The 57,671-nt window shown below is 56.4% G+C and carries 53 protein-coding genes and 1 riboswitch (2 of these 54 only partly in view); of the genes, 36 read left to right on the top strand and 17 right to left on the bottom strand.

All coding sequences use genetic code 11. The annotated features are described in order from the left end of the window. A protein-coding gene (locus FHS18_RS14275) for a DUF418 domain-containing protein (RefSeq protein WP_183600729.1) crosses the window boundary here: on the bottom strand, window positions 1-622 show its 5' portion. Its footprint begins 539 nt before the window's first position; 622 of the gene's 1,161 nt are visible here — the first part of the coding sequence; the start codon lies at window positions 620-622; its stop codon lies off the left edge, out of view. Between the two features lie 206 nt (window positions 623-828). Here FHS18_RS14275 and FHS18_RS14270 point away from each other — a divergent pair, with 206 nt between their 5' ends. The 3 genes from FHS18_RS14270 (at window position 829) to FHS18_RS14260 (ending at window position 2,973) form a co-directional block, all read left to right on the top strand. After that, window positions 829-1,425: a uracil-DNA glycosylase gene (locus tag FHS18_RS14270; protein WP_183600728.1), complete on the top strand. Its 597-nt coding sequence runs from the start codon at window positions 829-831 to the stop codon at window positions 1,423-1,425. 216 nt (window positions 1,426-1,641) lie between these two features. After that, a complete protein-coding gene (locus tag FHS18_RS14265; RefSeq protein WP_183600727.1) occupies window positions 1,642-2,310 on the top strand; it encodes a YdeI/OmpD-associated family protein in 669 nt (222 codons plus the stop codon). A gap of 153 nt (window positions 2,311-2,463) precedes the next feature. Then, window positions 2,464-2,973, top strand: coding sequence for a C40 family peptidase (locus FHS18_RS14260; protein ID WP_246427639.1), 510 nt, complete (start codon window positions 2,464-2,466; stop codon window positions 2,971-2,973). Window positions 2,974-3,059: 86 nt separating this feature from the next. Here FHS18_RS14260 and FHS18_RS14255 read toward each other — a convergent pair whose 3' ends face one another. After that, window positions 3,060-4,262, bottom strand: coding sequence for an MFS transporter (locus tag FHS18_RS14255; RefSeq protein ID WP_246427638.1), 1,203 nt, complete (start codon window positions 4,260-4,262; stop codon window positions 3,060-3,062). A 320-nt stretch (window positions 4,263-4,582) separates the two neighbouring features. Between FHS18_RS14255 and FHS18_RS14250 the strand changes: the two genes are divergently transcribed. The 3 genes from FHS18_RS14250 to FHS18_RS14240 all read left to right on the top strand — a co-directional run bounded on the left by FHS18_RS14250 (window position 4,583) and on the right by FHS18_RS14240 (window position 10,599). Next, entirely contained in the window at window positions 4,583-5,794 is a 1,212-nt protein-coding gene (locus tag FHS18_RS14250; protein ID WP_246427637.1) for a chromate transporter, read from the top strand. A 340-nt stretch (window positions 5,795-6,134) separates the two neighbouring features. Continuing rightward, entirely contained in the window at window positions 6,135-8,927 is a 2,793-nt protein-coding gene (locus FHS18_RS14245) for a bifunctional diguanylate cyclase/phosphodiesterase (protein WP_183600725.1), read from the top strand. A gap of 28 nt (window positions 8,928-8,955) precedes the next feature. Next, a complete protein-coding gene (locus tag FHS18_RS14240; RefSeq protein ID WP_183600724.1) occupies window positions 8,956-10,599 on the top strand; it encodes a thiamine pyrophosphate-binding protein in 1,644 nt (547 codons plus the stop codon). 14 nt (window positions 10,600-10,613) lie between these two features. Here the strand turns inward: FHS18_RS14240 and FHS18_RS14235 are convergent, their stop codons facing one another. The 4 genes from FHS18_RS14235 to FHS18_RS14220 all read right to left on the bottom strand — a co-directional run bounded on the left by FHS18_RS14235 (window position 10,614) and on the right by FHS18_RS14220 (window position 12,929). Then, complete coding sequence (locus tag FHS18_RS14235) at window positions 10,614-11,198, bottom strand: hypothetical protein (protein ID WP_183600723.1); 585 nt, start codon at window positions 11,196-11,198, stop codon at window positions 10,614-10,616. A 125-nt stretch (window positions 11,199-11,323) separates the two neighbouring features. After that, the gene (locus FHS18_RS14230; protein ID WP_183600722.1) at window positions 11,324-11,878 is read right to left on the bottom strand and encodes an Hcp family type VI secretion system effector; all 555 of its coding nucleotides are present in this window, start codon (window positions 11,876-11,878) and stop codon (window positions 11,324-11,326) included. A gap of 32 nt (window positions 11,879-11,910) precedes the next feature. Next, window positions 11,911-12,060 (bottom strand): hypothetical protein, encoded by a 150-nt coding sequence (locus tag FHS18_RS14225; RefSeq protein WP_183600721.1) that lies wholly within the window; start codon window positions 12,058-12,060, stop codon window positions 11,911-11,913. A 26-nt stretch (window positions 12,061-12,086) separates the two neighbouring features. Then, a complete protein-coding gene (locus FHS18_RS14220; RefSeq protein WP_183600720.1) occupies window positions 12,087-12,929 on the bottom strand; it encodes an Hcp family type VI secretion system effector in 843 nt (280 codons plus the stop codon). Window positions 12,930-13,124: 195 nt separating this feature from the next. Here FHS18_RS14220 and FHS18_RS14215 point away from each other — a divergent pair, with 195 nt between their 5' ends. After that, window positions 13,125-13,583: a RidA family protein gene (locus FHS18_RS14215; RefSeq protein WP_183600719.1), complete on the top strand. Its 459-nt coding sequence runs from the start codon at window positions 13,125-13,127 to the stop codon at window positions 13,581-13,583. Window positions 13,584-13,716: 133 nt separating this feature from the next. Continuing rightward, window positions 13,717-14,070: a GIY-YIG nuclease family protein gene (locus FHS18_RS14210; RefSeq protein WP_183600718.1), complete on the top strand. Its 354-nt coding sequence runs from the start codon at window positions 13,717-13,719 to the stop codon at window positions 14,068-14,070. A 106-nt stretch (window positions 14,071-14,176) separates the two neighbouring features. Here FHS18_RS14210 and FHS18_RS14205 read toward each other — a convergent pair whose 3' ends face one another. After that, window positions 14,177-15,223, bottom strand: coding sequence for an LLM class flavin-dependent oxidoreductase (locus FHS18_RS14205; protein WP_183600830.1), 1,047 nt, complete (start codon window positions 15,221-15,223; stop codon window positions 14,177-14,179). 270 nt (window positions 15,224-15,493) lie between these two features. On the opposite strand from FHS18_RS14205, the gene FHS18_RS14200 reads away from it, so the two are divergent. From FHS18_RS14200 to rlmN, 4 genes are all read left to right on the top strand, one after another. Next, entirely contained in the window at window positions 15,494-17,404 is a 1,911-nt protein-coding gene (locus FHS18_RS14200; RefSeq protein ID WP_183600717.1) for a beta-N-acetylhexosaminidase, read from the top strand. Between the two features lie 141 nt (window positions 17,405-17,545). Further along, window positions 17,546-19,246 carry a molecular chaperone HscC gene (locus FHS18_RS14195; RefSeq protein WP_183600716.1) on the top strand — a complete coding sequence of 567 codons (1,701 nt, stop codon included), beginning with the start codon at window positions 17,546-17,548 and terminating at the stop codon, window positions 19,244-19,246. Window position 19,247: 1 nt separating this feature from the next. After that, window positions 19,248-21,800 (top strand): J domain-containing protein, encoded by a 2,553-nt coding sequence (locus FHS18_RS14190; RefSeq protein WP_183600715.1) that lies wholly within the window; start codon window positions 19,248-19,250, stop codon window positions 21,798-21,800. A gap of 196 nt (window positions 21,801-21,996) precedes the next feature. Next, window positions 21,997-23,082, top strand: coding sequence for a dual-specificity RNA methyltransferase RlmN (rlmN, locus tag FHS18_RS14185; RefSeq protein WP_183600714.1), 1,086 nt, complete (start codon window positions 21,997-21,999; stop codon window positions 23,080-23,082). 88 nt (window positions 23,083-23,170) lie between these two features. Here the strand turns inward: rlmN and FHS18_RS14180 are convergent, their stop codons facing one another. Then, window positions 23,171-23,683, bottom strand: coding sequence for a hypothetical protein (locus FHS18_RS14180; protein ID WP_409348585.1), 513 nt, complete (start codon window positions 23,681-23,683; stop codon window positions 23,171-23,173). A gap of 177 nt (window positions 23,684-23,860) precedes the next feature. Beyond that, complete coding sequence (locus FHS18_RS14175; protein ID WP_183600713.1) at window positions 23,861-24,475, bottom strand: acetate uptake transporter; 615 nt, start codon at window positions 24,473-24,475, stop codon at window positions 23,861-23,863. A gap of 371 nt (window positions 24,476-24,846) precedes the next feature. Here FHS18_RS14175 and greA point away from each other — a divergent pair, with 371 nt between their 5' ends. Further along, window positions 24,847-25,326 (top strand): transcription elongation factor GreA, encoded by a 480-nt coding sequence (gene greA / locus FHS18_RS14170; RefSeq protein ID WP_183600712.1) that lies wholly within the window; start codon window positions 24,847-24,849, stop codon window positions 25,324-25,326. A 109-nt stretch (window positions 25,327-25,435) separates the two neighbouring features. Here the strand turns inward: greA and thrC are convergent, their stop codons facing one another. After that, on the bottom strand, window positions 25,436-26,824 hold the full coding sequence (thrC, locus tag FHS18_RS14165) for a threonine synthase (protein WP_183600711.1): 1,389 nt from the start codon (window positions 26,822-26,824) through the stop codon (window positions 25,436-25,438). A gap of 277 nt (window positions 26,825-27,101) precedes the next feature. On the opposite strand from thrC, the gene FHS18_RS14160 reads away from it, so the two are divergent. From FHS18_RS14160 to FHS18_RS14120, 9 genes are all read left to right on the top strand, one after another. Further along, window positions 27,102-27,665 (top strand): pyridoxamine 5'-phosphate oxidase family protein, encoded by a 564-nt coding sequence (locus tag FHS18_RS14160; protein ID WP_183600710.1) that lies wholly within the window; start codon window positions 27,102-27,104, stop codon window positions 27,663-27,665. A gap of 134 nt (window positions 27,666-27,799) precedes the next feature. Continuing rightward, window positions 27,800-28,459 (top strand): glycosyltransferase, encoded by a 660-nt coding sequence (locus FHS18_RS14155; protein WP_246427635.1) that lies wholly within the window; start codon window positions 27,800-27,802, stop codon window positions 28,457-28,459. Window positions 28,460-28,555: 96 nt separating this feature from the next. Then, window positions 28,556-28,659, top strand: a riboswitch (purine riboswitch). A 202-nt stretch (window positions 28,660-28,861) separates the two neighbouring features. Then, window positions 28,862-29,452 (top strand): xanthine phosphoribosyltransferase, encoded by a 591-nt coding sequence (locus tag FHS18_RS14150; RefSeq protein WP_183600709.1) that lies wholly within the window; start codon window positions 28,862-28,864, stop codon window positions 29,450-29,452. Window positions 29,453-29,473: 21 nt separating this feature from the next. Then, the gene (locus tag FHS18_RS14145; RefSeq protein ID WP_183600708.1) at window positions 29,474-30,775 is read left to right on the top strand and encodes a nucleobase:cation symporter-2 family protein; all 1,302 of its coding nucleotides are present in this window, start codon (window positions 29,474-29,476) and stop codon (window positions 30,773-30,775) included. A 180-nt stretch (window positions 30,776-30,955) separates the two neighbouring features. Next, window positions 30,956-33,010: a catalase gene (locus tag FHS18_RS14140; protein WP_183600707.1), complete on the top strand. Its 2,055-nt coding sequence runs from the start codon at window positions 30,956-30,958 to the stop codon at window positions 33,008-33,010. 93 nt (window positions 33,011-33,103) lie between these two features. Further along, window positions 33,104-33,742, top strand: a complete 639-nt coding sequence (locus FHS18_RS14135; RefSeq protein WP_221401313.1) for a TVP38/TMEM64 family protein — start codon at window positions 33,104-33,106, stop codon at window positions 33,740-33,742. Between the two features lie 155 nt (window positions 33,743-33,897). Further along, on the top strand, window positions 33,898-34,206 hold the full coding sequence (locus FHS18_RS14130) for a chorismate mutase (protein WP_183600706.1): 309 nt from the start codon (window positions 33,898-33,900) through the stop codon (window positions 34,204-34,206). Window positions 34,207-34,256: 50 nt separating this feature from the next. After that, complete coding sequence (locus tag FHS18_RS14125; protein ID WP_183600705.1) at window positions 34,257-34,550, top strand: ArsR/SmtB family transcription factor; 294 nt, start codon at window positions 34,257-34,259, stop codon at window positions 34,548-34,550. A gap of 134 nt (window positions 34,551-34,684) precedes the next feature. After that, window positions 34,685-35,698, top strand: a complete 1,014-nt coding sequence (locus tag FHS18_RS14120; RefSeq protein WP_183600704.1) for an NADP-dependent oxidoreductase — start codon at window positions 34,685-34,687, stop codon at window positions 35,696-35,698. A 148-nt stretch (window positions 35,699-35,846) separates the two neighbouring features. Here the strand turns inward: FHS18_RS14120 and FHS18_RS14115 are convergent, their stop codons facing one another. Further along, window positions 35,847-37,049: an MFS transporter gene (locus FHS18_RS14115; RefSeq protein WP_183600703.1), complete on the bottom strand. Its 1,203-nt coding sequence runs from the start codon at window positions 37,047-37,049 to the stop codon at window positions 35,847-35,849. 220 nt (window positions 37,050-37,269) lie between these two features. Here FHS18_RS14115 and FHS18_RS14110 point away from each other — a divergent pair, with 220 nt between their 5' ends. The 6 genes from FHS18_RS14110 to FHS18_RS14085 all read left to right on the top strand — a co-directional run bounded on the left by FHS18_RS14110 (window position 37,270) and on the right by FHS18_RS14085 (window position 43,074). Beyond that, entirely contained in the window at window positions 37,270-37,914 is a 645-nt protein-coding gene (locus tag FHS18_RS14110) for a TetR/AcrR family transcriptional regulator (protein ID WP_183600702.1), read from the top strand. 19 nt (window positions 37,915-37,933) lie between these two features. Beyond that, entirely contained in the window at window positions 37,934-38,680 is a 747-nt protein-coding gene (gene map, locus FHS18_RS14105; RefSeq protein WP_183600701.1) for a type I methionyl aminopeptidase, read from the top strand. A 289-nt stretch (window positions 38,681-38,969) separates the two neighbouring features. Then, entirely contained in the window at window positions 38,970-39,905 is a 936-nt protein-coding gene (locus FHS18_RS14100; RefSeq protein ID WP_183600700.1) for an alpha/beta hydrolase, read from the top strand. Window positions 39,906-39,923: 18 nt separating this feature from the next. Continuing rightward, window positions 39,924-41,036: an MBL fold metallo-hydrolase gene (locus FHS18_RS14095; protein ID WP_183600699.1), complete on the top strand. Its 1,113-nt coding sequence runs from the start codon at window positions 39,924-39,926 to the stop codon at window positions 41,034-41,036. A gap of 174 nt (window positions 41,037-41,210) precedes the next feature. Then, window positions 41,211-42,212: a DUF1835 domain-containing protein gene (locus FHS18_RS14090; RefSeq protein ID WP_183600698.1), complete on the top strand. Its 1,002-nt coding sequence runs from the start codon at window positions 41,211-41,213 to the stop codon at window positions 42,210-42,212. Between the two features lie 157 nt (window positions 42,213-42,369). Next, window positions 42,370-43,074 carry a DsbA family oxidoreductase gene (locus FHS18_RS14085; RefSeq protein ID WP_183600697.1) on the top strand — a complete coding sequence of 235 codons (705 nt, stop codon included), beginning with the start codon at window positions 42,370-42,372 and terminating at the stop codon, window positions 43,072-43,074. Window positions 43,075-43,205: 131 nt separating this feature from the next. Here FHS18_RS14085 and FHS18_RS14080 read toward each other — a convergent pair whose 3' ends face one another. Both FHS18_RS14080 and FHS18_RS34925 read right to left on the bottom strand, forming a co-directional pair. After that, window positions 43,206-43,661, bottom strand: coding sequence for a hypothetical protein (locus tag FHS18_RS14080; RefSeq protein WP_183600696.1), 456 nt, complete (start codon window positions 43,659-43,661; stop codon window positions 43,206-43,208). Between the two features lie 223 nt (window positions 43,662-43,884). Continuing rightward, window positions 43,885-44,016 carry a hypothetical protein gene (locus FHS18_RS34925; RefSeq protein WP_281378741.1) on the bottom strand — a complete coding sequence of 44 codons (132 nt, stop codon included), beginning with the start codon at window positions 44,014-44,016 and terminating at the stop codon, window positions 43,885-43,887. Between the two features lie 1,101 nt (window positions 44,017-45,117). Here FHS18_RS34925 and FHS18_RS14075 point away from each other — a divergent pair. Together FHS18_RS14075 and FHS18_RS14070 are read left to right on the top strand one after the other, a co-directional pair. After that, complete coding sequence (locus FHS18_RS14075) at window positions 45,118-46,026, top strand: DMT family transporter (protein ID WP_343060538.1); 909 nt, start codon at window positions 45,118-45,120, stop codon at window positions 46,024-46,026. Between the two features lie 32 nt (window positions 46,027-46,058). Then, window positions 46,059-48,032, top strand: coding sequence for an elongation factor G (locus tag FHS18_RS14070; RefSeq protein ID WP_183600694.1), 1,974 nt, complete (start codon window positions 46,059-46,061; stop codon window positions 48,030-48,032). Window positions 48,033-48,134: 102 nt separating this feature from the next. Here the strand turns inward: FHS18_RS14070 and pepT are convergent, their stop codons facing one another. From pepT to FHS18_RS14055, 3 genes are all read right to left on the bottom strand, one after another. Further along, a complete protein-coding gene (gene pepT / locus FHS18_RS14065) occupies window positions 48,135-49,373 on the bottom strand; it encodes a peptidase T (RefSeq protein ID WP_183600826.1) in 1,239 nt (412 codons plus the stop codon). Between the two features lie 132 nt (window positions 49,374-49,505). Continuing rightward, entirely contained in the window at window positions 49,506-50,369 is an 864-nt protein-coding gene (locus FHS18_RS14060) for an AraC family transcriptional regulator (protein WP_183600693.1), read from the bottom strand. Window positions 50,370-50,681: 312 nt separating this feature from the next. Continuing rightward, window positions 50,682-51,917: a purple acid phosphatase family protein gene (locus tag FHS18_RS14055; RefSeq protein ID WP_183600692.1), complete on the bottom strand. Its 1,236-nt coding sequence runs from the start codon at window positions 51,915-51,917 to the stop codon at window positions 50,682-50,684. Between the two features lie 271 nt (window positions 51,918-52,188). On the opposite strand from FHS18_RS14055, the gene FHS18_RS14050 reads away from it, so the two are divergent. The 4 genes from FHS18_RS14050 to FHS18_RS14035 all read left to right on the top strand — a co-directional run bounded on the left by FHS18_RS14050 (window position 52,189) and on the right by FHS18_RS14035 (window position 55,826). Next, window positions 52,189-52,902, top strand: a complete 714-nt coding sequence (locus FHS18_RS14050; RefSeq protein WP_183600691.1) for a polyphosphate polymerase domain-containing protein — start codon at window positions 52,189-52,191, stop codon at window positions 52,900-52,902. A gap of 4 nt (window positions 52,903-52,906) precedes the next feature. Then, entirely contained in the window at window positions 52,907-53,611 is a 705-nt protein-coding gene (locus FHS18_RS14045) for a DUF4956 domain-containing protein (RefSeq protein WP_183600690.1), read from the top strand. 19 nt (window positions 53,612-53,630) lie between these two features. Then, the gene (locus tag FHS18_RS14040) at window positions 53,631-55,520 is read left to right on the top strand and encodes a CotH kinase family protein (RefSeq protein WP_183600689.1); all 1,890 of its coding nucleotides are present in this window, start codon (window positions 53,631-53,633) and stop codon (window positions 55,518-55,520) included. Window positions 55,521-55,676: 156 nt separating this feature from the next. After that, a complete protein-coding gene (locus FHS18_RS14035; protein WP_183600688.1) occupies window positions 55,677-55,826 on the top strand; it encodes a hypothetical protein in 150 nt (49 codons plus the stop codon). A 38-nt stretch (window positions 55,827-55,864) separates the two neighbouring features. Here the strand turns inward: FHS18_RS14035 and FHS18_RS14030 are convergent, their stop codons facing one another. Further along, window positions 55,865-56,431: a GNAT family N-acetyltransferase gene (locus FHS18_RS14030; protein WP_183600687.1), complete on the bottom strand. Its 567-nt coding sequence runs from the start codon at window positions 56,429-56,431 to the stop codon at window positions 55,865-55,867. A 383-nt stretch (window positions 56,432-56,814) separates the two neighbouring features. Between FHS18_RS14030 and FHS18_RS14025 the strand changes: the two genes are divergently transcribed. Together FHS18_RS14025 and FHS18_RS14020 are read left to right on the top strand one after the other, a co-directional pair. After that, entirely contained in the window at window positions 56,815-57,246 is a 432-nt protein-coding gene (locus FHS18_RS14025) for a DUF1641 domain-containing protein (protein ID WP_183600686.1), read from the top strand. A 15-nt stretch (window positions 57,247-57,261) separates the two neighbouring features. Next, window positions 57,262-57,671 carry the start of an NAD(P)/FAD-dependent oxidoreductase gene (locus FHS18_RS14020; protein ID WP_183600685.1) on the top strand. 772 nt of this gene lie beyond the right edge of the window, so only the first 410 of its 1,182 coding nucleotides appear in the window; it begins with the start codon at window positions 57,262-57,264; its stop codon lies off the right edge, out of view.

Raw genomic sequence — 57,671 nt, 5'->3', positions numbered from 1 at the left:
CGTGAATGAGGAGGGGAATCGTCGGGAACGTCACGAGCTGGCCCAGCATCGAATGCAGGTACGTATCCCCGGCGGCCACCTCTGGCGGGAAGCCGTAGCTGCCCATTTCCTGCATATTGAATCCCCAGAACACCGGGACGATCAAGATGTACAGCAGCGTAATAAGTAGGAAGGTACGCTTCCATGCCCGATGTTCGCGGGTAAGCAGGGGGCTGACGATTAGCCCGGCCACGCCGTAAGCCATCAGGATGTCCTGACCGCCGATGACGACCGCAAGGACGATACCGAATAGGATCAGAACCCATGAACGACGCCTAATGGACTTGAGGGCAAGCTTTGGGCTTGTTCCTTTGGCAATAAGGCGATCGAAGGCCAGCACAAGCCCATACCCGAACAGCACTGCGAACATGGCTCTGGCCCGAGCATCGATGAAGAAGAAGCCGAACCCGTTGACGATGTGGTCGAAGAGGGATACGCTCGCCGTACGCTGCATGATGCCAGGGTCCGACGCGTACAGATAGAGCGGTGCATGCGCCAGCACAATGAGAAGCAGCATGGCGCCTCGGGCCAAATCTAAGGAGGCTGCGCGTTTGACGATCGCTGATGGTAATGCAGATGACATTGGAATCCTCTCCTGTTCAGATATTCACTATCTTTACGAGGCAGCAGTTTCGAATCCTAAGTCCGTCACTTGTTTTATCCATTAAATGGTAGCGGAGATGACTGCGGATCGTCAATGGCCTCAGGCAAATCGGCTATCTCGCTGATACGATGCCTTCCGAACGGTCACACTAGCTGTATGCGAACCATGAGGAAAGGAAGCCGAGAATGACTTCTACCGTACAAGACCCATTCATCACGCTGCCCGAAGAGGAGGCACCTGCAGCTGTCCGCCATTGCGAAAACTGTGAGTTGGCCAAACAGCGTACCAGGGTTATATGGGGCGAAGGTAACCCCGAAGCACCGATCGTGTTGATCCTGGATAACCCGGGGGCACGAGAGGATCGGGAAGGGAATGCCTTTCTATGCGGGACACGAGAGACGCTGCAGCGCGGGTTGAAGGCGGCGGGCCTTACGACCGATTCCGTTTATGTCACGTACCTGCTCAAATGCCGTCCGATTCGTGCCTACGACAAGCCGGCCGCCCGGTCGGCTTGTTCGCCTCATCTAGAGCTGCAGCTTCGGGAGAAGAAGCCGGACGTGCTCTTCGGGTTCGGCAATGTCGTGGCGGAAGAGCTGCTGCCGGGAATGGAAAATCCCAGCGTGAAAGAATTGAGAGGAAGCTGGCATGAGGTGCAGGGCATCCCGATCGGGTTCACGTACCATCCCCTGGCGGTCAGAAGACGACCGAACCTGATGCGAATATTCGTCGAAGATTTAACTGCTCTGAAGGATCGTTGGGAAGCAGTAATGAAGCAGCGCTAATGCTAGCCCAGGCGTTGGAGCAATCAGCAAGGTGCGACTCCTTAATGAAGGGGTCTTTTTGCATTGCTTGTTCATTTTCAAAGCAGGTAACGTTTATAATGGACATTGTTCCACGTGCAACAAATTGAACGCATTGAGATCGAACTTACCCGGCTGATGCAAGGCGGGTATGGAGAAGGCCGGCTTCAAGCCATTAGCGAGGAGAGGATCACGCGAATGACTAAGACAATCGTAGAGAAACTGAACCTGCACAAATATAAGCATGCCGCGGTACTTCATATGCCCCAAGGCGACACACTGCTCCCGGGCTTAACCGATTACGATACGGAGCTTGCGCAAGACAGCTACGATCTGATCTTCGCTTTTACGCTCGATATGGAGTCGCTGCGGCAGCTCGTGAATACCGTCATCGCACAAGGCAAGCTGCAGAGCGGCGGCTATCTCTATGCCGCTTACCCGAAGAAGGGCAATAAAGTCTACCCGACTTACATCCATCGCGATTCGTTATTCGAGGGCTTAGGGGCCGACGAGGACGGCTACATCGGCACAAGCGGCATGAAGTTCGCCCGGATGGTGGGGATGGACGACGTATTCACGGTGGTCGGCTTCAAGATCGAGGCGAAGAAAGCGCAAGTCTCATCGAAACCGAGCCAGTCCGTAGACGACTATGTCGCGATGGTGCCGGAGATCGAGAAGGATCTGCAGGACAAGCCGGAGGTGCTGGCGATCTACCAAGCGCTTACACCGGGCTATCAGCGCGACTGGGCGCGTTATGTGTACAGCGCCGTGCAAGAACAGACGAGAGCGAAGCGGCGGGAAGAGATGAAGACGGTCTTGGCGGAAGGCTACAAGACCATGGATCTGTACCGCAGGAGATCGAACTAAGCCGCGCATAGCGATGTAGCGTCGGAATAGCGCAACTGGATGCCGAAGAAGGTTTTACCCTCATTAGAAAGCCTTAAGATTCAACTCCGGTGGTTGGTGCCCATGTTATACTCCTCGTACAGCATAAGACAAACACCAGGAGGTAATGATAACATGAAGAACAATTGGATGAAGAAGACGATCATTGCAACGACCTGTTGCGTTGCTCTTTTGTCTGGCAATGCGCTCGTAGGGACGAGCTTCGTTGGACAAGCCCAAGCAGCAACCGCGACAAGCGCAAGCGCGAAGGCACAGAGTATCGTGGCGTTGGCCAAATCTTTGCAAGGCAAAGTGAAGTATGTTTACGGGACGAACAATCCGAGCTCGCTTATTTTCGACTGCTCTTCCTTTACCAAATATGTATTCGGCAAGTACGGCGTAAGCTTGAAGTGGGGCACGTCTTCGCAGAAATTGCAGGGTACCTACGTATCCAAGAGCAATCTGCGCGTCGGCGACCTGATCTTCTTCAATAACGGCAAAACATCGACGGTCAGCCATGTCGGCATCTACATCGGCAACGGCCAGTTCATTCATAACACGATCGGCAGCAAGATCAATGGCGTCTACATCGCCAAGCTGAGCGACTATTCGTTCCGCTACTCGACGGCACGACGCGTATTGTAATCTGTTGCCCGGTAAAATAACCCTATATAACGAACAGCCCCGGCTTCCAGTAGAAGCCGGGGCTGTTCGTTATATGCGCTGCGGCGTTAAGCCGTCTTATTCCGTTCCGATACATAGACCGCCAACGTAATCGCCAGCGCCAAGCCGACGAGTACGGCGCCGACCCAAGGCAGCGACGTGAGCGACATGTGGGTGATGACCGCGCCGCCGACGAACGCGCCGGTCGCATTGCCGAGGTTGCCCGCGGAATGGCTGGCCGTCGAAGCGAGCGCCGGCGCAGCCTGCGCCAGGTTCATGATGCGGACCTGCATGCCCGGGAAGACGGCGAAGGCGGCGCCGCCCCACAGGATGATCGTCAATACGGCCAGCAACGGGTGGTGCACCGTGAAGGTGAACGCTGCGAGCAGCACGCAAATCGTCATGTAGATGCCGACGATTGCGGGCATCAGCTTCCAATCGGCCAGCTTGCCGCCGATAATGTTGCCGAAGGTAACGCCGACGCCGAAGAGGACGAGGATCCAGGAGACGCTCTGTTCGGCGAAGCCGGTCACTCCCACGAGCAGCGGCGTGATGTAGGTGAACACCGCGAACAGCCCGGCATTGCCTAGCGCCGCGATGAGCAGGAACAGCATCAGCTTGCCGCTGGCCAGTGCCGTCAGCTGCTGCCTAATGCTGACCGGCTCGGCTTGCTTCAACCGCGGAATGAAGATGAGGATGCCGATTAACGTAATCGCGCCCATGACGGCGATGACCCCGAAGGAGGCGCGCCAGCCCATATGCTGGCCGATGAACGTCCCCATCGGGACGCCGATAATGTTGGCGATGGTCAGGCCGGCCATCATAATCGAGACGGCGCTGGCTTTGCGATCCGGCGCGACGAGGCTGGACGCGATGACGGCGCCGACGCCGAAGAAGGTACCGTGCGTCAGCGCCGTGATGACGCGGGCGGCCATCAGCACGGCATAATTCGGCGCGATCACCGAGATGACGTTGCCGAGAATGAACAGGCCCATCAGCAGGACGAGCAGCTGCTTCTGGGGGACGCGGTGCGTGGCGATCGTCAGGATCGGCGCACCTACCGCGACGGCGAGGGCGTACATCGTAATGAGCTGGCCGGCAGCGGAGATGCTGACGTTCAAGTCCTCCGCCACATTCGGCAGGAGGCCCATAATAACGAATTCGGTCATGCCGATGGCGAATGCGCCAACGGTGAGCGAGAGCAGTGAGATCGGAAATGACTTGGTTTTGGGCTGCATTCCCGACTTCAGTTGAGGTCTGGATAACTCCATGATGTCGGATCACCTTTCATGAAATATAAGAATTTATACGGTTACACGCTTATAAATCACCCTTCTATTTCTCTGGAATGAAACGCGCCAACGCCATCAAAGACGGCGTTAGCCGTTTCACCTTGTGTGACTTGCGGAAAATAACCTGCTTTCTATTATTTTGTTTTCGGCGCGAATTAGCAATGAAAAACCGTCATATTTACGATTAATTGAAAATTTACAATCGACGTCTAGAACGGACGGGCTCGGCTTGCTATACTTCGGATAACTGATACGACGAAGGAAATCATTTTATTCCGATAAAGGAGCTTGCATACCAGATGGAAGCCAATTCGCAAGGAAGTCCAACCATGCGCGCAGGGGGTCGAACCCGGACGCTGCTGGAACTGTTCGCAGTATCGGCCAAGCTGGGGCTGACCTCGTTCGGCGGACCGATCGCCCATCTCGGCTATTTTCACGACGAATATATCGTCCGCCGCAAGTGGATGGACGAAAGGAACTATGCCGATCTCGTCGCGCTCTGCCAATTCCTGCCTGGACCGGCCAGCAGCCAGGTTGGCATCGGCGTCGGCATTGTGCGGGCAGGCTGGCTGGGCGGCCTAATCGCCTGGGCCGGGTTCACTCTGCCTTCTGTCGTGATCATGACCATATTCGCCTTGCTGCTGCAAGGCGCGGACATCGCAAGCGCAGGGTGGATTCACGGGCTTAAGATTGTAGCGGTAGCCGTAGTGGCGCACGCGCTGCTCGGCATGGGGCAGAAGTTGGCGCAAGGCCGGACGCTGGCGACGGTGGCGGTATTGGCGGCAACGGCGGTGCTGTTGTGGCCGACGGCTTACGGCCAGGTGCTCGTCATTGCGGCGGCTGGCTTAGCCGGACTATGGCTGTACCGCAAAGAGCAGCCGGTCGCTGCCGAGCCGGTGCCGATCGCGATCAGCCGCAAGCTCGCAGTGGGCTGCTTGACGCTCTTCGCGATCCTCTTGGCAGGCTTGCCGCTGCTAAGAGAGATATGGGACGCCAAGTGGCTTGCGATGCTGGACAGCTTCTATCGGGCGGGGGCCCTCGTCTTTGGCGGCGGACATGTGGTGTTGCCGCTGCTCGAGCGGGAATTCGTCCCGGCGTGGCTGGGCGGCGACGAATTCATGGCCGGTTACGGCGCCGCGCAGGCGATCCCGGGGCCGATGTTCACCTTCGCGAGTTATTTGGGCGCCAGAGCCGATGGCGTGTTCGGAGCCGCCATCGCGACGGCTGGAATCTTCTTGCCCGGATTTCTGCTGGTAGCAGGCGCGCTTCCGTTCTGGTACAGCCTGCGGCGCAGCCCGCGCATTCAAGGGATCCTCACGGGCGTGAATGCGGCGGTGGTCGGTATTTTGCTGGCGGCCTTGTACGATCCTTTATGGACGACGGCGATCGCGGCGCCTGCGGATTGCGCGCTCGCTTTGATCTTGTTCGCGATGCTGGCCTACTGGAAGCTGCCCTCCTGGGCAGTCGTGCTCACGGGGGCGGCAGGGGGCGTGCTGCTCGGCTGGATATGACCCTATGACCTCTGGTGCGCCAGAGGTCATTTTCGTATTGAAGGAAGGATTCGCAAGGTATCTGTAAGTATAGTAAAAATTATCCTTTTTCCCATTTCGGAAGAAGCGAAAAAACGAGGGGACAAAATGCTGAAGTCGGCTCTGCGGCTGCATTTGATTGGCAGTTTTTCCCGATATTCTCAAGGGTTCAATTAAAAAATTAAACTAATAAAAGGAAATCGATATTTATTGTAGAATTTTGTAGAATAGTTATGTAATGTTTTTGGTAGAGTGATGCAGCAAAAGCCTGTCAGCAGGTTTTATATAGAGCAATATATTTTGTGGGAGCGGGGTCTGAGGCATGTTTAAGGAGCAAAAGAGGTATTCTCGTCTTGCGCATCTGACCAAATTAATCAACACCAAGCTGGAACTGCGCGATGTACTCGAGCACGTCACGGCGGCGATATCCGAAGAGATCGTCCAATGCGACTCCGTGGGCATCTATTTGCCGCAGGCGGATGGGTCGTTCCGGGGATACGTGGGCAAGCCGCAGGTCATCAATGGGTGGACACTGAACATGCATGTGGTGGACACCGAGATGGACCTGCTGGCCAAAGAAGTGATCGAGACGAAGAAGACCATCTATATTCCGGATACCTCCAAAGACAGCCGTCCCGATCCGCGGGCAGTGGAAGGCTTCCAGATCAAGTCGCTGCTCGTTCTTCCGATTTCCTTCGAGCAGGAGTTGTTTGGCCTTGTCTTCTTGTTCGACTATGGCATTCCGATGAATTTGACGGAGTCCGAGATTCAGTCTGTAGAAGCTTACGTCAATATGGCCGCAGTCGCCATACAGAATGCCCGCAATCTGACGCATAAGGAGAACCTCATCGCCGAGAAGCAGCTGCTTCTCGATGTGACACGTGATCTGGCGATGTGCTCGACGCTCCAGGAGAGTCTGGATGCGTGCTTCTCCTATCTGGGGCGTGTGCTGGGCAACGCGAACATCGGGGTGCACCTGCTCGACCCGATCACGGAGCGGAAGATTCGACCGGCCAAGCTGAGCAAGGACAGCGATTGGACCGAGGAAGATTGGATCACGACGCACAGTAAGAGCCCGATCGATGAAAGCAATGACGGCGTCTTCCAGGACGCGATCCGTACGAAGCGATCCGTACTCATCCCGGATGTGTTCAATGATGACCGTCCGAATCATGAGCTGTGCCGCAACTTCGGCATCAAGGGCATCTTCATGCTTCCGCTCGTATCGATGGGCGAGGTACTGGGCGTCATCTCGGTGGTCGATCTGGGCGAAGGCAATCTGGTCTTCTCGGATACGGACATCCAACTAGCCCAATCGATCGTCGATGCGACAGCTTCGACCTTATCGAATTTGCTCTATATGGAGAAGCAAGAGATTCTCATCGAGGAGCGCACCTCCGAGATTACGGTCAAGAACAAGGAGCTCGAGCGGGTTATCGCCGAGCTGCAGCAGCTGAGCCGGGAGAAGGAACTCATCCTGAACTCCGCCGGAGAAGGCATCTTCGGACTGGACTTGTGCCGCAACATAACCTTCTGCAATCCTGCGGGGGTGCACATGCTCGGCTACGAAACAAGCGACGAGCTGATCGGACAGCCGTACACGATTATTTTTAACAGCAGCCGCCGGCTCTTGGAGCAGCAAGGCTTGCCGCAGCTTGACGGCAATTGGGATCACCGTGACATGGACCCGCGATTCTACCGCAAGGATCAGTCCAGCTTCCCCGTCGAATACGTCATCTCCGCCATCCGCGAAGGCGATGAGATTGTCGGCGAGGTGGTCACGTTCAAAGATATCACGCAAAGGAAGCAGATGGAAGAAGAGATCAAATACCATGCCTACTTTGATAGTGTCACCGATCTGCCTAATCGCGTCCTGCTGAAGGATCGGCTGAATCAGGGCATTATCCACGCCCAGCAAAAAGGCGAGAAGCTCGCGCTCCTCTATCTTGATCTGGACCGCTTCAAGTTCATTAACGACTCGCTCGGACACAGCGTCGGGGACGAACTGCTGCGCGACGTGGCCAAGCGGCTGAGCGACTGCGTGCCGAAGACTGCCACCGTGTCGAGGCAGGGCGGCGACGAATTTACGATCTACTTGCCGGATATCGAAGGCGAGCAAGAAGTGCTGGAAGTCGTTCATACCGTTATCGATGCGTTCGCTGCACCGTTCCAGCTGCTGGACCATGAGATCTATATTAAGACGAGCATCGGCATCAGCCTGTTCCCTGCGAACGGGGATACGTCCGAGACGCTGATCAAGAACGCTGACACGGCGATGTACAAGTCCAAGGAGATCTCGGGCAATAGCTATCATTTCTTCAGCGACGGGATGGATTCGCGTACCTTCGAGAACGTGAAGTTGGAGAATGACCTGTACCGTGCGCTGGATCAGAACGAGCTGGTCCTCTACTATCAGCCGCAGATTAACAACAAGACGAAGCAGATTGTCGGGGTAGAGGCGCTGCTCCGCTGGTTCCATCCGAAGAAGGGCATGATTGCCCCCGACCAGTTCATCCCGATTGCGGAAGAGACGGCCTTAATCGTGCCAATCGGCGAATGGGTGCTGCGGGAGGCATGCAGACAGCTGAAGGTATGGCAGCAGCTTGGCTATCCGCCGATCAGCATGGCGGTTAATTTGTCCGCACGGCAATTCGAACAGAACAATCTGTTCACGATGGTCAAGAGCGTCCTGGAGGAGGCTCACCTGTCAGCCGAATATCTGCATCTCGAGCTAACCGAGAATTTAATCATCAAGAACCGGGATCTGACATTGGAGACCATGAAAGAGCTGAAGGACTTAGGCATCAAGATCGCGATTGATGACTTCGGCACCGGCTATTCTTCCTTGGGTTACTTGCGAACACTGCCGATCGATACGCTGAAGATCGACAAGTCCTTCCTTCAGGACATTCCGCAGGATGATGACAATGCGGCCATTACGAACACCATCATCACCTTGGCGCAGAACTTGAACCTCAGTGTCATTGCGGAGGGCGTCGAGACCGAACAGCATGTGGATTTTCTGGCTGGGCGCGACTGCTTCTTGATGCAAGGCTACTATTTCAGCCGTCCGATGAAAGCGGCGGATATTGAACAGCAGTTTTTTACGCGGTAACAATGAATTCTAGGTTGGAGGAGTAATAATGAAAGCAGCCCGTGCAGTATTAGAATTTTTACGAGAGAACGGCGTCAAACATATCTTCGGGATTCCAGCAGGCTCCGTGAATGCCTTCTTCGATCAACTCAATGAGCTTCCGGAGATTGAACCGGTCGTCACCAAACACGAAGGAGCCGCTTCCTACATGGCTTGCGCGTATGCCAAATATGCGGGTCAGCTGAGCGTCGCGATCGGCTGCAGCGGACCTGGCGCCACGAACTTGGTGACCGGCGCGGCGAACGCGATGCGCGAGCATCTGCCCGTCCTGTTCCTTACCGGCGCGGTGCCCGTGAATACGATGGGCCTCAATGCCTCGCAGGAGCTGGACGTTGCGCCTGTATTCCGCCCCGTGACGAAGTACAGCGTCCATGTGAAGGACGCAAGCGACCTGCTCGCCGAAGTAGCCAAAGCGTGCCAGATCGCGGTCTCCGGCGTGCCGGGTCCGGTCCATGTCGCGATTCCGATCGATGTCCAACATGCCGAGGTCGCCTTGCATGAGATTCCGGTATTGCCTGGCCGCAAGCCGATGGTTCCGGAGTTGGCTGCGATTCAAGAAGCTGCACGCGCGATGGCGAGCAAGCAAGAAGGATGCATTCTGGTCGGTCAAGGCGTACGCGGCTCGGTGGACTTGATGCTCGAGCTGGCGGAGATGCTGAACTGGCCGATTATGACGACGCCGCAGGCCAAAGGTTTCATTCCGGATACCCATCCGCTGCACGTCGGCGTCTTCGGCTTCGCAGGTCATGAAGCGGCCTCCAATCTCGTCGCGGAGGGAAGCGCGGAAGCGCTGCTCATCGTAGGCTCGAGCTTGGGCGAGACGGCCACGAATAACTACAACATGAGTCTGAATCGCGGGCGGTATACGATTCAGCTCGATTTTGACCAGACGGTATTCAACCGCAAATACGAGATCGACCTGCCGGTGCTCGGCGATATCAATCTGAGCTTGTTGATGCTCATCGAGGAGCTGCGCGTGCTCGGATTGTCGAGATCGGAAGCGGGTCTGGCACCGCAAGCGGCCACGTCGGCTGCCGTAACCGGAGACGAATACAATACGGCCAACGTGCTGAGAACCATTCAGCAGTTGCTGCCGGCCAATACGCGGTATACGGTCGATATCGGCGAGTTCATGTCTTATGTCATTCACTACTTGAACGTACGCGATTATGATACCTTCGACATTAACGTCCACTTCGGTGCAATGGGAACAGGGATTAGCACTGCGCTTGGCGCCAAATTGGCGGATCCGGAGCGGCCGGTCGTGGCGATTACAGGGGACGGATGCTTCTTCATGCACGGGATGGAGATTCTGACGGCGAAAGAGCAGGGGTTGCCGATTCTGTTCGTCGTCATGAACAATGCCCGTCTTGGGATGGTGTACCACGGGCATTCGCTGCAATTCAAGCGCACCCATCCATCGTTCGAGCAGACGGACACGAATATTGCCGCGATGGCTGCGGCGATGGGGATTCCAAGCTTCCGGGCGAACAGTCTGGAGGAGATCGACGAAGAGACCGTAGGGCAATTGCTCGGCACGAACGGACCTGCGATCCTGGAGGTCGCATTGAAAGATAACAATACGCCTCCAATGGGGGACCGCGTGAAATTCCTGTCCTCGTTCGGCAAATAAGAGGTCATGATTATTTAAGGAGCCAACTGCCCGATCGCTTGGCGGATCGCTCGGATGGTCTGTCCCTTGAAGGCATCGGGTACCGCATTGCCGCCGGGATCGGAATAGGTGTAGACCTGCTTGGTCTCGTCGTAGCGGTAGCCGAGCGCGGTCAAGTCGTCCTTCAGCTGCGGCGGGAGCTCGGTCGTACCCGTCAACTGGACATAATGGTCGGTCGTGAGGATCGTGGCGTCGATGTCGCCGGGTCCGGTATGAATGACGAACAGATCGCGCTCGCCGCGGACCATCCATTGGCCCTTGGAGAACAGCGAGAATCGGGCGCCATCCAGGGCCGATAATCCGTCCAGGTTAATGCCGACCGCTTCATTGAGCCGGCGGCGAATGTCCGTCCCCGTTATGGGCGCATCTTGCCGCTGCGACAAGAAGTCTTCGAATACGTCCCTCGGCGGGCGAACCAGATCGGAGAGCGCGTTCAGATCCAACGAGAACGCCTCGCGGACGATGTCGATGATCGCGGAGCTGCTCCATGGTTCGGAATAGGCCTCGATGAGCTTGTCCATCGCTTCGGCCTTGGACATGGCGTGAGCAGGATGATTCATGGGGGGAACAGCCTCCTTCAATATGAACTAATATCCATTATACGGCAATGATAGGGACATAAAGCAACCCGTGAGCAGCATGCTCACGGGTTTGCTTGCGTTCTATGCGGTGGCGCTCAGGCAGCTTACGCCGGTTTATGCTGCTCGATATCCCATCCGCCCGTGATCGGCTTCATCGGGGAGCCTTTGGCATCGATTGGCCAATACGTCCATTTGATTGTGGAGAAGACCAGCTTGATATCCTCCTGCGTATCGGAGAAGCTGTAATCCTGCACGAATATTTCATCGAGTTCGAACATGAGGATTGGCGTGAGGCTGCCTTTATTCGCACGGGTGAATACAATCTTGCCCTTCGGAATCGACTTGCCTCCGAACGCCTGGAGCATGAGGGGAATGGAGGAGGCATCGAACTGTTTCGCAATGGCGAAGCTGTCGAAGCTCACCTTGCCTCCACCGCCGATACCGGGTTGGAAGACCGCGCCGCTCGAGGCAAATTGATAGCTTAACGAGGAAAGCTCGATCCATTTCTCATACCCCTTAACGGTCGATTCGCCTTGAATACCTTCCAATTGTAGGAACACTTGATACCCTTGGCCCGACGCGGCGGCGGATGCCGGGGAAGCTTGCGCATGCAGGAGCAGCAGGAAAACGGCGAGCAGGGAGGCCATTAGCTTTTTCATCGAAACGACTTCCTTTCCGGTCAGGTGTGGAATTAGGATTCCAATACGAACTCGCGCTTCCAGCTGTTATCGCCGGTCTGGATGAATTGCCAGATGCTTGGCGTCTCTTGCGTGAGCTGGATGTCCAGCACCTCCAGCGTAGGGGGAGTCCACGCTTTCTTGCTCTTCTTCTCATTCTCCATGCTAACACGTTCCTCTCTTCTTCGGATTAGGCAGCCTGCCTTGGCGGCGTCCCTTCATCAAAGTCGGCCGACCAGGTCTTCTCGCTGTTGCCCGCCGCATCGATGCTGCGCCATTCGAGCGTATGCGTGCTCGCCGCCTCGATCGTGAACGCGCCCGTATAAGAGGTCCAGGTCCCGCCGTTGATGCGGTATTCGGTCCTCGCGACGCCGGACCCGCCGAGATCGGCAGTGGCAAGGGTGACGGACAGCGCCGTTATTCGATTGCCGGCCGACAAGACGGGAGCATATGTAATGGTGGTCGTCGGAGCTATCGTATCGGTGGGAGAAAAGTTCCATTCCCCCTGAATAGGCTTGCCGGAGGGGGTGCCTTTACTGTCCAAAGGCCAGTAGCTCCACCGGATCCCGCCGAACCCGAGCGAGATGGATTCGCTCCCCGTATCCGCATCGTACGTATAACTGCTGATCGTAATATGCTGCAGGTCGAAGGTCAGATAAGGAGTGGGTCCGCGGGCTCCTGCGCGGGTGTATACGATGGTTCCTGCGGCGATGGAGCTGCCCTTGGCCTCCTTGAGCAGAAGCGGGATCGTAGCGGAATCTACCTGCTTGGCGATCTCGAACCGTTCGAAGTTGGCTTTTCCTGCGCCCCCTGCAGGAGAGGCCCAGGCAGAGGGACCGGTGAGCTCGAAGTCGACCGCCTGCAGCGCAATCCACTTCTCATACCCTTTGTCCCGCGATTCGCCCTCAATGCCGTCCAGCTGCATATAGATCCGGATGTCGGTGGAAGAAGCGGATGCCGCCTCGGCCGGCGCAGGCATGGCAACCAGGACGATGACCATGCTTGCAAGCAGGGCCAATAACAGATTTCTCATGGACGACTCCTCCTCATTTATTCATTTTGATCATATGAGGGGCGGATGTGGAGTATGTATGCGCTGCCAATACAACTTCCACAGAGAGGTTGCGCATCGGAAAGTTAGTAGGGGATCCTATTGCATATTGACGTTCAGGCCAGACAGGCATACAGTGGAAGTAATTTACAATAACCTGTCCAAGGGGGAACTGCAATGAAAGCAAATAGCGCAGAGCAACGGCTAACCGAGCTGGGCATAACGTTGCCGGATGCGAGCGAGCCTGCGGCCCGGTACGCCAACTTCGTGATCGTGAACGGGCTGATGTTCGTGTCTGGCAAGGGACCGGGCGGACATCCGAAAGGAAAGCTCGGACAAGCCTTCACGACGGAGGAGGGCTATCAGTTCGCACGGCAGGCGGGAATCGAAGTGTTGGCCGTGTTGAAGGCGGCATTAGGCTCGCTCGATAAGGTGAAGCGGGTCGTGAAGATTCAAGGCTTCGTCAATGCGACGGCCGAATTCGAAGAGCATCATAAGGTGCTGAACGGCTGCTCGGACTTGATGCTCGATGTGTTCGGGGAGAAAGGCTTACATGCGCGCTCCGTGCTCGGCGCCGTATCGGTTAGGGACAATCTGCCGATTATCGTGGACTCGATTTTCGAGGTGGAAGCGTAAGAGAAGCGCTGGCGGCTGCTTGATTTGCGGTTAGTCGGGGAAAGCTAGCGTAAGGAAGCACCGATATTCATGGTACGGCAGACGCTTTTGTGATAGGATGTAGTCCTATATAGGAAGAGGACGTGATTACAGCGTGATTAACATTACGATTCCGGCACCGGAAGTGACCATTAAAAAAGAGGCGGATCCGCAGATGAGCCATATCTATGGCTTCACGGATTTCCACCTGATTACCCGCGAGAAGGGCGGGATCTTCATGTTCTATAACGATAAGGACGAGATGCTGTTCGTCGGCAAGGCGCGCAAGCTGCGTCAGCGGATCAAGAAGCATTTTGAAGACACCGTATCGCCAATGAAGAATCACCGGGGCGAAGTGGCGACGATCGAGGTATGCCTCGTCGACGATCCGATCGAGCGGGAAATTTACGAGATCTACATCGCGAACAAATACAAGGCGAAGTACAATCCGCAGCAACTGAGCCAATAAGCGGCGACACAAAAAGCCATCCTTGCATTCGGCCCTTTACGTTAGGGAATCGAACGAGGATGGCTTTTGCGTTAGAACCGGCTCTGGCAAGTTCGCGAGACCGAGCTTAACCTTCGATGCGGGCGAGCTCTTTGTTCACGATCGGCGCGACCTTCGTGCCGAGCAACTCGATAGCGCGGAGCACTTCGCGGTGCGGCATCGTGCCGACGTTCACGTGCAGGAAGAAACGGGTAACGCCGAGGTTTTTGCGCAGCAGCACGATTTTCTCGGCGACGAATTCCGGATCGCCGACGTAGAGCGCGCCGCGCAGGCTGCGTGCGGCGTCGAAGGTGGCGCGGCTATACGGCTGGCCCCAACCGCGCTCGCGGCCGATGACGTTCATCTGCGCTTGCGTAGGCAGGAAGAAGGCATCTGCGGCTTGCTCCGTCGTATCGGCGACGAAACCGTGCGAATGCGTCGCGATCTGCAGCTTGCTCGGATCATGGCCGGCCTGGATAGCCGCTCTCTTATAGAGGTCGACGAGCTGAGCGAAGCCCTCCGGCATGCCGCCGATGATCGCGAAGGCGATCGGAAGGCCGAGCAGGCCGGCGCGAATGGCCGACTCCGGGTTGCCGCCGCTGGCGATCCACACAGGCAGCGGCTGCTGAACCGAGCGCGGGTAGACGCCGAGGTCATTGATCGCCGGGCGGTGGCCGCCGCGCCACGATACTTTCTCCGATTCGCGAATCTTGAGCAGCAGCTCCAGCTTCTCGTCGAACAGCTCATTGTAGTCATCCAAGCTGTAGCCGAACAGCGGGAACGACTCGATGAACGAACCGCGCCCAGCCATGACCTCCGCCCGGCCGTTAGAGATCGCATCAAGCGTCGAGAAAGCTTGGTACACGCGAACGGGATCGTCCGAGGAGAGGACGGTGACCGCGCTCGTCAGGCGGATGTTCTTGGTCATCGCCGCGGCACCCGCCAATACCGTCTCCGGCGAACTTCCGGCATAATCGGGGCGGTGGTGTTCACCGATGCCGTATACATCAAGGCCGACCTGATCGGCGAGCACGATCTCTTCAATGGCGTTGCGAATCCGCTCGGCATGGCTAATCGTCTGTCCGGTTGTCGGATCTGGTGTCGTCTCGAGGAATGTGCTGATACCGATCTCCATACGTTTTGCTGCCTGTTCTGTCATAACTGAACCCCTCCTAGATTGATTACCTCTAGTGTACTCCATTTTTGTCACTTTCACAAATAAAGTTGGTTATTAAACAGAAGTTAATTGCGCGACTAGCCCTTGAGGATTGGCAAGGGATAAAATTCCGTTGATCGGTATCAAAAATCGTCGTTATGTGCTCTAGGCCGTGCACTCCCCCTATGTTACGCTTCCTAGCAGATGGCTATTTGTGCATGAGCAGCGCTAGGGGAGGCGTAGGGTGACATGAAGCTGTGTTTTTTAGGGGAGTTGGAAGAACTGCTGCCCGGCATTCGGGAGCTGGCGGGCGAGATTGCATTCGCGGAAGCGTCGGACGGGATCGTCGTGCAGGTCGAGGCATCGCCGGAGGGCTTGGCGGTCGGGTTTGATTCCGGGCAAGCCTATATCAGGTATGCGCAGAAGCATCAGTTCTACCGGGGGTTGGGACTGCTCGTTCAGTATGGAGCGGACGGGGCGGATTTTGCGATTCAGGAGAAGCAGCGATTCAAGCAGATCGGCCCGATGTTCGATCTGTCCCGCAATGGCGTGCTTACGGTGGACAGCTTCAAGCTGATGCTGCGAAAGATGGCGCTCATGGGCCTCAATACGGTCATGCTGTACATGGAAGACACGTACCAGATTGAAGACCAGCCTTACTTCGGCTACATGCGCGGCCGCTACTCGCACGCCGAGCTCAGCCAGATCGACGATTATGCCGACCTGTTCGGGATCGAGGCGTTCCCGAGCATTCAGACGATGGCGCATCTGGAGGAATTCCTCAAGTGGGAGGCGGTGAAATCGTACAAGGATACGAAGGGCGCCTTGCTGACGGGGGACGAGCGGACGATGGAGCTGATCGAGCGGATGATCGACAGCGTGACGTCGCCGTTCCGCAGCAACAAGCTGCATATCGGGATGGATGAAGCGGAGGAGCTCGGGCGCGGCCGGTATCTCGACCGCAACGGGCACAAGGAGCGCTTCGAGATTATGATCGAGCATCTGGAGAAGGTGCTGGCGATGACGCGGCTGCGGGGCCTTAGAGCGATGATGTGGAGCGACATGTTCCTAAAATTCGCCTCCGCAAGCGGCGCCGAGCACTATGATCAGGAGACGCAAATTCCGCAGGAGATGGCCGACCGCATTCCGAAGGACGTGGACATGGTCTATTGGGATTACGCCCACCAGGAGCAGGAAGATTACGCGAAGCTGATCGCCAAGCATCGTCCGCTGAAGAGCCGCCTCGTCTTCGCCGGGGCGGTCTGGGTATTCAATACGTTCGGCGTCAACTACGGCTTGTCGCTGAATGCGACGAACAGCGCTTTGAACGTCTGCAAGCGCGAAGGCATCGACGAGGTGTATGCGACGATGTGGGGCGACGACGGCATGGAGAGCAACCCGTATATCGCGCTGCTCGGGCTGCAGTTCTATGCCGAGCATGCCTATACGGAGGGCGAGCCGGATCCGGCGCGGCTGGCGGAGCGGGTGAAGTTCTGCACCGGGATAGAGGAGCAGGCGTTCCTGCAGCTCCGATACCTCGATGAGACGCCGGGGGCCGTGCCGGGCAACGCCAAGCAGAGCAATCCATCGAAGTTCCTGCTCTATCAGGACGTGCTGCTCGGGCTGTTCGACAAGCAGATCGAAGGATTGGCGATGGATGCCCATTATGCAGCGCTGGAACAACGGATCCGCGGGAGCCGGGTGCCGGAGGCAAGGCTGGATTATCTGCTCGAGGTGCCGGAGAAACTATGCGCCGTACTTGCTGCCAAGAGCGAGGTCGGCATTAAGCTCAAGCGGGCTTACGACGCGAAGGACAGGGATGAGCTGCGGCGAATCGCAAGCGCGGTGCTGCCCGATATCGCCTTCAAGGTGCAGGAGCTGCGCCTGGCGCACCGGGACCAGTGGATGCGAATGTTCAAGCCGTTCGGCTGGGAGGTGCTCGACATCCGCTACGGCGGCGTGATCAGCCGTCTGGATACCGCCTCGCACAGGCTGATGGCGTACGTCGGCGGGACGCTTGACCGGATCGAGGAACTGGAGCAGGAGCGGCTGGTCTACAGCAGCGTCAACCGCTTCAATGACAAGGGAGCCGGCTGGTGCAGCTGGTATTACCGGATGGCGACGCCGAATGTCTTTTTTCACGTGTTGAGCCCGTTCTGATCGGTATGGGAGAGGTTGGGGAGCGTTGCCTATTGGCGATGCTCCCTTGTTGGCGTTCGCCGGCTGGCGGTTCGTCACGGCAGGAGGAAATTGGGGCGATGCTACAGAAATTTGAAGGTACTGTAAGGAGGGTGGGGCAACATGGCAATCATCGGTATTGATCTGGGGACGACGAACAGTTTGGTCACGTATTGCGCGGGGGAAGAGGCCATTGTCATTCCGAACGCGCTAGGCCAGCATTTGACGCCATCGGTTGTTAGCAGGGATGAGGATGGCGGCATCCTCGTGGGACAGATCGCCAAAGAACGGCTGATCTCGCATCCGCATGCCACTGCCGCCGTATTCAAACGATATATGGGATCGAAGAAAACATATCGGCTGGGCGATAAAGAATTCCTCCCGGAGGAGCTCTCCGCGCTGGTCATTCAATCGCTTAAGGCGGATGCGGAGCATTATCTGGGACAGCCCGTGCACGAAGCGGTCATCAGCGTGCCGGCCTACTTCAGCGACGCGCAGCGCAAGGCAACCAAGCGTGCCGGCGAGATGGCCGGCTTGCGGGTGGAGCGGCTCATCACGGAGCCGACGGCCGCGGCGCTTGCTTACGGCATTCACTTGAAGGATGCGGATACGAAATTCCTCGTCTTCGACCTTGGCGGCGGGACGTTCGACGTCTCCATTCTCGAGCTGTTCGATCAGGTGATGGAGGTCCGGGCCGTGGCGGGCGATAACTACCTGGGCGGCGAGGATTTCACCGAGGTGCTGACCGCGATGTTCATGAAGCATCACGGGCTTAAGGCAGAGGAGATAGAGCCCCAGACGCAAGCCTTGATCTATAAGCAGGCGGAAGAGGCCAAGCGGCAATTCGCCAGCCAACGCCATGCGATCATGACCTGCCCGGTTGCGGACTCGCTGCTGACGTTCGAGGTGACGTTGGAGCAATACGAGGAGGCCTCCAAAGGGCTGCTGCAACGATTGCGGGAACCCATCGAGCGCGCGCTGCGCGACGCATCGCTGAAGGTGAGGGACATCGAAGCGATTCTGCTGGTGGGCGGAGCGGCGAAGCTGCCTTTCATCCGCACGTTCGTCAGCCGGCTGTTCGGCAAATTGGCTTATGCCAACGTCAATCCGGATGAAATCGTCGGCATCGGATCGGGCATCCAGGCAGCGCTCAAGGAGCGGAATGCGAGCTTCAGCGAGGTGGTGCTAACGGACGTCTGCCCTTATACGCTCGGCACGAGCGTCGCGTTCAAACGCAGCGGCGGGTTCTCGGAGAGCGGCCATTTCTGCCCGATCATCGAACGGAATACGGTGATTCCCGTCAGCCGGATGGAACGCTTCTTCACGATGGCGGATCAGCAGAAGCTGATTCGCATCGATATCCTGCAGGGCGAGGCGCGGCTGTCGCGTGACAATATTTTTCTAGGGGAGCTGAATGTGCCGGTTCCGTCCAAGCGCGCAGGCGAGGAAGCGGTCGATGTCCGGTACACGTACGATGTGAACGGCCTGCTGGAGGTCGAGGTCACGGTCGTCTCCACGGGGCTGAAGAAGTCGCTCGTCATTGAGAAGGACCCAGGTCATATGACCAAGGAAGAAATCGCCGGCCGTCTGGAGGAACTCTCCGGGCTGAAGATCCATCCGCGGGAGCTGCAGGACAACAAGTGGCTCGTCGCTCGGGGCGAGCGGCTGTACGAGGAGCGGATCGGCGAGGAACGCGGCGAGATCGCCCGCTTGCTGCGTTTGTTCGAGGAAGCGTTGGATCAGCAGGAGCCGAAGCAGATTGCGGAGATGAAGCAGCAGCTTCGCGACATTTTCGATACGATGGAAGGCCAGGGAGGGCTATAACATGCGTGGATTTGATGTGCTGGGGATCGATCCGACCACGGATCCCAAAGAAATTAAGCGGGCCTATACCCGCCTCCTGAAGGTCCATAGCCCGGAGACCGACCCGGAAGGATTCCAACGCTTGCGCGAAGCGTACGAGCAGGCGCTCGCGGCTGCGCAGCAGGGCTTGCAGGAGGAGGAAGAAGACGCGAATGATCCGGTCCTGCGCTTCATGAACCGGTTCACGGCGCTGTATGCCGACTACAAGAGCCGTCTGGAACCAGAGGCTTGGCGGCAGCTGCTGGATGACGATGCATGCCACCAGCTTGATACGGGCGAGGAGATCAGCCGCCGCATCCTCCACTTCCTATCGGATCATTATTATATTCCGTTCGCGGTCTGGACGCTGCTTAACGAGCGGTTCCGATGGGATCGGCAGAAGGATAAGCTGTATGACCGCTTCGACCGCAACTTTATCGACTTTGTGATGAATAAGGTCCGCACGGACAATTTCTTCCGTTATGAGGCCCTGCGCGATTGCAAGGAAGGCGATGCGGATGTATTCATCGCGGCTTATCATGACGGCTCCAACGCGGTCGATGCCTACGATTACTACGGGACGAGGACCGCGATCGACCAAGCCGAGTCGCTTGCCCCTTGGCATCCGGATCTTCACGTGCTCAAGGCAAGGTTCGCGATGGCCAACGGGCGGCTAGATGAGGCAGAGCGCTTGCTGTCCGGCTTGCTCGAGCAAGATGCGGACGACTTTTATGCCCGGTATTTCCACAGCATTCTGATGTACCGGACCGGGCGATTCGCGGAGGCGTATGAGGACTGCGCCGTCATTCTGCCGCGCCGGCCGGATATGGCCGATGTGCTGTTCACGTTAGGCAAGAGCGGCGTGAGCTTGGGCAACTACGACGGCGCGATCGAGCATCTCACGACGCTTAAAGGGATTCTCCCGCATGATCATGAGGTGTACCACCTGCTGACTTCGGCTTATCATTTCCAAATCGAGCAGCTGCGTCCGCAATGGGACGAACACCCGCAGGACATGGAGCTCGCGTACAAGCTGGCCGTGGCTTATTGCGAGACGAACAACGCGGAGACAAGCTATAAGCTGCTTAGCGAGGTGGAGCAGCGCCAGCAGACGGCCAAAGTGTATGAGTATATGACGCAAGCGCTGCTGCGCATGGACAAGCACGAATTGGCGTTGGTGACGGTGAATAAAGGGCTGGATCTGTTCCCGGCCGACTACGAACTGCTCTTCTCCAAAGCCCATATGCTCGAACACTTCGGACAGCTCGAACAGTCCGTCCTGTATTACGAGCAGGCCGCGGCCGTTAAGCCGAATGCCGCCGTCATCTACAATAACAAGGCCTACATGCTGAACAAGCAGGCCAGATACGAGGAAGCGCTCGACAGCGCGGCGCGCGCCATCGCGCTGGAGCCGGCAAGTCCGAACGCGCACCGGCATATGGCGGAGGCTTTGCTGGGCCTGGAGCGGTATCAGGAAAGTTACGACGCGTGCGAGGAAGCGCTCCGCCTGTTCGAGGGGTATGCGGAGGCCTATGTCACGAAGATGAGAATACTGGTGCATGTGCGTCAGTTCGAGGAAGCTTTGCTCGTGTTCCAGAAGGCCGACAGCCTTAATCTGAAGAGCAGCCAGCTGTACCGGTGGAAAGCCGAGGTCCTGCGGGCGAACGGCCAATATGCGGAAGCGATCGGCTGGTGCGAACTCGCGCTGGAGCTCGACGAGAACAATACAGAAGCGGTCTATTGCCGTGGCTTGTGCCATTATGACATGGACAACTATGAAGAAGCCATCCGCCTATTCGATCAGGTCATTGAACGGAGCGGGATGGAGCGGGCCCGGTTCTATAGGGCGTACAGCTTATACTTAAGCAACCGCGACGATGAAGCGCTGACCGAGGCGGAGCAGGCGATCTCCCTTATTGAAGATCCGTCGAAGCATGATCAGTACTACGATATTATCGGCGACGTCTATCGCAGAAGAGGGCAGATGGACGATGCGATAGAAGCGTATAAGCAAGCGATGGCCATTAATGACCAGACGGCGGTGTACCCTTCCCAGATCGGCGAGCTAGAGCGCCAGATGGGCCGTTACGAGGCGTGTTTGGAACACCTCAACCGGGCGATCGAGCTTGACCCCACTTTCATTCGCGCTTATGGTTCCTTGATCGAGGCACACTTCTTCCTGGGCAAGGATTATGAAGAATGCATACGCCTGTGCCGAATTGTGCTGGAGATGGAGGGCGATAACACGAATGCGTGCGATTTCCTCGGATGGTCGCTGTTCATGCAAGGCCGGCACGAGGCAGCGCTCGCAATCGTGCAGGAAGGATTGCGCGTGGATGGCGAGCATATCAGCATGCTCCATCTGAAGATGCTTCTCTTGAAGGAGCAAGGCTCGATCCGCAAAGCGCTTGTCGTCTGCGACCGGATTCTCGAACTTGATCCCGAACACGAGGATACGCTGGCCAAGCGCGATGAGATGATTAAGGAGAAGAAAGAACGGTTCTTCGATCGTTTCAGGACGAAGCGGGATCAATAAAGCAACGTATACGCACGTTAGGAGCGAGTCCGCCCATCCAAGGGCGGATTCTTCTTTTTTAAGCAAGCCCGCGCGCATTCTACCCTTGTTTTAATAAAAAGATTCTGGGACAATACTAGAAGGATCATACCCTGTAATATCGGCATCAAGCAGACATGAGGTCTGCATTTTTCGTTTTGAAATGAGGAAGAAAACAATGAGTACACCATCCATCTATGGATTAACTTTAGAGCAATTAACCGCATGGTTGGGCGAGCGCGGGCATAAGAAAGGCCGGGCGCAGCAGGTATGGGATTGGCTGTACCGCAAGCGCGTCACCGACTTCGCGGCGATGGAGGACGTGAACGCGGAGCTGCGCCGGGTGCTTGAAGAGCATTATGCGATTCAGACGCTGGAGGAGCATGTGAAGCAGCAATCCTCGGACGGGACGGTCAAATTCCTGTTCAAGCTGACGGACGGCAATCTGATCGAGACGGTGCTTATGCGCCATAAGTTCGGTCTCTCGGTCTGCGTCACGACTCAGGTAGGCTGCAACATCGGCTGCAGCTTCTGCGCGAGCGGCCTGCTGAAGAAAAGCCGCGACCTGACGAGCGGCGAGATCGTCGAGCAGATCATGAAGGTGCAGCTGCATCTGGACGCGGCGGGCCTTGGCGAACGCGTCAGCCACATCGTCGTTATGGGGATCGGCGAGCCGTTCGATAATTACGAGCATATGTCGAACTTCATCCGCGTCGTGAAAGACCATAAGGGCCTGGCGATCGGACCGCGCCATATTACCGTATCGACCAGCGGTCTTGCCAAGAAAATCCGCGAATTCGCGGACTCCGACCTCGGCGTGAACTTGGCGATCTCGCTGCACGCGCCGAATAATGAGCTTCGCACCAAGATCATGGTCATCAACAAAGCGATTCCGATCGAGACTCTTATGGACGCGATCAACTACTATCTGGACCGTACGAACCGCCGCATTACGCTGGAGTATATTATGCTGCGCGACGTGAACGACCAGAAGGAGCATGCGCTCGAGCTGGCGCAGCTGATCGGCGAGGGCAAGCTGAAGCAGTTGGCTAACGTCAATCTCATCCCGTACAACCCGGTGGATGAGCACAGCCAGTACCAGCGTCCGGATCAAGAGACGATCCGGGGCTTCTACGATACGCTCAAGAAGCAAGGCGTCAGCGTCAGCGTCCGCCTCGAGCATGGCGTCGACATCGACGCCGCCTGCGGGCAGCTGCGCAGCAAGCAGATCCGGGCTGAGAAGGACCGTCTCGGCGTTGGCTAGAACGATCGCGATAGAAGAGGTATGCAAAGGAGCGTCCCCCGCTTGGGAGACGCTCCTTTGTGCCTATCTAGGCAAGTGTAAGCCATGCTTAATGCTGCCGCTGCTTGCGCATCAAGATCAGCAAGCCCCCGCCCGCGATAAGCGCGGCCGCGATGAAAGGCTGCAAGCCCGACAGGTTGCTGAATAACGTCCCGATCGAGAAAATGGCGAAGAACAGCACCGATAGAATCGTCAGGATATTAATCGGGATGAGCAGGTACTTGTTGCGGCCGCCGAACCAATACAGTTCGAATAGTCCGACCGCAGGCGCCAATATGAAGCCCGGCCACATATAGTGCCAAGCGTCGAACAGCATGGATACCTGGCAGACGATCGCGACGGTGAACAGTACGCCGCCGGGCACGAGCAGCCCGATCCCGCGCCGCTGCATCACGCTGAAGTACATCCAGTGGAAGAAGACGCTGAGCGGCAGGACGAACAGCGTCGGCCAGAAATACGTGAAGATCGTGCCTACACCAAAGTTGATCGGCCCGCGCATGAACATGAAGATGCCGAGAAGGACGAGAATGCCGCCGATAAAGGCGTTGCCGTTCCGGTTCAAGAGATTCACTCCTTTATGTATTATTGTTAATCTCAGATTAGCATAGCTGCTTGCGCTTGTCGCCCTACTCGAGGGAAGGGGCAAGCTCGGCCTTAAGACTGATTTTATTCGCCTTTCGTCTAACGACAAAAGCTCCGCCCGGCGATGAACGCCAGCGGAGCTTTTGCGGTGAAGCATTTATTTGAAAATACCGAACGGTTTGCCGATCGGCAGGAATACCTTGCCGAAGTGGGCGTTCAGGACATTGGCGCCCGCACCGTACAGAGAGAGAATTCCGATGCAGAGTTCCGCATATGCGGCCATCGCGTGGAAGAAGTCCGGCGCGACGCCGAATGCATCCATCGCAAGCCCAAGGAACAGGAAGTCAATGAGGAAGAAGATGAAGAACAGCACTTTGTTCGTCTCGACCGCGCCGATCGTCATGAAGATCGTGAATACCAGATAGCCGGCAAAAGCAAAACCAAGCTGCTTCGGCTCCACGCCCTCCGCCAATGTGCTGCCGAACACGCCGAGCTTGATCAGCCAATTGCCTGCCATGGCGAACCAGAAGAAGGCATAGGCGCCGAAAGCGGTCGTGCCGAACGTGTTGCCGCGCTTCGAGTCTTCGATGCAGGCGAATAGCTGCGCGCATGCCCCGAGGAAGATAGCCCAAGGAATAGCATAGCTAAGGCCGGTGGTAATGCCGAGCTTCTGCGAAGAGGCTACGAGCGTAACGATAGCCAGACCGAATAAGCCGAGCGCGCTCGGGTCGGCGTTCGTGATTTTGACTGCGGTGGATGATGGTTGTTGCACGTTCAATAATACCCCCAATATGGTTGTCGATCTGGCTGCTCAGGGCTAAGACAAGCCTAACGCTAATGCATGATGCCAGGTCCGGATACGGCCTGTCTGAACAGATTGCATCTACTGGACACAGCTGTAGATTGTAACATAGCTTGACGCCGGGATGAAAGAAAAACTTCCTGTTTTCAATGAATAGTCAATGGATATTATGGATAAAGTTTGGCAGAATCCTCATATCCGGACGCAGGTTCGGGCATGCTAGAAGGTAGCGCATTTCAATAAATCCCCCTTCATGGGAAGGAAATAACGGAACTAAGCTGTGCTAAGAAGGAATATACGTTACAATAGAATGAGATTGGCATGGGCAGGAGTGAATTGGAATGGCGAAAGAAGAAGTGATTTTAACCCGCGAAGGGCTCCAAAAGCTCGAAGAGGAGCTTGAGGAGCTTAAAGGTCCGAGAAGGCAAGAACTGGCGGAACGCCTTAAGGTCGCAATTAGTTATGGTGACTTGAAAGAGAACAGCGAATACCATTCGGCTAAGGACGATCAGGCTCATATGGAGACGAGAATCCAGATATTGGAGCGAATGATCCGTAAAGCGCGCGTCGTCGATGCGGACAGCCTGAATGCCTCCGTGGTGCAGATCGGATCGACCGTAACGGTACATGACCGGGAGTTCGACGAGAAGGTGGAATACCGGATCGTGGGTCCGGCCGAGGCGGATGTGCTGGAGAACCGCATCTCGTACGAGAGCCCGCTCGGCAAAGAATTGATCGGCAAATCGGTCGGCGCCGTCATCAGCGTGACTGCGCCAATGGGCGTTATGGAATACGAAGTGTTGGAGATTCGCGCTGTCTAGCCGAAGTCCATGTAGAGTGAGAAAGCCCCGATTCGGTCATCCGAATCGGGGCTTTCTCTATGCTTCAGCGGCTGAGAACCAGCCGTAAACTTGTTACACGTGGAACAAATTAGAAGAACTTCACGAGCTCGTCCTTCACGTCGTCGTTGGAACCGCCAACGACCGTAACCTTCTGCTGCTTGTTGAACAGCGCCTGAATCTGCTCCGGATACGTCTGCTCGATCTTGCGAAGCTCGATCGCTTCGTTGAATTTGGCCGGATGCGCCGTCGACAGGGCGACCGTTACTTCGCCTTCAGCCGATTTGCGGTCGCCCGCCGCTACGCCGCAAGCAGTATGCGGGTCAAGCAGATAGCTGTATTCGCCGTAGTACGAGCTGATCGTGTCAAGGCATTCCTCGTTCTGGACGCCGTAAGCGTCGAAGTCGGCTTGCACGAGCGCCAGTTTGTCGGCGCCGATCTCGATCCGTCCTTCGTTCTTGAATTGCGCCATGATCGAAGCAACGGCCGAAGCGTCTTCTCCGCACAGATAGTACAGGTAACGCTCGAAGTTGCTCGCCACTTGAATGTCCATCGACGGGCTGTGCGTGCCGCGGAATTCGCCCGGCTGGTAGATGCCCTCGCGCACGAAGCGCTCGAGGATATTGTTCTCGTTCGTCGCCAGAATGAGCTTGTTGATCGGCAAGCCCATCTTCTGCGCCAGATAGCCGGCGAAGATATCGCCGAAGTTGCCTGTCGGTACGCTGAAGTTGACCTTCGCCGTGACGCCTTGCTCCGCGAGACGGAAGTACGCATAGAAGTAGTACACGGTCTGCGCCAGAATGCGGGCGATATTAATCGAGTTGATGGCGCGCAGATGATAGTGGTGCTTGAACTCCACGTCCGCGAACAGCTCCTTGATGATGCGCTGGCAGTCGTCGAAGGTGCCTTCCACGGCCAGATTCAGTACGTTCGCATCATCGATCGTCGTCATCTGCAGCTCTTGCACCTTGCTTACCTTGCCATGCGGGTGAAGGATACAGATGCGGATGCCTTCCTTGCCGCGTACGCCTTCGATCGCCGAAGCGCCGGTGTCGCCCGAAGTAGCGCCAAGGATGTGAATGATGGAGTTGGTCTTGCCCGATACATACGAGTACAGATTGCCCAGGAATTGAAGCGCGATGTCCTTGAAGGCAAAGGTCGGGCCATGGAACAGCTCGAGCACGTGCAAGTTGTCGTTAATCTTGCGAACGGGCGTAACCGCCGGATCGCGGAATGTGGCATAGCTGTCGTCGACGAGCTTCTTCAAGTCTTCGCGCGGAATCTCGTCGCCGATGAACAGCGAGAATACTTCGAGCGCGAGCTCGGAGTAAGACAGCTTCTGCCAAGCGGCCAGCGTCTCTTGCGACAGCTGCGGGAGATGGGTTGGGACGAGCAGACCGCCGTCGTCTGCCAGACCCATGAGAATAGCGTCAATAAAGCCGATCGGGGCTACCTGCCCTCGTGTGCTGATATATTGCATGATTGGTCCCCTTGTCTATGAGGTTGTTCAAAAAGCCGCCAATTGATCACGAAGCAAATCAAGGAGTAGCTAACCACTTTTTGGACACGCACTCTAATTAAAGAATTTTCAATAAGTTTATCAAAAAAACGGCCGGATGCCTAACCCTGTTTCAAGATTTTAGTGGACAAAATTTAGAAGATAGCGTAATTTCAAGCCAATATCTTCCATAGACTTGCTATTGCCTATATGGAAGGAATGTTGGACCAACTTAATAAGGAAAGAAGGCAGGAGAAGCATGGGGAAAATGTTTACGGCCATCTCGGAGGACCATGGACAGTTCATTCGCAAGCAGCATATTTTTTTCGTGGGAACGGCGCCGTTAGCGGAGGAGGGGAATGTCAGCTTGTCCCCCAAAGGCTATGATTCGCTGCGGCTGCTGTCGCCCAACCGGGTCGCTTACCTCGATCTGACGGGCAGCGGCAACGAGACGAGCGCGCATCTGATGGAGAACGGGCGCATTACGGTCATGTTCTGCGCTTTTGAAGGACAGCCGAACATTATCCGCTTATACGGAACGGGTAAGGTAATCCTGCCGGGGAGCCAGGCGTGGGAGGAACTGTACCCGCAGTTTACGCCTTTGCCTGGTGCCAGACAGATCATCGACATTGCGGTGGACAAAGTTCAGACTTCCTGCGGCTTCTCGGTGCCGTTCATGTCGTATGAGGGAGAACGCGATACGCTGCAGCGCTGGGCGGGACAGAAGGACGAGGAGCAGCTTACGGCCTACCGGCTCCAGAAGAATACGAAGAGCATTAACGGCATGCCTACGCCAATCGGCGTGCAGCTGGGCGCAGAGTAACGGCGGCATTCCGCAGCGAAGGGGAACGGGTCAGGGCGCGTTTGGCGATTGTCGAAACTTCTATGCATGATTGCAGGGAAAATAACCACACTATTACAGGCCCTAACAACCATGCCACCAGAGGAGTAGAGAATATGCCAAGAAAATTAGCCTTCACGATGCTGATCGGCCTGTCGCTCATGCTCGGCGCGATGCCGCTGACAGCGGGTGCGGCTGCGCTCGATCACAAACACGGTCATCAGCGCGGCGGCGCGGTCTCCGCGCAGCAGCTCCAATTAAACCAGGAGCTAAGGAAGCTGTGGACCGACCATGCGCTGTGGACGAAGTCGTATCTGATCGCGTTCTATGGGAATCTGCCGAGCCAGGAGAAATATCTGAACCGGCTCCTCCGCAATCAGAAGGACATCGGCAATGCCATCAAGTCCTTTTACGGCGAAGAAGCGGGCAACAAATTGGGACAGCTGCTGACCGAGCATATCGTTATCGGAGGCCAAGTGTTCACGGCGATTAAGGAGAAGAACCAGAGCAAGCTGGAAACGGCGAACAAAGCATGGTTCAAGAATGCGGACGACATTGCCGCGTTCCTTAGCAAGGCTAACCCGAATTGGTCCCAGGAAGAGCTGCGGTCCATGCTGCATGAACACCTGAAGCTGCTGCTCGCCGACTCGCTGTCGATCGTCAATCAGAACTGGGACGTGGATATCGAAGCGACCGATAAGGGGCTGGAGCATCTGCTGAAGCTGGCGGACGTATTGACCGAAGGGATCGTCAAGCAATTCCCGGACAAATTTTAACCGGTAAGAGAGGCGCCCCTTGCCTCTCTTTTCTTTATGCCTATTTTTCGGGCGAGCTGCTATTGAAACGATGCGACATTGCGTGTAAGATATACAAATATTAAATTTCATAGAACTCGTATAATCATGGGGATATGGCCCATAAGTTTCTACCGGATGACCAATGCAATCATCTGACTATGAGTGAAGGCGCATCAGGCGCACAGGTTCGGCAGCCTACGGTTAATAACCGGAGGGAGCCCCTGTGGAACGGTTGCCGATGCAGCGCAGCTTGCGGGCGAGATAACCCCGCGGATGCGCGACCTAAAGGGATGATATAGCCCAGAAGGACAGCGTTCACTTGAGAATGATTTCAAGTGAGCGCTGTCCTTTTTTCATTTCAAGAAGAGGAGTGAGTGAATCATGAAAGAACTGCAAGAACGCATACGCCAAGAGGGATTGATTCTCTCGGATACGGTACTGAAGGTGGATTCCTTCCTGAACCATCAGGTCGATACGAAGCTGGCGCTGGCGATCGGACAGGAGTTCAAACGGATTTTCCAGGACAAGACGATTACGAAGGTGCTTACGATCGAGGCAAGCGGCATCCAGTTCGCGATGGCGGCCGGCATTGCGCTGGACGTGCCGTTCATCTATGCGAAGAAGAAGAAAGCCGTAACGCTGGCGGAGAGCGTCTATTCCGCTCCGGTGCATTCGTTCACGCGGCAGGAGACTTACCAGGTGAGCATCTCGCAGAAGTATCTCGGTCCGGAAGATAAAGTGCTGATCGTGGACGATTTTCTCGCGACGGGCGCGGCGCTGGTCGGACTGGTCGATATCGTGCGCGAGTCGGGCGCCGAGCTGGTCGGCGTCGGCTGCGTCATCGAGAAGAGCTTCCAGGAAGGCCGCGGCCTGCTCGAGGCCAAAGGGATCGAAGTCCATTCGCTCGCGCGGATCGCTTCCATGTCCCCGGGGCAAGTCCATTTCATCGACGAACTTATTCCGACAACTTAACGATCCTAAAGGAGATGCACCATGAGCACGCTTAGCAAACAGAAAGTATTCACGCTTGGTTTCCAACATCTGCTGGCGATGTACGCCGGGGCGATCGCCGTTCCGCTCATCGTGGGCGCGGCGCTCCAGCTGAACGAAACCCAAATGGCTTATCTGATCGCGGCCGACATGTTCACGTGCGGTCTGGCGACCTTGCTGCAGGCCATGCGGACCCGGTTCTTCGGCAGCGGCTTGCCGGTGGTGCTCGGCTGTACGTTCACCGCGGTATCCCCGCTCATCGCGATCGCTTCATCCTCGAATCTCGCGACAGCCTATGGCGCGATTATCATCTCAGGGTTGTTCGTCGTACTGGCGGCGCCGCTCTACGGGAAGCTGCTCAAGTTCTTCCCGACGATCGTAACTGGTTCGGTCGTCACCATCATCGGCTTATCGCTCATCCCCGTTGCGATGAATAATGCGGCTGGCGGACAAGGCAGCGCAAGCTACGGCGATCCGAAGAACCTTATTCTGGCGCTCGTGACGCTCGTGGTCATTCTTCTCGTGAACCGGTTCGCTACCGGCTTCCTGCGCGCCGTATCCGTGCTTGTCGGTCTCGTCGCCGGCACCGTGGTTGCCTATGCGATGGGTATCGTGGACTTCAGCCCCGTAGGCGACGCATCGTTCGTGAGCATCGCGCAGCCATTCTACTTCGGCACGCCGGAGATCGGCATTACGGCGATCGTGACGATGATCATCGTCAACATCGTCAGCATGGTCGAATCGACGGGCGTATACCTGGCGGTAGGCAAGGCGACCGATCAGAAGGTGGAGCAGAAGCAGATCGTCGGCGGCCTGCGCTCGGAAGGTCTGGCGATTATGCTCGGCGGGATCTTCAATGCCTTCCCGTACACGGCATTCTCGCAGAATGTCGGACTGCTCTCGCTCACCAAGGTGAAGACGCGCAATGTTATCTTCGCGGCTGGCGGCATGATGGTCGTGCTTGGCATGCTGCCGAAGCTGGCGGCGCTTACGACCGTCATCCCGAGCGCCGTGCTCGGCGGCGCGATGATCGTCATGTTCGGCTCGGTAGCCGTATCGGGCATCTCGATTCTATCCGAAGTGAACCTGCGCAAGGACGGCAACCTGCTCATCGCGGCATGCAGCATCGCGGTCGGCCTCGGCTCCGCAACGGTGCCGCAGATGTTCGACCAGCTGCCGGACTTCGCGAAGATGCTGCTGCAGAACGGCATCGTATCCGGCTCGATCACGGCGATCGTGCTCAATCTGTTCCTCTCCCGGAGCAAGAGCGAGCCGGCGAACGTGGAGCAGCAGCAAGCGGCTTAAATTTAGATGGTAAGGAATACGGCAATCACCCCCGTTTGGAAGGAACGGGGGTGATTTTTTGCGTCTAGCGGGGCACTCGATAGATGGGCGAATGGTTTGTTCGGTGCAAAGGATGGGTACTATGTAATGACATGTTATCCCCATCATTAACCCGAACTTGAAGCTTAGGAGGAATGACGAATGAGCGGTGTACCTAGCGATAAGCGTAATGTGAAGGACAAGCAACTGGACCAATTCCGGGTCGATGACGCCGGCCAGACGCTGACGACGAATCAGGGACTCAAGATGGCCGAGGACGAGTTCTCGCTGAGGGTGGGAGAGCGAGGTCCGACCTTGCTCGAGGACTTTCATTTTCGGGAGAAAATGACGCACTTCGACCATGAGCGGATTCCCGAGCGCATCGTGCATGCCCGCGGCTTCGCGGCCCATGGCGAGTTCCAGGTGTACGACGACAGCTTGAAGGCGTATACGAAAGCGAAGTTCCTGACCGACCCTTCGCGGGTTACGCCGACCTTCGTTCGTTTCTCGACCGTTGCCGGCTCGCGCGGTTCGGCGGAAACCGTCCGCGACGCGCGCGGCTTCGCCACCAAGTTCTATACCGAAGAGGGCAACTACGACCTCGTCGGCAACAATATACCGGTCTTCTTCATTCAGGATGCGATCAAGTTCCCGGACCTTGTCCATGCGCTCAAGCCGGAACCGCATAACGAGATGCCGCAGGCCGCATCGGCGCACGATACGTTCTGGGATTTTGTCGCGAACAACCAGGAATCGGCGCATATGGTCATGTGGGCGATGTCCGACCGCGCCATCCCGCGCAGCTTCCGCATGATGGAGGGGTTCGGCGTACATACCTTCCGGCTGGTGAACGAGGAGGGCAAGGCAACGTTCGTGAAATTCCACTGGAAGCCGGTGCTCGGCACGCATGGCCTCGTCTGGGATGAGGCGCAGAAGATCTCGGGCAAGGATCCGGATTTCCACCGCCGCGACCTGTGGGAATCGATCGAGACCGGTAATTATCCGGTCTATGAGCTTGGCTTGCAGCTGCTGCCGGAGGAAGACGAATTCAAGTTCGACTTCGATATTCTTGATCCGACGAAGCTCTGGCCGGAAGAAGACATTCCCGTGAAGCTAGTGGGCAGGATGGTGCTGAACCGCAACGTGGACAACGTGTTCGCCGAGACCGAGCAGGTGGCGTTCCATCCGGGCCATGTCGTGCCGGGCATCGACTTCTCCAATGACCCGCTGCTGCAGGGACGGCTGTTCTCCTATACGGATACGCAGCTGATCCGCTTGGGAGGCCCGAACTTCCACGAACTGCCGATTAACCGTCCGGTGTGCCCGTTCTTCAACAACCAGCGCGACGGCTATGGCCGCCATACGATAAACCGGGGCCAGGTGAGCTACCACAAGAATTCGCTCGCCGCGAACACGCCGGCGCCGGCCAGCGAAGCCGAAGGCGGCTATGCCCACTATCAGGAGAAGGTGGAAGGGCATAAGGTCCGCAAGCGCAGCGACAGCTTCAAGGATTTCTTCTCCCAGGCGACGCTGTTCTGGAACAGCATGTGCCCGCCGGAGAAGCAGCATCTGATCGATGCGTTCAGCTTCGAGCTCGGCAAGGTGAAGAACAAATCGGTCCAGCAGCAGGTCGTCGACATGTTCGCGAACGTGAGCGTGGAGCTGGCATCCGCCTTCGCCGAGGCGATCGGCGCGAATCTGCCGCCGGGCAGCGATGGCCGCGTCGTCAAAACTTCGCCAGCGCTCAGCATGCTGAATACGGTGAAAAGCCCGGCGACCCGCAAGGTTGGGGTTATCGTCGGCAACGGCTTCGACGGGGCCGAGGTGCAGGCGGTGCTGCATGAGCTCGCCGCAGCAGGCATTCAGGCGGAGGTCATCAGCGAGAAACTCGGCTTCGTGACCGGCACGAACGACACCCGCCTGGAAGTCGTGCATACGTTCCTGACCGCGCACTCCGTCCTGTTCGACGCGCTCTATGCGGCGGGCGGCACATGGACGAACCCGCGCTCGGCAAAGGATACGGCAGAGTTCCTGAAGGAAGCGTTCATGCATTACAAAGCGATCGGCGCGAGCAACGACGGCGTCGATTGGCTGCAGCCGGCAGGCATCGTCAGCGGCGTAGGCATCGTGGTGCCAAGCCCGCATCTGACGGAATTCGTCCCGGCGTTCATTGAAGCGGTCGCGGCGCACCGCCATTGGGACCGCTCGCTCGTATAAGCGAGGATGCTATAACCGGATATAAATTGCGAGCGGGAAGAGAGGAGAGATCCTCTCTTTTTTGCGCTGCCCAGGCATGCTATGATGGGACAAATGTGGACGAAGAATGGAGCGGTAGACGTGGTGATTCGCTGGTTGGCGATATTGGTTTATGCGGCGGCGGCTTGGCTGCTATATAGGTACGGCGAAGCGCTGCTTGAAGCATTCCGGCAATCGGATAATCTGCTTCTGGCCGTGGTGATCGCGACGGCGGCCTCCTTCTTCCCCGTAATTCCGTATCCGGTCGTCGGCGGGGTACTGGGGGCAGCCTTCGGGCCAGTGACCGGCGGTGTGGTAGCCTGGACGGGATCGACGCTCGCCTCGCTCTTGATGTTCCTGTTCATCCGATACTACTATCAGGAACTCGGCCGACGCATGTTGCGGCAGAGCAAACATCTGGACAGACTGACCGGACTGTTCGAGCGGAATGCCTTCCTTGCCGTCCTGTTCGCGCGGATGATCCCGATCATGCCGTCTATAGTCATCAACGGCTATGCGGCTTTAAGCCAAGTGCGTTTTAGCGTCTACGCGGCTGCGTCGGCGTTGGGCAAAATACCCTCCATGCTGCTCTTTGCGGTCGTCGGCAGCGAGGCGGTCACGGCGCCTGGCCGGATTGTGGCGGTCATCCTGCTCTATGGCGGCTTCTTAGGATTGACCTTGCTCGTCTATCGCCGGTGGAACCGGTCTGTCTAGCGCGATGCGCGGATGAAGATGGTTTACAGCGGCGAAGCGGGTGTGGTATATTTTTGCCATACACTTTATTGCATAAAAGCATAAAAGCACAAAAGTTACCATGTCCTGCAGGCGGACAGACGCCTCGATCACATCTTGAAGGAGCTGCACATGCGATGGAGCAATCCCCATTAAACCAATTACGCGTCGATATAGACCAGGTGGACCGCCAGATAATCGCGCTCTTGGCCGAGCGTTTCAAGCTGACCGAAGAGGTCGGCCAGTATAAAGCGCAGCAGGGACTGCCTGCTCAAGACCCGTTCCGCGAGCAGCTGCAATTCAACAAAATTGCCCAGCTATCCGAGGAATGCGGTCTGAAGCCCGGTTATGCGTCCGATATCTATCGGTTAATCATGGATTTGGCTATCGCGCGTCATAGGGAGCTTCGGCAGGAGAGCCCGTCGTGCACGGCATCCGGCTCCTAGAGCAGCCGCGTACGGTTGACGGATGAAGAACGTACGAGTAAGATAGTTCAATGACAATCAAACTATCAAGAGACGACGACGAGAAGCGCGTGAAGATGTTCAAGGCATTGGCGGAAGTGAAGCGGCTCGAGATAATCCGTTATATACGCCAGACGGACCGCGAGATGACCTGCGGTGACCTCGGCGAGATCATTGGCATGGATAAGTCCAATGTGTCGTATCACCTGAAGATCCTGTACGAAGCCGATCTGGTGAAGGTGAGCCGAAGCGGGCAGAACAAATTCGCCCAGTTGCGAGAGGATACGTTTCAGACGTTTTTGCCGGGTTTCCTGGATAGCCTTTAGCTGGCGGGAGCCCTTTCTTTTGGCGTAATAGTTTGAAAGTTGTATAACTATATGAATACAGGCGTGCAGAATGCGTATACTTACGAACGTTCTTGCAGAACGCACGCTGCTTACTCGATGGGAGATGCCTAACAATGGTCCAAACATTAACGAACAAACAAATCGTGCTGGTCAGCCGCCCGGTGGGTATGCCGACGAATGAGAACTTCCTGTATCGCGAGGCGCCGGTCGCGGAGCCGCAGGACAGGCAAGTGGTCGTCCAATCGCACTATCTCTCGGTTGATCCTTACATGCGCGGCAGAATGAGCGACGCCAAATCCTATATCGCCCCGTATGCCCTCAATGAAGTCATCGTAGGCGGCATTGTCGGCGAGGTAGTGGCATCCAAGTCGGACAAGCTGCAGGTCGGGGACAAGGTGCTCGGCATGCTGGGATGGCAGATCTACAATGTCGTCGATGCCGGCAACGTTACGAAGGTTGACGACTCCATCGCCCCGCTGTCGGCGTACTTGAGCGTGCTCGGGCTTACGGGACTCACCGCTTACTTCGGCCTGCTCGATATCGGTCAGCCGAAAGAAGGCGAGACCGTCGTGGTGTCCGGTGCCGCAGGCGCGGTAGGGATGCTAGTCGGCCAGATCGCGAAGATCAAAGGCGCGCGCGTCGTCGGCATTGCCGGATCGGACGAGAAGGTCGCCTTCCTGAAGGGCGAGCTCGGCTTCGACGAGGCGATCAACTACAAGACGGCTAATCTGCAAGAGGCCGTCGCCCAGGCATGTCCGAATGGCGTAGACGTCTACTTCGACAATGTCGGCGGGGTTGTCTCCGACGCGGTGATGAGCCAGCTGAACGATCATGCCCGCATTCCGCTCTGCGGCGCCATCTCTTCGTACAACGCAACGGACGGCGATCTCGGTCCGCGCATGCAGACGAAGCTGATCAAGACGCGCTCGCTCATGAAGGGCTTCGTGCTGAGCGACTATGCCAGCCGGATGCAGGAAGGGGCCAAGGCCTTGGCCCAATGGCTGTCGGAAGGCAAGCTGAAATACGAAGAAACGATCGTGGAAGGCTTCGAGAATGTTCCGCAAGCGTTCCTCGGCCTGTTCAAGGGCGAGAATATCGGTAAGCAACTGGTGAAAGTAACTGAATAGACGATCATTGGTTTGCGTTCAAGGGGTTGGAACGCAGCATTGATCGGTGGTAGATTGGTTTGCGTTCCAGGAGTTGGAACGCAGCATAAATTGAAGAAGACCGCTCGACCAGCCGGCAATCGGCGAGGTGGAGCGGTCTTTTTGCGTTTTATCGGTGCACGACCCGGGCTGCCTTCGGCTTGCGCTGCCAGTTGTAGGCGAACAAGCTGATGAAGACGAGGCCGGCGAAGAAGATCGCGAACAGCCAGGAAGCCTGGCCTACCGTCATTCGATCGAGCACCGCCCCGGTCAAGAGCGGCAGCACCGCTCCGCCGACGCCGCCAGCCGCAATCATCATGCTCGGCGTCGATTCCTCGGTGCCCGGCAGCAGCTTGCTGACGAAGACGAGCGCGATCGAGAAGAGGCCTGACATGGCGAGGCCCAGCAGCGCGATAATCGTGAAGCTCGCCCAGATGGAATCCGCCAGCGGCAGCAGCATGAGCAGTACGGTAGTCGCGATACAGCTGAATAGCACGTAGACACGGTAATGGAAGCGTTCAGCGACATACCCGGCGAACAGCCGGCCCACTGACATCGCTACCCAGAAACAGGTGACGCTTAATGCCGCGCCCGACTCGCTCATGGAGAGCTTCTCGATTAGGATGGACGGCATGAAGTTGGCAAGGCTCATCTCGGTCCCGACATAGAGGAAGAAGAACAGCAGGAACATGCCGAGTATGATCCGGTCCTTGCCTTGGACCAGCGCGCGGCTGCTCCCTTCCTTGGTTGGCGTTCCCGGTGCAGGACCTCGCTCGTTCAGCACACGATCCAGCTCCCCAAACGAACCTTTGGTCCACAGAATGAACGTGATGAGGGCGAAGACGGCAACGACAAGGAATGAGAGCTGCCAGTACCCGGCGGCGATCAGACCGCTCGCCACAAGCGGCATGAGCAGGGCGCCGACGCCGAAGAAGACTTCCAACCGGCTCATGGCGACAGCCGTTTGATCCGTGATCGCCGAGATGATGATCGTGCCGATGACCGCTTCGATCATGCCGAAGCCGAATCCGGCGGCGATGGCGATGACATACATCCAGCCCCATGGCGGCAGTAACGTATACATAACCTCTGCGGCAAGCAGCAGCCCGATTGCGATCAAGAGACCGCCTTTCTTGCCGAAACGCCGATTAAGCAGGGGCGAGACGAGAACCCCGACCAGGAAACCGGCGAACTGGGTGAAGATCAGCATGCCGCCTTGGCTGTAATCCTTTTCATAATGGTCGAGAACGACCGGCAGCACGGAGCCGAGCACGACATGCGCAAGTCCGATCAGCAGATAGGATAAGCATCCGATCCATACTAATTTTTTCATGATGAGCTCCTTTGTGCAGGTAATCTATCTTGATTCTAGCCGATCAGAGCGTGCGGCGCTGCAACAATCTTGCCGAATCGTTGTTCGATTTTGACCTCTGGCGGAACGCGCAGACACATTTTGCGCGGGAGGCATTGTAAAGACGGTTCGAAGCGGGTATACTGAAGCTAACTTTTAGACCGACATGTCAGAAGGTCAAAAATAAAAAGAAGGTGAGCGGATGTGTCCCCGCACGAAAGAGCAGAATGAGATCATTCGGCAGCAGCGGCTGCAGCAGATCCGGCATACGGCCGCCGAGGTGCTGCTCGAGAAGGGCCTGAGGATGGAGATGGGCGACATCGCCGAGAAGGCTGGCCTGGGCCGCGGGACCGTGTATCATTACTATAACAATAAGATTGAACTGCTGGAGCATCTGCTGCAGGAGGCGCTTGAGGAAGGCGAAGCGCTCCTGGCCCGCACGATGCGCGAAGATTTATCGCCGATCGGGCGGCTGGCTGCATATGCTAGAGCAAGCCTTGCCAGCTGGGTGCGGGAGCCGGTTCATTTTATTCTTTTTTTATATGCCTTTCAGTATGCGGAGCCGCTTCCGATTTCCCAGCCGGAGAGACTTCAGCGGGAATTCCGGGAGAGGCTGCTCGTCCCGGTACTCCGTACGATACAAGCCGGCGCCCGGCGCGGCGAGCTGACGAAGATCTCGCCGGATACGCTTTTTCACACCTTCATGAGCACGCTCATCGGATCCGCGCACGCCCGCATTCGGCTTGCGATGAAGCCGGAGGATGATCCCCTTCCATGGGTAGAGGACGTTGTTCATGTGCTGATGAAGGGCATTCGTCATGAAGACAAGATCGACAATAACAGGTAAAGGATTATGGTGACCTTCTATGATAATAATTAAAACCCGCGAGCAGATCGAAATGATGCATAAGGCCGGTCAGATTCTGGCTGCATGCCATAGAGAGATCGCCCAGATGATTCGCCCCGGCATTACGCCGCTTGCCATCGACCAATTCGCCGAGAAATTCATGCGGTCGCATGGAGCTACGCCCGAACAAAAAGGATACAACGGCTACCCGTTCGCGACGTGCGCGTCGATCAACGACGTCATCTGCCACGGCTTCCCGAATGAACGCCCGCTGCAGGACGGCGACATCGTAACGATCGATATGGTCGTCAATCTGAATGGGTGGCTCGCCGATTCGGCCTGGTCCTATGCGGTCGGTAACGTGTCCGCCGAGGCGCAGAAGTTGCTGGACGTGACGAAGGAATCGATGTACAAAGGCATCGAGCAAGCCGTGATCGGCAACCGGATCGGCGATATTTCCCACGCGGTGCAGGCGTATGCGGAGAGCTTCGGCTATGGCGTCGTGAAGGAATTCGTCGGCCATGCGATCGGCCAAGACATGCACGAAGAGCCGCAGGTTCCGCATTACGGGCCGGCCGGCAAAGGCCCGCGCCTGAAAGAAGGCATGGTCATCACGATCGAGCCGATGCTGAATACCGGCACGTGGCAGAGCAAGCTGGATTCGGACGGCTGGACCGCCCGGACCAAGGACGGCGGCTTGTCGGCGCAATACGAGCATACGATCGCGATTCTGCCGGAAGGCCCGCTCATTCTGACCGCTCAATAATTACGGAATCGAGACCGTCTCCGACGCTGCGCGAAGCAGCGGGAGGCGGTTTTTTCGAAATATAAGAATTTATATGTTTCACCTCTATAAATCATCTTCTATTTCTCCGGAATGAAACTTAATACGCCGCCAATGGACGGCGCAAGCCGTTTCACCTTGTGTGATCGTTCGGGCAAAGTAGGCGTTTGTTGCAGGATGTCTCATTATGGCAATATTTTCATCTAAAGAACAGTAGTGTATAGTCGTTAGAAGAAGGAATGTTAAGAAGGAATAGAAGGAGCCAGGCGGCATGCTTACCATAGTTGGCTGGGCTGCGCTTCTGGTGATATTCGTGCTTATAGCCGGAAGCTTGTATTTTTACCAGAAGGCGATTGCCCGCGCATCGAAGGATTTTTTGAAGGAAGACCCGGAGCTCGAGACGTCCTCGGAGGAGGCCGCCGCTTCGGACGCGAACGGCCGCTGGTGGAGAAGCCAGTCCTTCCAGAAGTGGGAGATCGTCTCCGATGACGGGCTGCGGCTGCGGGGATTTTATTTGCCGGCGGCACGAGCGACGAACAAGACGGCAATCATCGCGCACGGCTACTCGGGCAATGCGACGCTTATGGGCGGATGGGCGAAACTGTATGCGGAGGAACTCGGCTATAATATTCTGCTGCCGGACGCCCGCGGCCATGGCGCGAGCGAAGGACGTTATATCGGCTTTGGCTGGCACGAGCGCAAGGATTTTGTGCGCTGGATTAAGCAGGTAATCGAGGTCTGCGGCGACGACGTGCAGATCGTGCTGCACGGCATCTCGATGGGCGGCGCGACGGTCATGATGACGAGCGGCGAGCGGCTGCCGGCCAATGTGAAGGCGATCGTGGAAGACTGCGGGTATACCTCGGTGAAGGAGGAGCTGTCGCATCAGCTGCGGCGGATGTACCGGCTGCCGGCGTTCCCGATCCTGTCGCTGACGAGCCTCGTGACGAAGCTGCGCGCCGGCTATTACTTCGGCGAAGCTTCCGCGCTTGCGCAGGTGAAGAAGACGCGCACGCCGATGTTATTCATCCATGGCGATGCCGATGCTTTCGTGCCGACCGAGATGGTCTATCGGCTGTATGAGAGCTGCCCGACGGACAAACAACTGTACGTGGTAGCCGGCGCCGCGCACGGTAACGCCAGGTTGGCCGATCAAGAAGGCTATGCGCGTCAAATATCCGGATTCATCGGCAAATATGTCATCTAGAGGGGGCCATTCGATACCATGACCGCGATATGGAGCATTATTGCAGCCGTGTTCGTGCTGACCTTTGCCGTCTATTTGGTGCTCGTCCTGTACCCGTCCTTTGGCGGCCGAAGGAACAGCGACGAACGGGACGCCCTGATCAGGTCGAAGAACTATGATCAGAACAAATTCGTGAACACCCTCCCGACGAGCATGTCCATGACGGCTATGGACAGCGTCAAAGTAATGGGGGAGATGATGAGCGGCAGCGGTAACAAGAAGCCGGCTCGCCCGATCGATATCGTGAAGTGGCAGCCTCAGGCCGAAGGGCAGCGGAAACCGCGCATCACTTGGCTGGGCCATTCAGCCTTGCTGCTCGAGCTGGATGGCAAGCACATCTTGCTTGATCCGATGTTAGGCAGAGCCCCGTCGCCATTCCCGGCGATCGGCGGGAAGCGATTCAGCAGCGAGCTGCCGGTCCGGATCGAGGATCTGCCGCCGATCGACGCCGTTATCCTCTCGCACGATCATTACGATCATTTGGATTTCGGCACGATCAAACGGCTCAAGAACAAGGTCCGGCGCTTCTTCGTCCCGCTTGGGGTGGCCAAGCATCTGGAGCGCTGGGGCGTTGACCCCGCTGCGATCGATGTATGCGATTGGTGGGACGAGCGTGCGTGGGAGGGACTTACGCTTGCGTGTACGCCGGCGCGTCACTTCTCGGGGCGGGCGCTGACCGACCGCAATGCGACACTGTGGTGCTCCTGGGTGATCGCGAGCGGCGACGTGCGGATATTCTTCAGTGGCGACAGCGGCTATGGACCGCATTTTGAGGAAATCGGCGAGCGGTATGGTCCGTTCGATCTGACGCTCATGGAGTGCGGACAGTACGATCCGCGCTGGGCTTTCATCCATATGATGCCGGAGGAGACGGTGCAAGCGCATCAGGATGTCCGGGGCAAAGTGCTGTTGCCGATTCATTGGGGCGCCTTCACGTTGTCCGTCCACGATTGGCGCGATCCTGTGGAACGGGCAAGCGCCGAGGCGGTAGAACGAGGCGTAGAGATCGCGACGCCTCGCATCGGCGAATCCTTCGTTATCGGCGGGGAAGATTATCCGACCATGGCTTGGTGGCGGGAAGCGCTAGGATAATTGTTAGTTGAAGCCCAGCACGGCTCTCGTGCTGGGCTTTTGTACACGGTCGGGGGACGCCGGTTCCGACGCCGAAGAAGCGGCTCTTCGACGCCCGGCGCAAGCTCAAAGGGATGCTTCCCGTATCGGATTTATTGACAGTCGTACAAGGATGGGCTGAAGGGGGGATTGCGTATGCTGCATATTGTGAACGGAGATGCGGTGGCGGAGAAGTTGAAGCAAGGCGTGGTGCAGGGGGATATTCTCGTCTGGCGCGAGGTCTATCCGGAAGGACCGGTATTCCTGCAGCCGGAGGAGGCGGACCATCGCCGCATACGGGCGACTTATCTCGATCAGGCGATGGGCATTCCGCAGGAAGAGTTCACGAGACTGAGCGAAGCGCAGGAACGGCAGTTAGCCGAGTTTCGCCACTATGACGAAGTCGTGCTTTGGTTCGAGCATGATCTGTTCGATCAGACGATGCTGGCCTATCTGCTGCATTGGTTCGAGCATCAGAATATGGGCAAGACGAAGCTAAGCTTGCTATGTATCGGTTCTTATCCGGGCATCGAGCTATTCCGCGGCCTCGGGCAGCTATCCGTGCAGCAGATGGGAACGCTCGCCGGCACTTGGCATCCATTGGGATCCGCCGAGCTTGCTCTTGGCAGCAGACTGTGGGAAGCCTACACGGGATCGGACCTAGCGCCACTGGCAGAGCTGCTGGAGTCCGATCTGTCCGCGCTGCCTTTTGCCAAGGAGGCGTTCATGGCGCATCTGTCCCGATTGCCGTCGGCACGCAATGGACTCGGGAGCGTGGAGCAATTGACCCTGGAATACGTGGCTGGCGGCTTGCAGGAGCCGTTCAAGCTGTTCGATCAAGTAGGCGGCGTGCTCCATCAGCTGGGCATGGGGGATTTGCAATATTGGCACTGCCTCCGGACGCTGACGCTTGGCGAGGCGCCGCTGCTCCGGTTAGAAGGCGAAGCGGATTTCCCGGGTTTCAAGGATTCACCGGTGCCGTTCGGGCAGAGCCGCTTGTCGCTTACCGAGACCGGGGAACAGGTGCTGCGGGGCGAGCTGGATTATATGGAGATCGCCGATGTGGACCGATGGTTCGGCGGCTATCATCTGATCGGTAAGGACACGCCTTGGCAGTGGGATACGGAGCGGAAGACCGTGGTACGCTATAAGCCGTAGCAGAGTCACGAGCGGCAGCGACACTATCATACTTATAGAGTTGATTAGGGGAAAATCGACGAATGAGCCGATCGCGCCAAGTTTGTTACCTTTCGTATATTGCTTAATATTTTAAAGTGAAATATAATGAATGTAACGATGAATAGAGGTGACCCCAATGCAAGTAGAAGTATGGTCGGACGTTGCTTGTCCGTTCTGTTATATTGGTAAACGCCGGTTCGAGACGGCACTGCAGGAATTCGCGCATAACGAGAATGTAGAGGTCGTGTATCGCAGCTTCGAGCTCGATCCGAACGCGCCGAAGCAAGTGCCTTATGACGCGCACGACATGCTCTCCAAGAAATACGGCATGAGCCGTCAGGAAGCCATCAACATGAATCAGAACGTCACGCAGCAGGCGGCAGCCGAGGGCGTAACGTTCAACATCGACGACATGAAGCTGACGAATACGTTCGATGCGCATCGTCTGAGCCATTTTGCCGACCAATACGGGAAACGTACGGCGGTAACGGAACTGTTGTTCCGCGCGTATTTCACGGACTCGGTCAATGTGAGCGATCACGAGACGCTGGCTAACTTGGCCGCGGAAGCGGGTCTGGATCGTGAAGCTGCGCTGGCGATGCTGGCGAGCGACCAGTTCACGGCGCAAGTGCGTTCCGAAGAAGAGGAAGGCAGCCGGCTGGGCATACGCGGCGTGCCGTTCTATGTCATCAACCGCAAGTATGCGGTATCCGGCGCACAGCCGGGCGGCGTGTTCCTGAATGCGCTGGGCCAGGCGTGGGAAGATCAGCAGCCGCTCAAGGTCGTGGACTCGGCCAACGATGCGGCCTGCACGGACGGTTCTTGCGGCATTGGCGACTAAGCATATAGGGGGCGGGCATTGCAGGAAATCTGGCAATGCGGCCTAGATCGTGAAGGAGACCCTACGGGGTCTCCTTTTTGCATAGGGGAAGGCAGGGAGATGGGAAGACATGATAATGGCAGACCGTTTTATTAGGTTGCGGGCTTCAGCTCAATGACTTCGGCGTGCGTTGACCAATGCACAAGCAGCTGGATGGGGGATTCTTGATCCGGTGATGCAGGGAATGCGGATGGGCCGAATACGTATATCCCTTGCTCAGGGGCCTTATCGATGGTGAGGCTGCCGCCTCCAGTGATGTCCTGCGCGATATATGGAGCGGATAATTCGCCTGTTGGCAGCGAATCTTTGCCGGTGTACACGAGTACGGTTTTCGTCGCGGCTCGCTCAGCGGTTTTCGTTTTATAGATGAAGAAGACAGCTTCCCAATTGCTGCTGTGCCCTCGGAATTCATAGACGTATTCGTTATCGGGATCCATCAACTCGGGGTAGATCTCCTTCTTAATGATGACGCCGTTATGAGGCGAGTTGTCCGTACAGCCGGCCAGAACGATTACGCATAACAGGATGATGCCAAGCGCCCATTTCATCGGCAGCCTCCTCTTCGCGGATAGTAGGTCTTACTATGTCATATTCGTGCGAATCGCAGGAATGCGTACAGCAGTCGATAACGGGCAAAAAAATAGCCCGCATCGCTGCGGGCTCAAGTCGTTCTATATTAAAGGGGGGTTGTTGAGACTTATTATAGGCGCCGAATCTTAATTGAACCTGAGAAGGACATTACGGGGAGATTAAGTTTCCATATCTGCGTCATTACTCGTTAAGGATATTATCGGCCGCCAGCTTCACAAGGTCTTCCTTGGTGAGCCGGCAGCCCATGCTGTCTGCCGGTGAGGGAGAGGCGATTCGTTGAAATAACGCCGAATCCGGGTTTTTCACACGCAATACCTGTCGCCTCTCCCTCTTTTTTATGAAAAAAGCGGGGTTTTCTTTCATTTTCTGATAGATTACGTTCAGATTCCACGGCTTCAGACAGCATTCCTCAGCTGTTCGTGTTCGTTGCCGTCGAACGAATGGTGAAAATACGATCTAATGATAGCTGGATAGGGAGCAACCATTAGAGCGAGTTGCGCATTTGGTCAGATCTGCTCGCTAACTGTTGGTAAAGGTGGAGGGTAGCTGATTCCACAACTTCAGACAACGATAATCGCTGAACAACAAGACAAACTATAATCGGAACTCCAGCATCCAAACTTTCAATTCACTATTATAATGGGACTTCCCGTTTACGTTGTGTGGCATGGCATATCGTGAATACGTTTTTTCAAGATAACGAAGATCATCCCATGCGACAAACTGAACCATTCAGCTCTCCAAGATAACGACGATTACTCCATATAGAACGGCCAATTCTTCGATCCACGCTTACGTTAACATTCCAAACTCGCTTCACGGCTCCATTCCGGCGATCAGCTAACAACACCCAGTTATTGACTTTTAATACCCATCACTTCCAGAGGGACAAGCGGAGATCTGAAATTGGTCCAAAACGGGGTTTTAAACCGTATTTCAACGATGCCTCTCCCTCTTTTTCGTGAAAAAACCGCGTTTTTCTTTCATTTTACGATGAAATTGGCGCTGATCCGGCTTCAACCTGCGGCAATCCTGATGAATCGTCGGTATTCGATGTCGGTCGTTGTCCGTGCGTCGATTTTCGCTGTTGAATTCATGCTTATATATGGAACTTTCATAACTGATCACATATCCAAGTACGATGGTTGATCATTGGGGCCCAGCCCTAGTCATATTAATGTCCAATATCCGTTCAGCCATTGCCCTTAGCAAGCTGTTCGGCGTATACTCTTAACGGTTAAAGTCGCTAACTTAGATCCGTAATCGGACGAATTAACCCGTACGTTCTTCTTCGACATCCTTCACTAAATTGCACGAAATAAACACATGAAGCGCCATGATGTTGTGAGTGATTTTGCATAATTTCACACAAAAATGACGAAGAGAGGCGAGTGCCGATTGCGCAGCTATAAGGTGATTTTGTTTCTTGTATTAGCCAATCTGTTCTGGGCGGGCAACTACATCTTCGGCAAGTCGATCGTCGATGTCATGACGCCGCTGCAGATGACGTTCTCGCGCTGGACCATCGCGGTCTGCCTGCTCTTCCCGATCGCACAGCTGATCGAGAAGCCGGATTGGAGGTCCGTGTTTAAGGCGTGGAGGCTCATTCTGATTCTCTCCGTCTTTGGGGTGATCGGCTACAATTTCCTGCTGTACGAGGCGCTCCGGTTCACGACCTCGATGAACGCGGCGCTCGTGAACGCGATGAATCCGGCATTGATCGTGTTGCTATCGGCCTTGGTGCTGCGAGAGAGAATCTCGGGCAAACATGGGGTCGGCTTGCTTATCTCGCTGCTCGGCGTGCTGCTGGTCTTAACGAAAGGACAGCTCAGCCAGATCATCCATATCGACTATAATGAAGGCGATCTGCTCATGCTGCTCGCGATTCTCGTCTGGTCCATCTATTCCATCCTGGGCCGTAGAATGGCTGGCATTCCGCCGATCGCGGGAACAGCCGTCACGGCGCTATTCGGGCTGATTCTGCTGCTGCCTTTCGCCATATCGTTCGGAGGGTTCAACTTCCCGCTTACGAAGGAGACGATTACCGGCGTACTTTATATGGGCATATTCCCATCGGTCGGGTCGTTTATTTTCTGGAACGCCTCGATTCGACAGATCGGCGCAAGCCGTGCCGGAATTTATCTAAATTTAATCACGGTGTTCACAGCCATAATGAGCGTGATTATGGGTCAGACGATTACGTGGATTCAAGTGCTCGGCGGCGGTCTCGTCTTCGCGGGCGTGTACCTCACCAGCCGAATGAAGAAGCCGGCCAGAAGCGATACGGCGGCGGAAAAGTTAGAGGAGCAAGTGACGCACTAATCATACGAACCCATACATACGGAGGAATCGCCATGTACACAACGATCGGCATGTTCGCGCACGTCGACGCAGGCAAGACGACCTTTGCCGAACAGCTGCTCTATCATACGAACAGCATCCAGAAGCGCGGTCGGGTGGATCATAAGGATGCGTTCCTGGACAGCCACGAGGTCGAGCGCGAGCGGGGCATTACCGTGTTCGCCGACCAGGCGGTCATGACCTACAACGGCAATACCTACACGTTGATCGATACGCCAGGGCACGTCGATTTCTCGCCGGAGATGGAGCGTGCGATCGCCGTCATGGATTATGCGGTGCTCGTCGTCAGCGCGGTGGAAGGCGTGCAGGGACACACCGAGACGGTATGGCAGCTGCTACGGAAAGCCAACGTGCCAACCTTAATTTTCATCAATAAAATCGATCGGACCGGCGCGGACGCCGGTCGCGTACTCGCAGAGATATGGCAGGCACTGAGCGAAGATGTCGTCGACATGACGGGCATAACGTCTGAGCAGGAGGGGGCGGCACAGTGGCCGGAGGAACGAATCGCTTTCATCGCCGAACGGGACGAGATGCTACTCGAACGTTATATGGAAGAAGCTTTCGACGAGCAGTTGTGGCGGGCACGGATGCGAACGATGGTGAAGGAAGGGCGTCTGTTCCCTTGCATGAGCGGATCGGCGCTGCAGGACGTGGGCGTGCTGCCTTTTCTTGCGCTGCTGGATGACCTGAGTGAGACGGACTACGATCCGAATACCGAATTCGGTGGTCGCGTCTACAAGATCCGCCATGATGATAATGGCACCCGAATCACCTTCGTCAAACTAACAAGCGGGCGAATGCGCGTGCGAGACGAGCTCGAATACCGCTTCCAAGGCGAGACGCTCACCGAGAAAGTGACGCAGCTGCGACTCTATAACGGAGCGAAGTTCGCGGCTGTCGACGAAGTGCAAGCCGGACAGCTGGTCGCTATGGTCGGCCTGTCATCGGCGCAAGCGGGGCAGGGGGTCGGCGCGAACGGCCAATCTGCCGTCTATGAGATCGTGCCGACGATGAAATCTAAGGTGCAGCTCCCGGCCAAGCTCCATGCGAAGGAAGCGCTGCGCGCCTTCCGGATGCTCGATGCCGAGGACCCTTCGCTTCAGGTCGTATGGGAGGAAGCGCTGCAGGAGATTCATCTGCATGTGATGGGCGGCATTCAGCTGGACGTGCTCACGCGCATCGCGAAGGATCGCTTCGGTTACGAGATCGCCTTCGGCCCGCCGCAGATTCTGTATAAGGAAACGGTGGAGACGAGCGCCATCGGCGCGGGGCATTTTGAACCGCTCGGCCACTATGCCGAGGTGCACTTGCGTATTGAGCCGGCAGAGCGGGGGAGCGGCATCACGTTCCGTAACGAGTGCCATCCCGATCAGCTGTCGACGAATTACCAGCATGTTATCGAGCAGCATCTGTTCGAACGCGATCATCACGGACTCATGACAGGATCCCCTGTCACCGACGTGAAGATCACGCTGCTCAGCGGCCGGGCGCATAACAAGCATACGAGCGGCGGCGACTTCCGGGAAGCGTCGTTCCGCGCTTTGCGGCAAGGGCTGGAGAAAGCAAGCAATGTGCTGCTAGAGCCGTATTATGAGGTAACGGTTAAAGTCGAGCTCGATCAGGCCGGCCGTGTCATGTCCGATCTGCAGCAGGCGCATGGCACGTTCGAAGCGCCGATCACGTCAGGGGACAAAGTGATCATTACCGGTCGCGTACCGGTCGCAACCTTCATGAATTACAGCCAGGAGCTCGCGGCGTTCACCCATGGAAGGGGAACGATCCGTATGGGCTACGGCGGCTACGATCGTTGTCACAATCCAGGGGACGTCATCGCGATGCGGGGATATAACAAGAATGCCGACCCGAGCTATTCTTCGTCCTCCATCTTCTGTGCCAAAGGACAAGGCTATACCGTCCCATGGGACGAGGCCGATGCCCATATGCACGTCGAATTGCGGCGATAACCGCGCAGGTGCCGGCAAGCCAGCCGTGCGGAGCATCGCGAATAGCAAAGCAAAAGGCCCAAGAAACCATCCGGTTCCTTGGGCCTTTCTTGATTCAACCCGCTACGCGTTCGCCGCACGCTCAAAGCGCTGTACAATCTCGATAATGACCTTCGTCGCCAGCTCCATGTTGTTGACGGAAGCATACTCGTACTTGCCGTGATAGTTCTCGCCGCCAGTGAAAATATTCGGCGTCGGCAGCCCCATATACGACAGCTGCGAGCCGTCCGTCCCGCCGCGAATCGGCTGCACGAGCGGCGTAATGCCTAAGCTTGTCATCGCCTCGTGCGCGACATCGACGATTTCCTTAACCGGTTCGACCTTCTCGCGCATGTTGTAGTACTGGTCCTTAAGCTCCAGCACGATGTTGTCTTTGCCGTAGCGGGCCTGGAACGACTCGACGATGCGCGTGACGTTCGCTTTGCGCGCCGCGAAGTTCTCCTTGTCGAAGTCGCGGATGATATAGGTGAGCTTCGACTCTTCCGCGCCGCCGCTCATCGAGATGAGGTGGTAGAAGCCTTCGTAGCCTTCGGTATGTTCCGGCGATTCCGCATCCGGCAGCTCGGCATGGAGCGCCATCGCGATCTTCTGCGAGTTGACCATCTTGCCTTTGGCCGTGCCGGGATGGACATTGGTGCCCTTCACCGTAATTTTGGCCTGCGCGGCATTGAAGCTCTCATACTGCAGCTCGCCGAGCGGGCCGCCGTCCATCGTGTAGGCGAACTTCGCGTCGAACGCGTTCACGTCGAACTTGTGGGGCCCGCGGCCGATCTCTTCGTCCGGCGTGAAGGCCACGCGAATGCGGCCGTGCTTAATCTCCGGATGCTGGATCAGATATTCCATCGCAGTCATAATTTCGGCTATGCCTGCTTTGTTGTCCGCGCCGAGCAGCGTCGTGCCGTCGGTCGTAATGAGCGTGTGGCCTTTGTACTGATCGAGCTCTGGGAACTCCTTCGGCGACAGTATGACGTTCAGCGCCGCATTGAGCACGATATCGCCGCCCTCATAGCTTTCCACGACTTGCGGCTTCACGCCGGCGCCGGTGAAATCGGTCGCCGTGTCGATATGGGCGAGGAAGCCGATCGTCGGCACGTCTTTGTCCGTATTGGATGGCAGCGTCGCCATGACGTAGCCATTATCGTCCATGGTCACGTCCTGCATGCCGATCGCCGTCAGCTCGTCGACGAGCGCGCGGCCGAGCACGAGCTGCCCTGGCGTAGACGGGCAAGTCTCGCTCTCGTCATCGGATTGGGTATCGAATTGAACGTATGTAGTTAACCGTTTAATGAGGTCATTTTTCATCGGTATCATCTCCTTCAGCTCCATTGTAATCGAATCCGGCGGCTAATGAAAATGGCGCCAAAGCACGAGGTGCGAGCGATGACAAAAGCCGACCTTCGTCACCCGAAGATCGGCTAAAATCGATTATTTACGCTACTGTTTGGGCTTAATCGGAATCCATACCTCGCACTTGTAATCCCCGGCGTTCGGATCCTCGTCCGGATACAGCTCGAACTCCGGACCGCCGGCATGCTCATAGCTAGAGGAAGGGAACCACTCCTGGAAGATCCGTCCCCATAGATTCTGAATGGCATGCGGCATCGGTCCGGTGGATGTGAAGACCGCCCAGGTGGCAGCGGGGATCTCTCTGGCAACGAAGCCGTCATCGGTGAGCGGCGCGCTGCTCTCAGCCCCGATCATGTACGTGAAGCGTTCTTCCGGATGGCGGAAATCCATGCAGATGCCGAGCGTCTCGTGCTTGGGCGACAGTGCTGCGAGCTTGTCGATCGTGCCGTCCTGCCCGCATGCGGCCCAGAACGTCGGGATGAGGCGATGGTTCTCGCCGTCCTTGCAGCTTACCTCATACGTTTTGCCGACCACCGTGAAAGCGGGACGCTCGATGATACGATATTCCATTTCTTGATCTCCCTTCAAGGATAGATGGAAAGTGATGCGGGGGAAGGCCTTCAGGACGACGCCCGGCTCCCGAGCCTCTGTCGGCGTAATGCCGTGCGCCTTGCGGAACGCTTTGGCGAAGGACTCCGGCGATTCGTAGCCGTACTTAAGCGCAACGTCGATGACTTTGGCGGAAGAGGAGGCCAATTCCTGCGCGGCCAAGGTCAGCTTCCGTCTGCGCACATATTCGGCCACCGTGCAGCCCGTGACCATGCTGAACATCCGTTGAAAATGAAACGGCGACGAGCACGCCACGCTTGCGACCGCCTCGATATCGAGCTTCTCCTCCATGCGGCTTTCGATGTAATCCATGGCCTCCTTCAACCGGAGCAGCCATTCCATACCCGCACCTCCCTATGCCTTCATCTTACAGCCTTGCGTTCATGTCCGCCTGTTCTTGCGTGCTCTTATCGGACAGCTTGTCTACTATCAGCATAGCGGAGATATGCCTTTTATTTCCACCCAAAAAAGGAAAATGAGGAGTGGAGCGGCTGAACGAGTTGGAGGAGAAAGGTGAATGCTGCGATCCTTAATGGGGGAGCGCAAACCAACCAAAAGCAATAGGTGAATGCTGTGCCCTTGGAGGCGCAAACCAACCAAAAGCAATAGGTGAATGCTGCGCTCCTTCCTTAGGAGCGCAAACCAATCACCTGCTTAATGCTCAATCACGAACGCATCCACCTTTTGCCCGTCCACGTCATACGCCTCGTACGTCAGCGTGTCGCCGTCGATCGTAATGCCGGCGAACATCTGTTTCTCGTTCTGCAGGTGGACCTTGTGGTAGAACAGGTCCTCCTTCTTCTCGTTGAACTTCGTCCCTGCCGTATTCGTGACGACATACATCGTGCCGGCATGGTTCCTTACCGGCGAATTGCCGTCTCCCGTAATCCGCCCATCGCGCAGCGGGTAGGAGCGGCTGTATTCATGGTTGTGTCCCTGCAGCACGAGATCGACCTCTTGCTCGTCGAAGATCTCGACCCATTTGTCCAGCTTCTTGTACATACTGCCGCCGTAGGCACCGCGGTGCATCGCGACGATCTTCCATGGCTTATCGGTCAGCGCGAGGTCATTGCGCAGCCATTCGATCTGGCCCTTCAGATTGGACTCCGTGTTCAGGACGACGATATGCGCCGATCCGTAGTTGAACGAATACGACGTGCCCGGGATCGATCCGCCGGCGCCGTTGTTCGGCACATGGAAGTGGGAGACGAAGCGCTCGGCGTTGCCGTCCACCTCGTCATGATTGCCGGTCACCGGCATGAGCGGAATCGACGTGACCCAGGAACGGGATTGCGTGAACAACTGCTCCCAGGCGGTCTCGTCTGTGGGCTCCTCCGTGAAATCCCCGTTATGCACGATGAATTGGGCCTGCGGGAAAAGGGCGAAGGCGCGCGCGAGCGTGGCTCCCCACAGTTTGAAATCGGCCTCCGTCGTTCCTTGCGAATCCGTCACGTTAATGAAGCTGAAGGCAGCCTCTTCTTCGCCTTCCGTCGTAAACTGCGCGGGCTCGCTCCATTCCTCCGGCTCGCCGCTGCCGACGCGGTAGGTGTACGCCGTGCCGGGCGTAAGCCCCGTCACATTTACCTTATGCACGCCGCGCTTGACCCCTTTGCCTTCGTCAATGACCGACGATGCCCCCGTAATCGTGATGACGTTCGGTCCGCCGAAGTTGACCTTGCCGACCGCGGGCACGAGCTGGACGACGCTCGCGGATTTGGTCGTGTCGGTATACCACGTGAAAGCCCGGCTGACGCGGGGATCATCGTGGAAGGTGGTCACAAGTGATTCGGGCATGGGCGAGCTACCTTCCTTTTTCCATAACATAAACACAACGGCAACTATAATGAGCGCAATGACAACCGCGATGAGTGCGATATTCTGTCCTCGCATTGGTCTTCTCCTCCTCGAATCTGTCCGGCAGGACAGCCCCTGCAACCGTGAAGCGAACTTGACAATTGTTAAGGGAATGTAAAAACATTCAGCCGGCACTCAGCCAGCGCTAAGGATCCATTCATACTCGGTCCCTACAATATGGAAGTGACAACAGGCGTGAGACGTTGAACGAACGGCCCTGCACGCCGCTAATGATGAAGTGAAGCTTCCCCACGATAAAGCAGCGCGAAGCTGCAGTCTATGAAAGCCAGCTAGAAAGAGGTGTGCAATGAGTCAAAAGCTGAAGTTCCGGCATGAATTGAAGTTTTTTATCAATTACCATCAATTCTACACCATTCGGCAGCGGTTAAAAAATTTGATGCTTCCCGACAAGAATGTCGGACCGACCGGCGAGTACCATATTCGCAGCCTTTATTTCGACGATATGCACAATACGGCGCTGCACGAGAAGCTGGGCGGGGTGCGGGACCGGAAGAAATACCGCATTCGCATCTATAACGTCGAAGACAAAATCATCCACTTCGAGAAGAAGATCAAGAAGGGGGACTTCATCGCCAAGGTGAAGGAATCGCTCACCCGCGACATGTATGAGTCCATTATGGCGGGGAACTACGAGGTGCTGAACCGCCCCGACAAGCCGCTCATGATGGAGTTATACAACGAGATGAAGCACAACCTGCTGCGCCCGAAGGTCATCGTGGACTATGTCCGGGAGCCGTATGTGTGCCACAACGGCAATGTGCGGATCACGTTCGACAAGGAGCTGCGGACGGGACTGCATGCGACGGATATTTTCAACAAGGAGCTGGATCCGGTTCGGGCGATCGACGACAATCTGATGATTCTCGAGGTCAAATTCGACGAGTACATCCCCGACTACATCAAGATCGCGCTGCAGCTCGAGGGGCTGAACCGCCAATCCGCGTCGAAGTACGTCATTTGCCGCAAATTCCTGAAATTCAACACATGGGAGGATTATTAAACACATGGAAACCAACACAACGGCTACGGAGTCGACAAGCTTCACGGACTTGCTGAAGAACTCCGTGGTCGACAATTTCACGTCCGACATCAATCTGTCCAAAATGCTGCTCTCGCTCGGCGTGGCCTTTTTGATCGGCTTCTTCATATACTTGCTCTACAAGCGGGTGTTCAGCGGCGTGCTGTACTCGAAGAGCTTCAACATCTCGCTGATCGGCATGACGATGGTAACGGCTACGGTCATTATCGCCGTCAATTCGAACCTCGTGCTCTCGCTCGGCATGGTCGGCGCTCTCTCTATTGTTCGTTTCCGGACGCCGATTAAAGACCCTACGGACCTCATCTTCCTGTTCTGGGCAGCTGCGGCGGGCATCGTTACCGGCGCGGGCTTCTACACGCTGGCGATCATCAGCTCGGTCATCATTGGTCTGGTCATGTTCTTCTTCATTAAGAAAACGTCGTTCGAAACGCCATATCTGCTCGTCATCAATTGCGACAGCGACGAGAGCGAGCAAGAGGCCCACAAGCTGGTCGGCAAGCTGGTGAAGCGCTATAACGTGAAGCAGAAGACGGTCACCCACGGCAATATCGAGACGACGCTCGAGATTCGCCTAAGCGACAAGGAAGGCCAGTTCATTAACCAAGTGTCCGATCTCAGAGGCGTGAAGAACGCGGTCTTGATCAGCTACAGCGGGGACTACGTATCGTAAGGAAGGAGCGGGATATGAGATGAAAGCGAAGGCAGCTCCTCTTCTTCTCCTGGCGCTTATGCTCGGGCTTACCGGCTGTTCGGGGATCGGCAGCACCGCAACCGGCACGTCGGGTTCGGCCTCATCGGCCGTCACTGCAGCCGCAGCGGATACGACTGCGAAATCCGCGAATGAGCAGAAGCAAGACGAGGTCGTGTTTCCGAAGGAAAAGGTCGTCGACGTGAAGATTACGATCGACGAGGAAGATTTTCAGGATATGCTGGACAATGCGAGCGACGAGGCGTACAAGACCGCCACGGTGGAATACAACGGGGTGAAGCTTACGAACGTCGCGATCCGGACGAAAGGGAACCTCAGCCTGCGCAGCGTCGTGAATTCGGATTCGGACCGTTACAGCTTCAAACTGTCGTTCGATGAATATATTTCCAGCCAGACGCTCTACGGGCTGACCAAAATCAATCTCAACAACAACTACAGCGACGCGACCTACATGCGCGAATTTCTCGCGTATGAACTGGCTGAGTCGATGGGACTGCCGACGCCCAAGTATTCGTACGTGAACGTGTACGTGAACGGGGAGCTCAAAGGGTTCTATCTGGCGGTCGAACAGATCGGCGATGAATACTTGAAGCGCAACTTCGGCGATGCCTATGGCGCTTTGTACAAAGCCAATGGCGGCAACGGCAGCGAATTAACGTGGCTGGAGACGCTCGAAGCGTACGCGGGGCTTGATCTTAAATCCGACAAGGATGACGACGGCGTGCTGTTGGACTTCCTGGACGAGTTGAATAACGGAACCGATTATGAATCGGTGCTCGACGTCGAAGAGGCGCTGGGGTTCATTGCGCTTAACGTGCTGTCCAGCAATATGGACAGCTACCTGGGCCAGAATAAACACAACTATTATTTGTACGAGACGGGCGGCATCTTCTCCGTCCTGCCATGGGATTACAATATGGCGTTCGGCGGATTCGGCGGATCAGGCGTCATGATCGACGAGCCGACGCAAGGCACGCTGTCCGAGCGGCCGCTTGTGGCGAAGTTGCTCGCCGTGGACGAATATAAGGAGCGGTACCACGCGATGCTCACGAGCGCGATGGAAGGCTACTTGGCGAGCGATACGTTCAAGGCGCGCGTAGCGGAGCTGCAGGCGATGATCTCCGAATACGTGAAGCAGGACCCGACGGCGTTCTATACGTATGAGCAATACGAAGCCGCGATTCCGGAGCTGATCAGCTTCAACGACACGCAGATGACGAGCATCGGCAAACAGCTGGACGGTACGAAAGCTTCTTCGGGAGACGGTTCCGGCAGCGGCGGCGGTATGGGCGGCGGTGGCATGGGTGGCAGCGGCCGCGCCATGCGACAAGGCAATGACGGCCAAGGCGCGGGCGGCGGTCAGACCGGCAACGGCGCGGCAACCGAGGCGATGGGAACGGCTCAGCAGCCGGAGAATGTGAAGGTGCAAAACGGCGAAGTCGCGCTGAACGCGGGCGCCGCTGCCGAGGGGCAAGAGCAAGGCAGCGCGGTGCAAGCCGAGGCCGCAGCCGGCCAGAACACCGATGGCCAGTCGGTTCAAGGCAATCAAGCTGGAGCTATCAAGCAAGGCCAGAACGGCCAAGCGGCGCCGGGCGGTCAAGGTCAAGGCCAAGGCTTCCCTGACGGTGAGCCGCCGGATGGCTTCGGCGGCGGATTCGGTGGAGGCGGCATGGGTGGTGGTCCAGGCGGCCAAGGCGGTATGGCGGGAGGCTTTGGCGGAGGCGGTATGGGCGGTGGCCCAGGCGGTATGCAGGGCGGCCAAGCCCAGGCGCAAGGAAGCACGCAAGAAGCGATTACCGCAGGCATCGCGGTCGTCATCCTGCTGCTCTCCTGCTTGGTAGTCGTGTTCTACAAGCGGAAGAGATTGTAGCTAGAAGAAAGCTGTCCGAGCGTAATCGGGCAGCTTTTTTGCATGCCAAGGAGGGGGAGATGATGCAGTACGTTCTATTTGGATGCGGAATACGATGTACCGGACAAAATTGTGAGGGTTTACGAGAGTCCTTATGGAAAACCGAAGAAAGCGGATTTGAGGGAGATTGAGTGCGTCGTCCATGATCGAACGGCCGATTGGAAGTACCGGCAAGACATGCTATTGTCCGTGGTGAAAACCAAGGAGGGCAAGTGGACGGTAAACCCGGAAGAGATCATTCTGTTAGGAATGGAAGAGGTGGAATAACCTCCGCTTGATCTCTATCGCGAATACCGCCGCTTACCCTAGATCAGAGCCAGCATAATCACATCCATAAACACGGCACTCGCGCCGTGCCACAGATACTGCTTCAACAGTCCTTCCTGCTTGAACCCGAGCTTTTTCAGCAACGTAAGTGATCCGCCGTTATCCGGTACCACTTCGGCTTGGAGACGGTGGATATGGAACGTTTCTTTCACGCACGCAATCGCGGCATGCAGCGCTTCGGTCATGATGCCTTGATGGTGGTGATCCGCCGACAGCTCGAAGCCGATATTCACCGGGTGCAGCGGTTGATCCTCGAACGTGCCTCTCATCGGCATGCACATAACGGTGCCGATGAGGGTATGGTCGTCTTGGAGGCAGATACCCCATGGAATGAGCTGCTTCTCATCGAACTTGGCGTTCCATTGCGCGATCAGCTCTGCCGCTTCCTCTACCGACGATGGACCGTTCCAATCCAGGTAGCGGGTGACGCGCTCATCGCGATAATAGTGATACAGCTCATCGGCGTCGTCCTCCGTCATCGGTCTCAAGTAGAGGCGTTCCGTGGCGAGGACGGGCAGACTGGTGAAGAAATCGGCGTCATTCACGTGGGTGCACTTCCTTATGGTTGTCAGTTGATTTACGTTCATTGTACCACCGGAAAATGAACAAAGTGAGAACGGAAGGACGGCCAATATAAGGCAGCGCCCTGTATAAATTCTTGTATTTTGAAAAAAATCATTTTCACCATTTCGTCAAAGGTGTAGAATAGAAAAGAAGGTTCGAATTCGTGTGCCTGCCTATTCGTCACGACGGGATGAATATCCCGAATGAGAGACATCATAAGCGTAACTACAGAACGAAAACTAAGCCTTGGCTTTTTATGTGAAAACTGTCACAAGACGCTTGTTTCAAATAGTGGTTCGTGGATGAGGGGCAGGAACGAGCTGGTAACCAAACCGTGATTATCCGTAAAGGAGGACGTTTTCTTATGTCAACACCTGAAGTTCAAACGGCTGAGCTGGCTGCTGCTGCAGGCAAACAGATCGATGTCCTGGATCAATTGATCAAGCCAGAGGTGCAAGAATCGCTGACGGTTCTCGTGGAGAACCTGCCAAAGCTCGCTGAGCTCGTCACGCTGCTGACGAAATCTTACGACTTCGCGCAAAGCATAGCGACAGATAATGTTCTGATTGATGACCTTAAAGTCGGCCTGGGCGAGTTCGTGACTCCTGTTACCGAGAAAGTGAAAGGCGTTGCGGCAGCGGCGATCGAAGCTAACGACCGCGCACAAGCGGAGACGGCATCGATCGGCCTGTTCGGTATGCTCAAAATGTTGAAAGATCCGCAAGTCCAAAAAACGCTCCGCTTCGCTCAAGCGTTCCTGAACGCTATGGCTGAACGCGATCAGAACAAACTGTAGGAACGGGGGATAAACATGTCGAAGCAAATTTTGATCCTGGGCGGCGGTTACGGCGGCTTGCTGACTGCGCTCACAGCACGCCAATACCTGTCGGCTGAAGAAGCGACGATCACACTCGTGAACCGCTTCGAAACTCACCAAATCATTACCGAGCTTCACCGTCTTGCTGCAGGCAGCATCGCGGAGAAAGCTGTATCCCTTCCGCTTGCCAAGCTGCTGAAGGACAAGAACGTTAACCTGGTCATCGACACGGTTACGCAAATCAAGCCAGACCAGAAGAGCGTTGAGCTCGCAAGCGGCGTTGTATACTCTTACGATGCGCTTGTTATCGCGCTTGGTTCCGAGACGGCATTCTTCGGTATCCCAGGTCTGGAAGAGAACAGCTTCGTGCTGAAATCCGTGAACGACGCGAACAAAATCCGCGC

The organism is Paenibacillus phyllosphaerae, assembly GCF_014192105.1.
GTDB lineage: Bacteria > Bacillota > Bacilli > Paenibacillales > Paenibacillaceae > Paenibacillus_Z > Paenibacillus_Z phyllosphaerae.
The sequence above is the reverse complement of the archived record's forward strand: the minus strand, read 5'-3'. Positions and strand labels throughout refer to the sequence as shown.

What these genes read in the sequence shown, in the direction of transcription:
- FHS18_RS14270 (WP_183600728.1), top strand. Translation starts at nt 829, where the DNA reads ATGACTTCTACCGTACAAGACCCATTCATCACGCTGCCCGAAGAGGAG.
- FHS18_RS14265 (WP_183600727.1), top strand. Translation starts at nt 1,642, where the DNA reads ATGACTAAGACAATCGTAGAGAAACTGAACCTGCACAAATATAAGCAT.
- FHS18_RS14260 (WP_246427639.1), top strand. Translation starts at nt 2,464, where the DNA reads ATGAAGAACAATTGGATGAAGAAGACGATCATTGCAACGACCTGTTGC.
- FHS18_RS14255 (WP_246427638.1), bottom strand. Translation starts at nt 4,262, where the DNA reads ATGGAGTTATCCAGACCTCAACTGAAGTCGGGAATGCAGCCCAAAACC.
- FHS18_RS14250 (WP_246427637.1), top strand. Translation starts at nt 4,583, where the DNA reads ATGGAAGCCAATTCGCAAGGAAGTCCAACCATGCGCGCAGGGGGTCGA.
- FHS18_RS14245 (WP_183600725.1), top strand. Translation starts at nt 6,135, where the DNA reads ATGTTTAAGGAGCAAAAGAGGTATTCTCGTCTTGCGCATCTGACCAAA.
- FHS18_RS14240 (WP_183600724.1), top strand. Translation starts at nt 8,956, where the DNA reads ATGAAAGCAGCCCGTGCAGTATTAGAATTTTTACGAGAGAACGGCGTC.
- FHS18_RS14235 (WP_183600723.1), bottom strand. Translation starts at nt 11,198, where the DNA reads ATGAATCATCCTGCTCACGCCATGTCCAAGGCCGAAGCGATGGACAAG.
- FHS18_RS14230 (WP_183600722.1), bottom strand. Translation starts at nt 11,878, where the DNA reads ATGAAAAAGCTAATGGCCTCCCTGCTCGCCGTTTTCCTGCTGCTCCTG.
- FHS18_RS14225 (WP_183600721.1), bottom strand. Translation starts at nt 12,060, where the DNA reads ATGGAGAATGAGAAGAAGAGCAAGAAAGCGTGGACTCCCCCTACGCTG.
- FHS18_RS14220 (WP_183600720.1), bottom strand. Translation starts at nt 12,929, where the DNA reads ATGAGAAATCTGTTATTGGCCCTGCTTGCAAGCATGGTCATCGTCCTG.
- FHS18_RS14215 (WP_183600719.1), top strand. Translation starts at nt 13,125, where the DNA reads ATGAAAGCAAATAGCGCAGAGCAACGGCTAACCGAGCTGGGCATAACG.
- FHS18_RS14205 (WP_183600830.1), bottom strand. Translation starts at nt 15,223, where the DNA reads ATGGAGATCGGTATCAGCACATTCCTCGAGACGACACCAGATCCGACA.
- FHS18_RS14200 (WP_183600717.1), top strand. Translation starts at nt 15,494, where the DNA reads ATGAAGCTGTGTTTTTTAGGGGAGTTGGAAGAACTGCTGCCCGGCATT.
- FHS18_RS14195 (WP_183600716.1), top strand. Translation starts at nt 17,546, where the DNA reads ATGGCAATCATCGGTATTGATCTGGGGACGACGAACAGTTTGGTCACG.
- FHS18_RS14190 (WP_183600715.1), top strand. Translation starts at nt 19,248, where the DNA reads ATGCGTGGATTTGATGTGCTGGGGATCGATCCGACCACGGATCCCAAA.
- rlmN (WP_183600714.1), top strand. Translation starts at nt 21,997, where the DNA reads ATGAGTACACCATCCATCTATGGATTAACTTTAGAGCAATTAACCGCA.
- greA (WP_183600712.1), top strand. Translation starts at nt 24,847, where the DNA reads ATGGCGAAAGAAGAAGTGATTTTAACCCGCGAAGGGCTCCAAAAGCTC.
- thrC (WP_183600711.1), bottom strand. Translation starts at nt 26,824, where the DNA reads ATGCAATATATCAGCACACGAGGGCAGGTAGCCCCGATCGGCTTTATT.
- FHS18_RS14160 (WP_183600710.1), top strand. Translation starts at nt 27,102, where the DNA reads ATGGGGAAAATGTTTACGGCCATCTCGGAGGACCATGGACAGTTCATT.
- FHS18_RS14155 (WP_246427635.1), top strand. Translation starts at nt 27,800, where the DNA reads ATGCCAAGAAAATTAGCCTTCACGATGCTGATCGGCCTGTCGCTCATG.
- FHS18_RS14150 (WP_183600709.1), top strand. Translation starts at nt 28,862, where the DNA reads ATGAAAGAACTGCAAGAACGCATACGCCAAGAGGGATTGATTCTCTCG.
- FHS18_RS14145 (WP_183600708.1), top strand. Translation starts at nt 29,474, where the DNA reads ATGAGCACGCTTAGCAAACAGAAAGTATTCACGCTTGGTTTCCAACAT.
- FHS18_RS14140 (WP_183600707.1), top strand. Translation starts at nt 30,956, where the DNA reads ATGAGCGGTGTACCTAGCGATAAGCGTAATGTGAAGGACAAGCAACTG.
- FHS18_RS14135 (WP_221401313.1), top strand. Translation starts at nt 33,104, where the DNA reads ATGTGGACGAAGAATGGAGCGGTAGACGTGGTGATTCGCTGGTTGGCG.
- FHS18_RS14130 (WP_183600706.1), top strand. Translation starts at nt 33,898, where the DNA reads ATGGAGCAATCCCCATTAAACCAATTACGCGTCGATATAGACCAGGTG.
- FHS18_RS14125 (WP_183600705.1), top strand. Translation starts at nt 34,257, where the DNA reads ATGACAATCAAACTATCAAGAGACGACGACGAGAAGCGCGTGAAGATG.
- FHS18_RS14120 (WP_183600704.1), top strand. Translation starts at nt 34,685, where the DNA reads ATGGTCCAAACATTAACGAACAAACAAATCGTGCTGGTCAGCCGCCCG.
- FHS18_RS14115 (WP_183600703.1), bottom strand. Translation starts at nt 37,049, where the DNA reads ATGAAAAAATTAGTATGGATCGGATGCTTATCCTATCTGCTGATCGGA.
- FHS18_RS14110 (WP_183600702.1), top strand. Translation starts at nt 37,270, where the DNA reads ATGTGTCCCCGCACGAAAGAGCAGAATGAGATCATTCGGCAGCAGCGG.
- map (WP_183600701.1), top strand. Translation starts at nt 37,934, where the DNA reads ATGATAATAATTAAAACCCGCGAGCAGATCGAAATGATGCATAAGGCC.
- FHS18_RS14100 (WP_183600700.1), top strand. Translation starts at nt 38,970, where the DNA reads ATGCTTACCATAGTTGGCTGGGCTGCGCTTCTGGTGATATTCGTGCTT.
- FHS18_RS14095 (WP_183600699.1), top strand. Translation starts at nt 39,924, where the DNA reads ATGACCGCGATATGGAGCATTATTGCAGCCGTGTTCGTGCTGACCTTT.
- FHS18_RS14090 (WP_183600698.1), top strand. Translation starts at nt 41,211, where the DNA reads ATGCTGCATATTGTGAACGGAGATGCGGTGGCGGAGAAGTTGAAGCAA.
- FHS18_RS14085 (WP_183600697.1), top strand. Translation starts at nt 42,370, where the DNA reads ATGCAAGTAGAAGTATGGTCGGACGTTGCTTGTCCGTTCTGTTATATT.
- FHS18_RS14080 (WP_183600696.1), bottom strand. Translation starts at nt 43,661, where the DNA reads ATGAAATGGGCGCTTGGCATCATCCTGTTATGCGTAATCGTTCTGGCC.
- FHS18_RS14070 (WP_183600694.1), top strand. Translation starts at nt 46,059, where the DNA reads ATGTACACAACGATCGGCATGTTCGCGCACGTCGACGCAGGCAAGACG.
- pepT (WP_183600826.1), bottom strand. Translation starts at nt 49,373, where the DNA reads ATGAAAAATGACCTCATTAAACGGTTAACTACATACGTTCAATTCGAT.
- FHS18_RS14060 (WP_183600693.1), bottom strand. Translation starts at nt 50,369, where the DNA reads ATGGAATGGCTGCTCCGGTTGAAGGAGGCCATGGATTACATCGAAAGC.
- FHS18_RS14055 (WP_183600692.1), bottom strand. Translation starts at nt 51,917, where the DNA reads ATGCGAGGACAGAATATCGCACTCATCGCGGTTGTCATTGCGCTCATT.
- FHS18_RS14050 (WP_183600691.1), top strand. Translation starts at nt 52,189, where the DNA reads ATGAGTCAAAAGCTGAAGTTCCGGCATGAATTGAAGTTTTTTATCAAT.
- FHS18_RS14045 (WP_183600690.1), top strand. Translation starts at nt 52,907, where the DNA reads ATGGAAACCAACACAACGGCTACGGAGTCGACAAGCTTCACGGACTTG.
- FHS18_RS14040 (WP_183600689.1), top strand. Translation starts at nt 53,631, where the DNA reads ATGAAAGCGAAGGCAGCTCCTCTTCTTCTCCTGGCGCTTATGCTCGGG.
- FHS18_RS14025 (WP_183600686.1), top strand. Translation starts at nt 56,815, where the DNA reads ATGTCAACACCTGAAGTTCAAACGGCTGAGCTGGCTGCTGCTGCAGGC.